Below are 57671 nucleotides of genomic sequence, written 5' to 3' on the forward strand. Positions count from 1 at the left end.
ACTATATTCGAATATATTGATGGGTACTATAACAACACAAGATTGCATTCTGGAATAAATTATTCCAACCCCATTGCTTTTGAAGAATTGTACTACCGAAAAATAGGTTCAAAAAGTAAATATTTGTCTTTTAATAATTCGCAAAAAGTGTAAACTAAAAATGAACCACGTCAGACCAATTCAAGTACGAGTATTTAGTATTATAAGGCCATCCAATAATTAACTTGTTGGATGGCCTTTTTTTAATATATTACCTATCCGGACAACACACCTGTTGCCTATTAAGCCTTCAAAATAAAGAAAAGGAAAGTACGTCTAAATGCGAAGAATTAGCTTTGGCGCAAGGACTTATAATGCGAGTATCGGGAGATTTGATGGGGTTAGGTTAGGCTATGCTGCGGCACCGATGCATTGACAGGAAAATCATGCTGAAAAAACATGCTATCATTTAAAGATGCAAAATTGTTTGTTGCTGTTTCTGAAAAATTTTACTGAAAACTTCTAGAAACAGCAACAAACATTCAATCTGATGTTTGCCAATGGTTGGCGTATATTTTATATTGCCTGGGCGGTATTTTCTTAGCTCGGCGTTTAAATTATAAAATCAGAACGCCCACAATACAAATGCACCAGCAGATCTAAAACTCAACAATAAACCCAAGGCTTGGGGTTGGCCTGCCCGACAAGTTATCTAAAATAACCGGAATGGCATTTGAGCCGTCTGGCCTGACTGATTGCCCGTCGCTCGACTCAAAGTCGGAATTATCGGCCTTGCGTTTAAAGGTAAAATAAGGCATAGACTCATTTTTAAAGGCCAGAACGTTCTGTACATCCAGAAATAAATCCAGGGTCCAGCGCGGGTAATTCCATTTTTTATCTACGCGTAAATCTACCTGATTAAAGGCTTTCAGTCGAACCGAATTTAAACGGGTGTAATCAAGAATCCCCTGCCCTAATGTCAGGTAATTCTGCTGCGATGCGGCAAGGTCATAAGGCGTGTAGGGGCTACCGCCTGCAAACCTGTATTTCAGGCCTAACTCCCATTGTTTGTTCAATTTAAGGCCATAAATTAGTGACACCAGGTGCCGTACATCCCATGCCGATGGCCTTAGTGCGGTATTCTGCCCACCAAATTTGCTTCTCACAAAGGTGTAAGAGAGTGTCAGAAAATTACGTTTTACCAGTTTTTGCTGTACAAAAAATTCAACTCCGTATGTTTCACCTCTGCCTACAGACCTCACCGCCTCATTACCAATGGCGCCAAATTCGCCTCCCAGGTTAGCCAGTGAAATATTGTTAAGGGTAGTTACCGGATAATTTCTGTAATCTTTATAAAAACCTTCAACCGTGAATCTCAAATCGGGCCTGGGCAGATACTCCAACCCTAGTGCATAATGCAGGGTATTAATGTATTTGTTGTTGCGGTTGGTATAGTTACCCTGGGCATCTTTAAAACCCAGCACCGTATAAATAGGTATTTTGTAATAGCTTCCCCAGGCGGCATTGAGTCTGAAATTACTGCTTAAAGGTACCGAAACCGAGATGCGGGGCGAAAGCGTTCTGAGTGGATTCTGCCCCTCATCAGTAAAGCTGTTCATATCGGTTCTTAGCCCGCCTGATACGCTCACCTGATTGGCAAATGTCTTACCAATTTGTGCAAAAGCGCCATATTTCCAGAAGTTAAGGTCGGTCATAAACCGGTAAGCTACTTCCGGCTGTATTACATTCCCGTTTTGGTCGGTTACACTATTTCTTATTTTCTGAAAGAAATCGTTCTGGTAATTAACATACTGTATTACGCCGCCAAAACTGTAAGTAAATCCATTACGCGATTTTTTAAGGTATGCTCTGAGCTTGGTTTCCACCTCTTTTGATTGTGAAAACAGGTTCTGCGACTGCGGCTCCGGGTTATTGTTGTCTTCGTAGCGCTCTAATGAGTTGTTCAGGTGATTCCGGCTGAGCGCCACATTAATGAAACCTTTGTTAATGAGGTGCTTGACAGACGCCCCTGCGGTATAGTTCCACTGATTAATCAATGAAGAATTTCTGAATATATAGATATTTTCGGGGCTGGGGTCTTTGGGTAACGCAAACTTAAAGTCGTCTATGGCGCCTATACCTATCAGATTCAACGTGGTTTTTTCTCCGAGTTTATGTGTGATTTTTGTCTGGAAATCCCAGTAATTAGGTCTGATGGGCAGGTCTATCAACTTAAACAAAAGTTGCAGATAAGACCGACGCCCCGAAAGAAGAAAATTGGTTTTGTCGCTCAGTTTGCCATCAAAGGTTGCGGCCAGTTCGGTTGCGCTTAGGCGGATATTACTTTGCAAGCGTTCTGAGTTACCCACTTTCTGGTTAATTTCAAAAACCCCAGAAAGGGCGTTATCAAATTGCGCATTAAATGCCGAGGTGCTCAGCTTAATATCGTCTACAAAAGCGGTATTGATTATACCTGCGGGTCCACCGGCGCTACCCTGCGTTGAAAAGTGGTTAAGCACCGGTATTTCTATGCCATCAAGATAATAGATGTTCTCGTTGGGGCCGCCGCCTCTCAGTATTATATCGTTTCTGAAACCCCCGCTTCCTGTGGTTCCGGCTACACCCGGCAGCGCCTGAATCACTTTTGAAACATCAAAGTTTCCACCCGGATTACTCCTGATTTCTTCAACCGTGAGGGTCTGCACCGACAGCGGTGTCATTACGTCTGAAGCAAGGGCTGATTTTGCCCGTTGATTTTTCACCGTTACTTCACCTAATGTAGCAGTTTCGGCCTGTAATTCAAAATTGACAGACTGCGCATTACCAGACGTAAGGTTGATATTATATTTAACAAGTGTCTGGTAACCAACATAAGTTACTTTCAGGTTGTAGCTGCCAACGGGTAACGATAAACGAAAGTTACCTTCCAGGTCTGTTGTGGTACCCTGCGATGATTGCTCTACACCCACGGTGGCTCCTATTAGTGGTTCCTGCGTGTTTTTATCAATTACTTTACCGTAAATGGTACCTGTATTCTGGGCAAAAGCTGAAAAACTAAAAAATAACAACAAAAAAAAGAAGTAGAGTTTAATGGTTTTCATACCAAATAAATTAGATTAGTTTTACATAAAACAATTTCAGGCTTTAAATGTTTTATGTAAAACAAAATATTTTTTAATTGAATGGTATAATACCATTTTGCGTTTCAAATATTGTTAACAATAGTATATGGACTACAGTATTTTAAAAGAAATTATAGCATTGGCAGAGGCGTATCAGCAGCAAACAAACGCCCAGCGTTGGCAAAAAGAGCAATTTGTGTCCTGGATTATCAACGAAGCCAATAAAACACAGCCCAAGCCGCAAAGCATGATACCGTCGCAGGACGGGCTTATTTCTATGTTTTTAGGAATTGCCTACAAGTATGCCCAATTTTATGCCAAGCGTGTTTTCAGAAATACTGAAATCTACTCGCTTGATGACTTTGCCGTGCTGGTTTCTCTTTTTCCTGACAAAGAGTTTAAGAAAATAGATGTGCTCAGGATGTGCATACAAGAAAAATCGTCGGGCAACGAGGTACTAAAAAGACTGCTCCGCGACGGGATGCTACAGGAAAGAGATAATCCTGCCGATGCCCGGTCAAAACTATTATCACTGACAGACAAGGGTCGCACCCAATTTGGTCTGATTCAAAACGGAATCCAGAAGATGTCGGGCCACATTGTAGGCGATCTGAGCATTGAAGAAAAAAATCAGTTGTTGCAAGTCTTAATGAAGCTGCACCATTATCATCACCCCTATTTTGAAGAAAACAATGAAGACGTATTAAAGCAATTGCTTAACTAAGTGTTTGTGCCGACAAATCCGGTTAGAATTTAGTTTACTGCATACCCGCTCTGGCCGGGTTTTGTCTTAAATGTCGGCAGGCAGACAATTCATCCGGCACGCTTGCTTTAGGTTTGTTGCCTACAAACCCATTATGTATGCCAGAGCCAATAGCTATTTTATTACTCACAGCCCTCATCAGTTTTGTGGGCTCTGTACAACCGGGGCCGTTAAACCTGGCAGTGGTACAGGCCACACTTTCGCGCAGTTTTAAAGATGGTGTTTACGTGGCTGTAAGCGGCTCGCTGCCTGAGGTAATCTACACCATAGCCGCACTTAAAGGGCGGTTTTGGTTGATGCAAAACCAGATACTGCTTGAAGCCCTGCAACTGGCCGCCATTCCGTTTTTTTTAATAACAGGCCTGCTTAGCCTTTTTACAAAGGCTAAAACCACCGCAGCAATCAAAACCACAAAAATACCTAAAGCATCCCTAAGTGGCTTTGGCAAAGGAATGCTTAACCCGCAGCTTTTGCCTTTCTGGCTGGTTGTGCTGGTTTATCTCCATTCGTTTTACAGTTTGCGATCGTTCAGCTCGCAACTGTCGTTTGTTTTAGGGGCAGCTTTGGGTTCATTTGCCATTCTGCTGCTTTTTGCCTGGCTGGCCAAGCGTTTTCAGGGTCAATTGCAAGGTTTATTTCTGAGGTTTTCGTTCAACAAAGCCATAGGTTTGCTATTTATTTCAATGGCTGTTGGCCAAACGCTCAGAATCTTTTTCTGAATTGTCATTGAGCCGACAATCCGTCAGTTACAATTCTGCCAGTTTTGTAAAAAAAACTTCACTAAAATGAAAAACACCCGCATTCAAATCATCATCCTTTTTCTTCTTGTTTTTGCAGGAGGCGCCTTTGCACAAGATAATGCCGTTTACCAGAAAAATGGCATTGCTATTAACGGCTATGATCCCGTAGCTTATTTTACAGAAAACAAGGCCGTAAAGGGTTCAGAAACTTTTGGGTACCAATGGCATGAAGCCACGTGGCTTTTTAGTTCGCAGGCCAATTTAGATGCTTTCAAGGCAGACCCTGCCAGATACGCGCCTCAGTTCGGCGGTTTTTGTGCCTTTGGGGTGAGCGAGAATCACAAGTCGCCCACTGACCCTGACGCCTGGACAATAGTCGAAGATAAACTCTACCTGAACTACAGCCCCAAGGTAAAACAACTATGGTCGAAAGACATACCGGGTCGCATCAAAAAAGCCAACGATTACTGGCCTGCACTAAACAAGCCCAATAACTAACCCTAAACCACCGTACAGATGAAACGCAGTTATTTAATTATCCTTATACTCATGGTGTTAATTGGCCAGGCCTTGGCACAACCCAATACCAGAGCCAGGCAGTTTAATCTTGAAAACGGCCTTGCCATTCAGGGTTATGACCCCGTAGCCTATTTTAATGAGCACAAAGCCATTAAAGGCAACAAGCAATGGAACACCAGTTATGAGGGCGCAAACTATTGGTTTGGCAGCCCTGCAAACAAAGAAACTTTTTTAAAAGACCCGAAAAAATATGAGCCACAGTATGGTGGCTGGTGTGCCTACGCTATGGGAGCCACGGGCGAAAAAGTAGAAATTGACCCCGAAACTTTCAAAATACTGAACGGGAAACTCTATCTTTTCTATCATTCGTGGGTAAATAATACCCTGCCCAAATGGAATAAAGATGAGGCTAATCTGAAACAGAGAGCAGATAAAAACTGGATGAATTTTATACGCTAACCCGCATTGCAAATCAGATGAAAACACAGAAAATCATTTCGTTGGGCTTACGTATCATAGCTGCCGTTATTCTTATTCAGACACTTTATTTTAAATTTACGGCACATCCTGAGTCTGTGGTGTTGTTTACCAAACTGGGTGTCGAACCGTGGGGCCGCATAGGCACCGGCGTTTTAGAACTGGTAACTGCTTTGTTATTGCTGCTACCGGCCACTGCATTTGTTGGGGGGCTGGTGGCCATGGGCTTAATGCTGGGTGCAATTGCCGCTCATTTACTGGTTATAGGAATTGAGTCAATGGGCGATGGCGGACAACTGTTTATATTGGCCATAGTTGTTTTGTTTTGCTCGGTAGTGATTCTGGTTTTGCACCAGCAACAGGGCCTGGCATTGGCCAGAAAATTCTTTACCGATGCTTTTAGATGATTTTACACGCCTTATTATGAAACTCCCGCTTTTTGTTATTAAAACTTTCAATTATGAATACTGGCCCTGGTGGTTATTTTATTTACCAATGGCTCCGTACTGGCTGTATCTGGCTTTCAGAACGCGCTCGTTTACCTTTTTTACGGCGGTTAACCCGGGTATAAAAGCAGGTGGTTTTTATGGCGAAAGCAAGATTGAAATTCTCAGGAAAATCAACCCCGATTTTCTACCTAAAACCATTTTTGTAGAAAAAGAAAAAGAACCGGGCAACATTATTGATTTAATTAAAGCTGCGCAAATAGGCTTCCCTATGATAGCCAAACCTGATGTTGGCGAGAGAGGCACCCATGTTGCCAAAATTGAAACAGCCGAACAGTTGCATAACTACCATACGGCAGCACAGGGAAATTACATAATTCAGGAATTTATCAGCTATCCTATTGAATTGGGCGTACTTTTTAGCCGTGTGCCGACGGAGCCAGCGGGAATTGTTTCTTCCATAACCCTAAAAGAATTTCTGACGGTTACGGGTGACGGTAAATCTACCATCCGTGAGTTGATTGGCAGGTCTACCCGTGCGCGGTTTCAGTTGGCCGCGCTGGAGTCAAAATTAGGTGAGCGGATAAACGAACAGCTGCCGCTTAACGAAAAACGCCTGCTTGAACCCATTGGGAATCATTGTCGGGGAACCAAGTTTATAAATGCCAACCACTTGATTAACGAGCAAACACATGCCATATTCAGCAGCATTGCCGAAAGTTTTGATGGGTTTTATTATGGTAGATTTGACCTGAAAGTGCCCAGCATTGAAGATTTGTATAATGGCAAAAACATAAAAATAATGGAACTGAACGGGGTGAGTTCAGACCCCGGGCATATATACGACCCTGCCTACTCTTTACTGAATGCCTACAAAGATTTACGCTGGCACTGGAGCCGCAGCGCCGACATAAGCATTGACAACCAGAAAAGAGGTCATCTGCCTTTATCCCTTGCCGAAGTTTGGGTAATAATTAAGAAGCATTTTAGTTAAAAATTGTCTGCAATCTGTATATTAGCATAGAATTTTTCCGGAACCTGATGAATCTTGATACAAAATACTGGTATCTGCGAGACCATAAACTTTTTAGTGTACTATCGTCGTCTGAATTGAGGTCGATATGTATGATATCAAATTTCAAAACTGCGCGGAAAGGCGAAATCATTTTGTTTTCGCATGATGAAAACACCAGGGTTTATTTTCTTAAAAAAGGTACGCTTAAAATTGTAGAGACAGACGAAAACGGCAACGAAATTGTAAAAGATGTGATTCAAAAAGGCGATATCTTCGGGGAGTTTACCCTAACCGAAACGCAGTCTGACGAATACGCGGTAGCGGTTTCTGACAACGTAATTTGTTGTAGTTTCAGAATGGACGACTTTGAACAGCTGCTGGAGAAGAATCCTCAACTGGGTTTATCCTATACCAAATGGATGGGGTTCAGATTCAAACGGCTTCAGAGCAGATACGCCAATCTTATGTTTAAAGATGTACGGACGCGCTTCATGATTTTCTTAAAAGATTGGGCAACAAAAGAAGGTACTCCCGCTGACACAGACATTATTCTTAAAAACTACCTTACCCATCAGGACATAGCCAGCCTTATCTGCAGTACCCGGCAAACAGTTACCCAACTATTTAATGAGTATAAAGAAAAAGGCATTTTAGACTATAACCGAACGGAAATCATCTTAAAAAAAGAGGCATAAACTACCTTCATTTTCTTAGTTAGGTCGTCTGGCCGACAAACCGGGCCAGGTCAAATCATCAAATTTGTAGGGTCAATAAAGCGCGTAACAATACCAACACAAGGCTGGTTATGCCCATTGGATTGTTACGCAACTTGAATAATTAAATGATTTGCATAGTCAGTTTCAGGCTTAGTTACTGCTACGGGCACATAAAACTTACGAAAGAAATGACAAGCCAGGCAACCACAGAAGTATTTAATCAACTGAAAGAATTACTCAATCAGCTAAACCCGCAAACCTACACAGAAAACCTGCCGGTTTTAAACAACAGCAGTATAGGGCAGCACGTACGGCATACCTTAGAGTTTTTTCAGTGTTTAATTAATGGAGCGTCAACAGGCATAGTAGATTACGATGGCCGCGAACGTAATCATTTAATTGAAACCGAGTTAATTTATACTCAAAAAAAACTGGCCGAGATTGAAGCCACTATTAAAAACGAAACGAATCTGAACAGGCCGCTTCTGGTAAAGGTGAGGTACAGCGAAAAAAACCACGAACTGGTTGAATCTAATTTTATGCGCGAGCTGGTGTATATGATTGAGCATTCTATTCATCATTTTGCGCTTATTCGTATTGGTGTGCAGGTGCATTTCAGCCATATACCAATAGACCCTGCTTTTGGTGTGGCTTACGCAACCATCAGATACAAACAGCAGCTGGAGGCCTTAGAAAACTGAACCGCCGACCTGACGATTATTGTCAATTGCGAAATGATTATGGGCTGATTAATGATGAAAAACTTTTGATACCATGTGCGTTCTGACCTATATACCAACCGGCAACAAAGGATATATTCTTACCTCGAACAGAGACGAAGCCGTGGCTCGTGAAACGGCCACTCCACCCAGAAAATATACCATTAACGGGCATCAGGTTTTTTATCCGAAAGACCCACTGAGCGATGGCACCTGGATTGCCGGCAGCAAAGCCTTAAGCCTGTGTCTTTTAAATGGCGGGGTTAGCAGGCATATCTCCCACCCGCCTTACCGGCAAAGCCGGGGTAGAATTATCCCTGATTTCTTCCAGTTCGGCTCGGTAACCACATTTATTGAAAGATATAATTTTGACGGAATTGAACCCTTCACGCTTGTAGTTATTGAAAACAGCCATGAACTTTTTGCCCATGAATTGAGATGGAACGGCAAGCAAATCAGTACAGAAAAAATTGATGTGTCAAGACCTCAGATATGGTCTTCGGTTACTTTATATACTCCTCGGGTAATTGAGGAAAGAAAACAATGGTTTACGAATTTTTTACAACAGCCCGTAAGTGCAGACAGTGTACTCGACTTCCATCAGAATGGTGGCATAGGAGATATCAGGAATGACCTAAGAATCAATCGTGATAATGTGCTTAAAACCCTTTCTACCACCCAGTATGTTATCAATGAAAACTATTTTACCATCTACTATGAAGACCTGTTAAACCAAAGAAAATACAATTACAGGGTAATTGAGTAAAACATGATCGACCAAACTACATAAGCCATGCAATTAAGGGCCCATCATCTCTTTCCGGTGTTCTTTCCCCCATTCTGACAAACTACTAATTACCGACTTCAACTTCTTTCCATGTTCAGTCAATTCATACTCAACGGTTATCGGCTGGGTATTGATTACCGTTCTTTTCAAAAGCGAATTTACCTCCATTTCCTTTAGTTCTTTGCTCAGCATTTTGTTCGATATCCCGCTCACATCTCTCAGAATATCAGAAAACCTTCTTTTATGATGATAGCAAAGCACGGCTATGATTGATATTTTCCATTTGCCGTTCAATAGGTCCATGGCATCATAAACGGCCATGATATTCCTTTTACAATCTCTAATATAAGTCTGGTTACTCATCGGTTACCTGGTTACTTCTATGTTACTGTTACTTTTTGTTACCTTGTTACAAATATACACAATAACATTTACATTTGCCACACAAAACCAAAAATCAATTATGACACTTATAGATAATTTGAAATGGCGCTATGCCACCAAAAAAATGAATGGGGCGGTTGTTCCGCAAGAAAAACTGGACTACATACTGGAAGCAGCAAGATATGCGCCCTCATCTTCTGGTTTACAACCTTACAGAATCTTTGTTATCAACAATAAAGAAATACTTGAGCAAATACGCGAATTTGCCTATAACCAGAGCCAGATTACAGATTGTTCGCATCTGCTGGTTTGGGCCGCATGGGATGAATACACACCCGAAAGGATAAAGGAGGTATTGACCAAAACAGCTGAAGAAAGAGGGCTGCCTGCCGACAGCTCGGAAGGGTACCAAAAAATGCTTTGGGGGTTATATGAGCCTTTGGGTAAAGAATGGCACAAGAATCATTCGGCCAAACAAGCCTATATATCGTTCGGACTAGCCATTGCCGCCGCCGCCGAGCAAAAGGTAGATGCCACGCCCATGGAAGGTTTCAACACAGAAAAAATGGATGAATTACTGGGGCTGGCAGAACAAGGCCTGAAAAGTGTGGTAATTTTGCCCATTGGCTACCGTGAACAAGAAGGCGACTGGCTGGTGAATCTAAAAAAAGTCAGAACTCCAAAAGATGCATTTGTAACAGAACTGGGTTAACCGGCATCAAAAGAAAAACAAAAGAACTGACTAGCCAGGCGCTGGTCAGTTCTTTTTTGCGTTTTAAAAATAAACTATTCCGGCAAATCTTTCACCTCTTTTAACGCGTGGGGTCTGGAGCGAAATGGTGATGAAGTATTTTGCTGCACCTTTATCCCCTTTAGGTAAGTACGGTTAGAAATAGACGAGGAGAAGCCAATCAGATAATATTAATTACTCAACAAAATCACCAACAGGGTATATCTTTTAAAGGTTTTACCTGCTCATTAGTTAGTAATAAACATTTTTGCTTTAATAAATATAGCGCTTTCTTCCTGCCTAAACCAATTCACTTAGCATCTTTACTTCTTTTATACTCTTAGTTTTTCAAAAGATGCTAAGTCAGTACATTATATTTCCCCAACTCACTTAGCAGAAATAAAAATATAACCATCTACTTTTCTCAACTAGTGCGCCTAAAGGCAAATATTCATCCTTGCAATTATAGATTTATGTTTATCTACAAAGTTATAACCCATTTAAATTCCCGCCCTTCCAAAAATGGACAAGCTACCTAAAAATAAAAATTACAAAATTTAATATTCTCTCAACTTTAAAAAAAGTATTTTTATGAAAACGTATCTAAAATTACTACTGCTCCAGGTACCTAACCCAAAAAAATGAAAATCCTGTTTATAATACTTACCTCATTTCTTACAATTAATTGCTATTCTCAAAACCGCTCCGATAAATTAAGATCAATTGCTGAAGATTGCTTTGATAATGGTGATATAGAAAAGGCCTATTTCTTTTATATCAAAGCATTTAAAATAGCAAAAAAATCGAATGATTATGTAAGAATGACCAACTTGTACATTGATATAAGTTCATTGCATCATTATAAAGCAGAATACAAACTCGCCTTGGAAGCGTGTAGAGAAGGTTTAGCCTATCACGCTAAAATTACACCATCTGTTGATACCATTTCTTTTAAATTGTATTCCAATTATGGTACTATGCTCAAAGCTCTGAATATGCGCGATTCTGCAAGGTTATATTTTGAGTCAGCCAATAATCTGCTATTAAAAAATAAAACCATTGAGGGCAAGATTCCATCATATGCCATTCATTTTTACAATAATTATGGAAGATTCTTAAATGATTATAGAGACTTCTCAAATGGAATTTTACTTATCGAAAAGGCTCTGCTAATTGCGCAGAAGTATAAGCTAAAAGAAGATGAGGTAATAATACTAACTAATCTGTCAAATATTTATGAGAGCCTTGGCGAGAATGAAAAAGCATTAAGATATATTCAGAAGGCAGACCAAGAGCAAACAGAAAAAAATCAGCTCAAGTGCTTTACATTATCTTGTTTGGGGTGGTGTCTTATTCTAAATAATAAATTTAATGAAGGAGTTGCCATTTTAAAAAAAGCACTTAAACTGGCAAATAAACTTGAACTAACTCATAAACCAGTTGACAATTTTAGACTAAAAACTAATATTTTATATAATCTTGGAATTGCTTATCTTACATTAGGACAAAAGAAACAACAGGCAGAAAGATACTTTCAAGATGCAATCAGAATATTCAAAAAAAAGAAAATAAATAAGGATATACGATTGGCCAAATGTTATTTGAGATTAAGCGAAATTAATAAAAACAATCTAGATTTAAGTATTGAAAATATCCAAAAATCATTAAAGGCTATTTTTAACCATTTTGAAAGCAAGGATATATTTGAGAATCCAGTAGAACTAAGCAATTTAAACGAAACAGTAAGTATAGAAGTATTAACAAAAAAGAGTTTATTCCTATTTAACTCTTATAAAAAGAATAATGATAAAAGCTACCTCAATTTAGCATTAAAAACAATAAATCTTTGTCTTGATATTATATCGAATACACGTAATAATTATGATTATTCAGAATCAAAGCTGGTTTTCAACAAAACAATACATTCGTCTTACCAATTAGCTGTAACTATTGCTTTGGCAAAATATCAATTATCACATTCTCTCTCTGACAAAGAATATATACTCTCCTTAATCGAAAAAAGCAAAGCCACTGAGTTGAATGAAGCTCTTTATTTGTCATCAATTAAGAATAATCTCATACCTGTTAATTATCTTAAAAAAGAAGACAGCCTAAACGAATTGATTTTAAGGAAAAAACTACTAAAAAACAAAGATAGAGGTATAGAGGAAAGCCTAAACAGTCTCAAAATTGAAAAGATTAATCTACTTCGCCAGATAGAAAAACTATTCCCGGAATATTACAATCTGAAATTTAAAACCTCAGAAGTGAAGTTGGCTGAAATACAAAAGAAACTTAACGATAATGCGGTTTTTTTATCTTATTTCAGTACGGAAGAAGAGTTATTAATATGCATAGTTACCAAAGAAAATTTTGAAATAAAGACAATCAAGCTTACTCCGCAGTTTATCAGCAATTTAAACTCCTTTAAAGATGAATTGTATCAAAATCCTGGATTTGGGAACTATGAAGGAATTGAGTTATCTGCCAATTTATATGAAACTTTAATTACTCCCTTAAAACCACTTATAAAAAATAAAGACAAACTAATAATAAGTAAAGACTGGCTGATTAATTTTTTACCCTTCGAAGTACTTGAATCTGGTAAAACAATAAAAGATTATTTAATTAAAAAATATAGTGTAGAATACACTTACTCTGCCAGGCAAATAATTGAAGAACCTAAAAAAGCTAACTATACAAAAACTCTGGGTTTAGCTCCTTTTAATGAAAATAAACCTACAAATGGCAATTTGAAATACTTACCAGAATCGGAAAAACAAGTAGTTGAAATAGCTGACGAGACACTATTGGGAGAAAAGGCAACCAAAAATAATTTCCTAAAACATTACCAATCATTTAGTATACTTTATTTGGCAACGCATTCTTTTATGAATGACAAATTCCCGAGCAGCTCATTTATTTGTTTTTATCCGAAGGGCGACTCAAGTTTAACAGTTGATGAAATATATACTCTTAAACTGACTAACACACGGTTAGTAGTGCTTAGTTCATGTGATGCCGGTATCGGCCAGGAACATCATTCTGAAGGAATGCTTTCAATTGCCCGTGCATTCAGTCTGGCAGGATGTTCCTCTATTATTTCAACGCTATGGGCTACTAATGATGAAAGCGCATCACTTTTAACTCGAAGGCTCCATTATTATCTCAAAAAGGGGGTTTCGAAAGATGTGGCCTTGCAAAAAGCCAAAATAGATTTTATTGAAAAAGATTTTGCAAAAAAATACAACCACCCATATTTCTGGTCTAACCTTATTCTGATTGGTAACGACCAACCCGTATTTCAGGAGTCCTACCACTATTTATTACTTACTTTAGGGTTCCTTATACTTTTTACTTCAGGGTTAATCTATTTCTTTAAAAAGAAAAAAATGTAACTATTAGATTTTGAAAGTAATAATTCAATAAGATAACTATAATATTTATGATTTTCATTAAAAGACTGCTTTATACCCTTTTGGGAATATTTTTGTTTCTTTTTGAAACTATTGGACAGGAAAAAGTAGATATTACAACTTGTGACGCATCTAATTCAGGAGTTATTTGTGTTTCGCCAACAGATACTCTTTATGAGGTTTGTGTCAAATTAAAGCCGGGGCCTAGCCCTGAAAAAACCTATAAAATTAGCTGGGGAGATGGTAAAGCTGAAGAAATTAAGCTTAATGCCGAAACAACAACACGGCACATTTATGATTTAAAAAGCTTTTTAAAAGATTGTAATGACCCGGAACTGGAAAGAAGTATTAGCATAAAAAATACGAACCCGGATAATGCGAACGATAATAAGGGTTTTATACTGACTTTTAATAAAAAACCTCAAGCTAACCTCATTGTAAAAGAAGCATGCGAGGGGTCTGCAATCAGATTTGAAAACAATAGTTGCCCGAGTTCAGGCAATGTTAGTTATCTGTGGGAATTTAGTGACGGCCGCAAAAGTACTGATTATACGCCAAACATAAGCTTTACAGATCCTAACCAAACGTATTCAGTTAAATTAACTGCTACTTCACGAAACTGCGGTGTTAATACCAAAGAAGCTTCATTCAAAATGAGTAAACTTCCGGTTGCTTCTTACAAAGCCGACGGATATACGGTTTCTAATACTGACACCGTGGTTTGTATGTCCAACGGTGGCATACTTTCTTTAGATGGAACGATTTCTACAGATGAATCTTATTATGAATGGAAAATATCAGGTGGTAGCTATTCTTATTTAGAAGGCCATCCTGGTAGTGGCAAAATCAAAATTAAATTTAATGATTCTAAAGAATATACAATAACCTTAATTGCAAGAAATGTATGTGGCAACTCAAAACCATTTATCTGTAAGCATCGAGTTGTAAGCGAACCACAGTTGGGTATATCTCCGCAAAACGATGATTGTGAACCTATTAAATACAAGCTTGCAAACCCAAATTCACAGGCTACGTATACTTTCAATGGCAACCCACTCGGTTTAAATGAGATAAAGGAAGCCGGGTACTCTGATACACCTTACATAATTGGGGCTACTCTTAAATATGAATGTGGTGTTAAAATTGCAAAGCCAGATACTTTTTTTGTCCGGCAAAAGCAAGCGGTAAAAATAACGTCTTTCAGGGATACCACACTTTGCGTAGGCGCAAATGCTGTTGATATTTTGGCCACGCCAAATGGAGGAAATTGGACAGGCAAATTTATTGAAAACCAGAAAATGTTTAATCCTAAAGAGATAGGTATCTATGAAATAAAATATAGTTTAGGGGTAGGGAAATGTGCTACCCGAGATAGTGTCAAAATTAATGTTCAAGGCATAAACATTGTGGCTAATGATGAGGCTATTTGTCAGGGCCTGACCAAGCTACCTCTTAAGGCTACCCCAGGGGGTGGAACATGGAGTACGAATGTATGCTCGGGATGTATAAAAAATGACACATTAAATACAGTTGGTCTAAACAATTCAGACTTTAAGCTCACTTATTCAGTAACAACTTCAATAGGTGGAGGAAAAAGTTGTAGCGCCAAAAAAGATATAAATGTAAAAATTGGAAGACCTTTGGCTGATTTTGATGTTAGTGGAGGATGCAGCGGTGCTTCTAGTCAGATACTAAATAAATCAACAGGGGCATCTGCTTATGAGTGGTACCTGAACAATGAAACATCGCCTTTTTCTACCATACAATCTCCTTCTTTTTCACTTCCTAAGGGTAATGCCTCAGTAAAACTTGTAGCCTTTGCAGGAGCTTGCCATGATACCACCACCAAAAAAATAACCGTTTCTGTGCCGCCTGAACCTTTTGATATAAATCTGGATAAAACCATAGGTTGCTCACCTCTGCCAGTAACATTTTCTATAAATACAACAGAGAGAAATGATTTAGCTTATCATTGGGATTTTGGAGATGGCAATACTAGCGATGGTTATAAACCAAGCCCCTATATTTTTAACAATCAAACCACAAAAGATAAAGAATTTACTGTAGAAGTAACTTTAAAAAATACATGCGGAGAAGAAAAAAAGACAAAGAAAGTTACGGTAAGGCCTTTAGCAAAAGCTGAAATTGGGGTAGATTCTACTATTTTCAGATGTAGCCCTGCAAGGGTTAAATTTTCAAATCGCTCAAGTGGTAATCTGGGCACTTCAAGTTGGGTATTTGATAATGAAGCTCCATTTTTTTCTGCATCTGACACACTATCTCATATTTTCTCGGCTAAAGATTCAGTTAAAAGCTATCAGGTAAGCCTAATCGTATCTAATAGCTGTGGTAATGATACCAGTAAAGTTGCTATTACTGTTTTTCCTGAGAATGTTAAACCGTTGTTTACTATGAGTACAATAACAGCTTGCGCCGGAGAACCCGTACTTTTTAAAGATGCGACGGTGCCTAAACCTGAAAGATGGCTGTGGAAATTTGGTAATGAAGATAAAGCTATTACTCCAAACCCAACCTATAGCTTTAAAGATGCTAATCGCTCATATAATGTTACTTTAATTGCCTATACTGCATGCGGATATGATTCAATTCAAAGAAGTATTAAAACTACTGCACCTCCAGAAGTAAGTTTCAAGTTGTCTAATCAATTTTTATGTCAAGATGAACCGATGAAGGTCATAAATACCTCCGGACCTTTGTATTCATTTGTTTGGGACTTTGGAGATAACTCGCCACATGATTCTATTAATTACTCCCCTATCCATTCATATAAAATAGAAGGCCCAAAAACTGTTAAGTTAATTGGATATGGAAATACTTCAAAAACATGTAAAAATGAATATCCTGTAAATATCAATGTTCGCAAAAAGCCAACTGCCGATTTTAAGATTGCAACAGCAGGAGATATTTTATGCTCTAATCAATTAATCAGATTTGAAAACCTTTCAAAGGATGCAACCAAATACAAGTGGTACTTTAAAGATGGACATACGCTAAATGCAGCGAATCCAGAAGTAAATCTGAATGCAGGTTTTCATGATGTTTCTTTAGTTGCTTATTATGAAAATAACACTTGCAAAGACTCTGTTTATAGAGATAACTACATTGAAGTTGATACTTGTCAAATTGAAATTCCAGAAGTTTTTACACCAAACAATGATAATATCGGCGATTTCTTTACGGCTTTTGGCTCTAAAGGATTAAAAAAGATTTTGCTATTGAGGATACGAAACCGATGGGGAGAAATAATCTTTGAGAAAAAGGATTTTGAACCGAATATATTAACTGAAGGATGGGATGGCAAAGTAAATAATTTGAATATGCCAGAGGGGGCCTATGTCTATGAAATAGAAGCAGAATTTATAGGAAATATTAAAAAACAGTTTAAAAACAACTTTTCTCTTGTACGATGAAAAAACTTTTATTAATGAATCTGCTTTTGCTTTACAAAATAAGTTCTGCACAGGACTTTGGTTTAGGCCCTGACCCTCAATTTTCTCAGTTTTTTGGCAACCCTTTATACCATAATCCTGCTTTTACCGGAGAATCGGGTACTACACGTCTTATGACAACTTATCGTAGCCAATGGAATGGGCTTGGCGATGGAGGTTACAAAACATACATGGCCGGAGTTGACAGCTATGTAGGAAAAGGCGTAGGCCTAGGTTTTTTGGCATTTAGAGATGACCAATTTAAGAACTTCAACTCTAACTCGTTTTCTTTTTTAGGCTCTTACAATGTTGTTGTAAATGACAATAATGTAATTCAATGGGGTTTGCAGGGCTCATGGACTTTTCATCAGATTAATGACATGAGCAATCTTAGATTCGTTGACCGCTTTGTGGCTTCGCCTAATGGTGTAACGCTGAATCCTTCAACAGACCCAATAGCAATTAATAGAGGATCCTTCAATTGGAGTTATCCCAATTTTGATACCGGTGTTTTATGGAAATCTTCCATCCATTCAGATGATTCACAGCTCTTTTGGGCTGGAGCAACCTGGCATCATATGAAATTTAAGGAGAAAGAATTTCAGCCCAAAGGCCGATTTGGACTGCAGGCAGGGTTCAGAATTCCGCATGGTTTAGATTTTATAGGTAATGGTATGGTAAAAGATATGAACAGAGAAAGAAGTATAGCTTTCACTTCTTATTTTAGAAAACAGGGGCAATTCAGCCAACTTGATTTAGGTATAAACTTTCAGTATGAACCAATGAACTTTGGATTATGGTATAGAAACATTCCTTTTAAAAATGCTGGCTACGCAGGGAGAGATGCATTAACTTTTATTGCCGGAGTAAAGCTGGATAAGTTTTTGATTGAGTATAGCTATGACCTGACTGTATCTTCGCTAAATAAAGCTTCAGGTGGTGCAAATGAGATTACTATCTGGTATGGCTTAGAGTATTTTCTTGATGTTACATTCAGAGGACTTGATGCAAGAAGAAAACTAAAGTGTACTAACTTCTAATTGAAAGCTCATTGAACACCTTTTTAAAACTCTTAAAAAAATAACAGCTGATTAGGGTTGTGGATGTAAAGGCATTTAAAAAAATAGCAAAATCGCGATTCATTCATCAGGCATTTGCTGATAAGATATGATTATATCTCATATCTGTTTGGGGCAAGCTCGTTTTTCTCTAAAATTGGCAGTATTATTGTAAATCTCGTAAACCAGATGCTAGTTTATTTCTATGAGTTTTGCTTTAAAATTCTTTGATATAAACTAAAAAAGGACTTTAATCGAGCAAAAGCACTCATTTTTTTACGCTCATAAATAATGAAGACTAGTAGGGAAACAAGAAGCAAATGTTAAATAACCCACAGCGCCTATTAAGTTTCAGAATGCGTACATCAATAAAAACATTAATTTTCTATACTTTTGAATTCCATTCATTAAAGATAATACCTGGGATTTTCCTATTAAAATTCATTTGTTAACAACTTTGATATGCATCCAATTACAAGTAAGTCAATACGTGAAATTTTGGATTTTTAATTTCTGCATTTTTCAGGTAGTATGTCTTCTAACCTAATATCCAAATCTGCTCAACTAAAAAATACAATATTTTTATTTGACTTTTTACTAAAGAATTTTTGCCCAGAAAATGCGCCATTTGATTTTCCAGCGATTCAAAGTATCAACCGGATATTCACAATCAGTACAATTGGCAAACTTTTCATAAATAACTTCTGCCTTATAAGGCTGGTTGCTTTTAATATAAGCTAAGGCCAAATGCCACTCAGCAGCTTCTTTAAAATATGGCCTGATATTCTTTAATTCGAGAGACTTTTGAAAATCATTTACGGCCAATAAGTAATTTCCCTCAACTAAATGGGCTTGCCCATCAAAAAAGCTGGAAAAAGCTTTTCGCTGTTCAGGAGTAAACTTACTGCTGTCTACCCCCCTTGTAACATTAAAATCATTCTCTGTATCAGGCAGATGAATACTTCCAAATGACAAATACAGCATAAAAACAACTAAAGCTGCTATTGAAGTGCTTGTTACATATTTTCTTATTTTAATATAAGCAGATGTTGAGGAGTGCTTATTCCTGTATTGCAGGAGTTTTATTGTTTTTAAAACCTCTTGCTGAATTACGGACTCTTTCACAAGATTGAGTGCCTTTCTGATTTGGTCCACCTTCTTTGTTAGTTCAATATCATCTTTAAGCTCTTCTTCAAAGAAAATACTATCTTTTAGATTCAGTTTACCAAGTAGATAATCCTCAATCCATTCAAACTCTTCCTGTTCGCTGGTTGGTCTCATATATTCATAAGTTTGTTAAGATTTTTAATACATCTGAACTTTCTTACTTTTACGGCATTAACATTACCTAAATTAAAGAGATTTGCAATTTCTTCAATTGATTTCCGGTCTAAATAGTAAGATTTTAAAATCGCCTGACAAAGCTCCCCTAGCTTTGCAAAAACGTTGTATGCTTTCTCTAACTCTTCTAATTCGATTAAACCACCTTCCGGAGAAGTTTCTGGGAGTAAGAAATGAGCAGCAAACTCTGCTTCACGAATAGCTGCTTTTCCACTTTTCCTGAGTTTTTTTAACCATAATTTAAAGGCAATTGAATACAGATAAGTACTTATCCTTACATCGTTCCGCAATGTAAAACTACCATTCCAGACATGATTAATAAATAAAATTAATACTTCTTGGAATATGTCTTCAGCATCTTCAATTACTCCATTATTCTTTAATACCATGTGCGTGATAGCCTTGTTGTTTTGTTTATACAACTGCTCAGCAATAAGATTACCTATTCTGGCTTCACGGCTTAATAATCCTTCAATAATTTCCTGGTCAGTAAATTTTAGGGGCATAGCAGGAGCATCTTTTTTAGTATTTATTCTAGCAAATCATAAAAAGTAACAAAAAAACAAAGCAAAAGTGATACTGATAGATAGAAAAAAAAAAATAAAAAAAAGTGTGATGTATTTACATATTCAACCTATATGAATAGAAAAGGGCAATTCAAGTCACCGGTGAATGTCTAGCTCATTTCGATTTTTTTTCAATTTTTAAAAAAAACAGAAATGAAAATCAAACTATTCAAATTTACGAATGATAGAATTCGTAAAATAAAAGCATTAATTGTGCTTGCTGTTACACTGGCGTTCGGGCTTGCCTCTTGCAACAGTGAGGCTCCGCAGCCTTTAAAAATAGAACAAAGCAAATATTTTGACCACAAAAATATATTTGCTGTTGGCGATGATTCTACTTCCTTTAAACCACCACGTGAACCTTGTGGAGGCGGGGGTAGCGGCTGTTAATCTTTACAAGCGCCGATTAGTGGGGGCAAAGAGTTTATAAAGCTGAATATTCTTTGGCAATAACCCCATCTAACCCTTCCAAACAGTAAGGGGAGGTTAAATCTCTCTCTCCGACAATGGAGAGAGAGATTTAGAAAGTGGAAAGGCCTTCATTGCCAGCTTTTTATGCCAAATAATATTTAAGGACACCTGGCTTTAAAGACGCTCTATTACATAGCATCTATATTGAAATAAAGCCATTAACTATTGTAAGTTTTGGGCTTGACAAATGGATGAAAATTAACACCTATTCTCAAAAGCAATATAAAGCTCATCAACAATCAAAGTCAAGTTAAGCATTTTTCTTTGACACAAACATTCTTGCCAACTTTAAATAAAATTTATTTATTAAGGTTAACCACTCCACCCTGAGAACAATTGGATGATACCCAATTCCCCTTTAAACTTGCTTCATTACCACTTAAATACATTTTCATATTTTGACACGGAGGAACGCCGTTGGGATTTTCAAATACATAAGGATCTGATATATCCAAAATAATTTTGTTGCCCTCAATCTTACCTTTATATCTTCTTTTCTGCATCTGATTATTTCTTACTATTGTATATTCTCCTCTTATATTTTCCCTACATTGATAAATATCAAATGTTATTTCCCAGGGCCCTCCAGAATCAGGATTAGTTATACTACCTTTAAGAGTTACATCATATTGTCTCTTTCCGGCAAAGAAAACTATCCCTTCAAGATTTTCAGGAATTTTTTCTCCTTCTTTAATGTAAAAGTACTTTTTTTGTAGGAGCAACTCAATTAACTGTGCTTTTGTGGCCGTTGGGTATTTTATAGCTAATTCTCTCCCAATCTTGTTATTATGCAAATCCATTTCCGTGGCCGATGCATTAGTTGAACCCGCTTCATGCGCAGTAGCAAAATCTTTTGCGAAGTCAGCATTTGTTTCTAAAACCATAAGCGCACTCCAGTACGCATGCCTGAAACCATCAGCTTTGCTGTTTTCATATTTCGTATCGCTGTCGCAAGGAAAATATTCTACTGCAGCATTTTTAGAAGGCTCAACAGTTTTTGAGGCATTATAAGCATTTCTTATGTTCAAATTGAGTACAATTAGAGCCCATTCTTCCTTGGTTAATCTATGCATAATATCAAAAAAGCCTGAATTCATTTCTTCTGCATTCTCAACTCTTGCATTTGGGTTTGCTTTTATTCTATTAAAAACTGCCCTTGTAAGCTTTACGTTATTATTGAGTAAGGTCGAATCCTTCTTTGCTACATATTCGTATGCGTTTATCAATTGTTGAAACGTAGGAGGTGGAACACTATTTAGTTCTGCTTCAGATACCGGAGCGTCAACCAATTCTATTTCTTCCTTATCTTTTCTACAAGAAAAATTAAGTACAATTATTGCAATAAAAATTAGACGATACATTTTGAAGAAGTGTTATTTTGTGGTTTTATAAACTACGTATTCAGATATAAGTTGGCTAAAAATTGATATTGATTCGGTATTTTGTAACAGTAAAACTAACTCAACATCCCCCCCTGTTTTAAAATATTTCCATCATCAATTTCTGGCTTTATTAATCGGTTAGTAATCAAACGAACTTGGCTATTTAATAGAAAAGAAATAGGCTAGTTTAAACCCTAATGAAAAATGTCTTCCAAAGTAATCTGAAGATAAGTCTGTTTGGGTAGTATGTTTCGAAATAGATGGAACAACAGAGAAAGACAGCTCAAGAGGGTTTTCACTCAAGCTTATCGTCTTCGCAACACCAAGGTTAATTCCTATGTCAATGGGTCTGATATCATCTTCATTTGGGTCATTACCAATAGATAATTTGTGGCTCTCAGAAGCTGATGCAGTTCCTCCATTATCCCCATCCTCTATACTGCCTTTTACCTTTTGTCTCGCTGAAAGGGCAAAGCCAATTGTCGGCCCTGCAAGTAGTTTAAAGGGTTTATCACCTAATTGATAAGTAACTAATAAAGGAATCTCTAAATAAGTATATCTTTGTTTAATACTTACATTAACGTCATCAAATTTTAACTTGATATTATTTCCACGCATATTTACCAGCAAGCCGGAACGAAACCCTATTTTATCACTAAAGGTGTAGTCTCCCCAAATGCCGAAAGACCCTGATACTACAGGTTTATACTTTATTTTATTATCTGCCGATAACGCTAAATCCAAGGCTTCTTTAAAGTCGTCTGAATAATTGACAGTTGACATATGAAGCCCAATAACCGGTGCAATTTTTAATTTCTGCCCCCATGATAATGTAGAGATAAAGATTGCAACTAAAACGAAAACAGTTCTCATAAAAATTTGATTTAAGTGAAAAATTTAAAATAGTTATGCATGCGCTCTTAGGTTATTAAGAGTGCTAATATTAATCAGAAGCAACGATTAGACTTTATTAATGAAATGCGTTTATAGCTTTTTTAAGTCACTAAATTTACCATACACACTTAAATATATTTCATAGCCGAAGGCCGATTATCAGGCTCAACATTAGGGAAAGCTCGTATTTTAAATACCCCATTGTTTACATTCTCAACACTAAATTCATACCTTCCATTTTGGCAAGAAAACTCCTAAACTATTTGGCCAATAGGATCCAGCACCTCAAAAGTGCAATTGTTGTCTGGAGTCTGCAAGGTTATATCTAAAGGTGATTTATCTTCTGAAATAGAAATTGAGTAAGTATGAATCGCTCATCTCGGCCAGGTATCCTCTATAATTTTACTTTGAGACTCTACTTTTTGCAGGTTATAGATATTACCAAAAATATTAAAACTATAAGCCCCTTTTGTATCTCTTTTTGCGGTTGCCACCATTAAAGTATATTTGCCTTTTGTAGTTTCTTCAATGGCCTCTACACACATGCCCGTACCATAAAAATTATCATTTACTCTTTGCCCCAAAAGATTATAAAGTTCAAAGTAGATATCTGCGTCTGAAGAATGTATTTCATAATCAATATTCGATTTATCGGCAGTAACCTCGAATGTATATACGTGGTTTTTAAGTGAATAATTATTAACTGCCCCTCGTCCCATTCCCCAATCTGCTTTATTAACTTTTAACCTTTCAAAAGTTACTTTTTGTGATATTGTTTCAATTCCGGAAAACTTGATTGAATAAGTACCTAAATCACGTCTATTTTGAGTACCTATAACTAATAAATACTTACCGCTGTTTAAATCATCCAATTGAAGAGTATCAGTGCCTTTAGCAACAATAAGTGAATGTTAAGTAAACAATTGCCCTAATGGGTTATAAAAATAGGGCCTGATATCTACCTGTTTGTCAAATTTCAGAATAACTTGTTTTTTTTCCCTTTTACGTTAAAGGTATAATGATTATTTTTCGGTGATGTCTGCTCCGCTTTCCACCCCCCGTTCTTCAACTGTCTTCTCTTCTTTTTTTTCTTTACTCTTACTAGCATTAGGGCTTACATCCTCTAGCAAAGTGCACTGCGCTAAAGTTAGGACAACCAATACTGATAAAAGTGCCATTATACATAAAGATTTCATGATTCTCAGTGTTTTATATTATTTTACTCTGATATAGTCATAGCTACGGGCATTGTTTGTCACATATAAAACTGCCAGTTCAGACATAGCCTTCCATCTATATTTTTCGGCTTCAATCTTATTAAGGTATATTTTCTCCCAGAAATCCCAGTATCTTTTCACGTTTGCATCCACTTCATTACCATGTTGCTTATAAAGAGCTTCTACTTCTTTAGCACAATTAGAGGAAGGATCCACCTTACTTAGTACCGCAAAACCTTCTTCATATTGATTGGCAGAGAGTTTAGCTTTTGCCTGTGAAACTAGCTTGGCACATGTATAATTCTGATAGTTTTTGTATATTTCTAAAGATTTTTCACGGGATTTTCTATAACAATCTGTTTCGGCAGGAATACTAAATAACATACTGATAGCCTGGTCATGTTTATTAGCTTTTGATAATTGGTCTGCCTTCGCAATAAGCATATCGCATCTTTTATTATAATAATCAATAATCTTGGTTTTTGCTTTTATTATAAAATCACCGTACTCATCACTTTTAGTAGGTAGTAAGGAGATAAGATTATTTATTGCCTGGTCTCTTGTACGTCCGCTGCCTTTAACTCTTTTAGTAATAGTAGAAAACACGAGTTTATCATCAGCCTGCTTGATAAATAAACTTAGCTCTCCATCAATTACTGTCATTGTCTGTAAACCGGGATTAATGGTTTGCTCATTAAATATGCTTATTACCGGGTACAGAATAACCCCATTATCTACTCCTCTTGAAGATATTCCACTTTGATTGAGCAGGGAAAGAATTTTTGTCTCAATTTTTTTTAGGTGGCCAGCCGTGAATCCTTCCAGTTCAGAAGGCATAACGGTAGCAATATTGAGTTTACCAAATTCATCAGTACTTGTATCATCCTGAGCAAAAGTTCCGTTAACAAAAGTGATAAACAACATGAATATTAGATGTAGTTTCATATTCTTATTTGAAATTTATAAAAATGGTATTCCCCTTAATAAGCCTTTCAATTTTTGCTTTCTTGTTTGGTGTATCAGACATTTTGAGCGTATTGCAAAATTTATAAATCTCAAGAGCATATCTGGTTGGTGTAAGGTTCTTGCCTCCTGCATCGGTTCTTGGTATTCTTACCTGATCGAATATTATTTTTAACTCGGTGACCCCTTGAATATGATAGCCCTTTGAATTATTACCAATCCATTCTTCTATCATATCAGATAAGGGTAAACCGTCAGTTCCTACTTCAGTGCTCATTTTTACTTCAGAATCTTCTTTCAGACCAAATTCAATGGCCATATATTTGCCATTTATGACAATATCGGTGAATTTCTCCTGCATAACATTCAGAAAATCAACAACTATTGCCTCTGTAGCTTTAGATGCTAAGGCTCCAATATCTTCTGTTCTAAAGGAAGGACTTTGACCCACTTTGTTTGAAAGAGAAGCAGAAGTAGATGTCTCATAAGCAGTTAGAATCACTTTAACGTTATTTCCTGCGGCTCCTCTATAAATGTCATACTCAACTTCAACAGCAATGTCCGCCCCAGAAGCCTGAATAATCTGGGTTTTCACATCAGTCTGGGCATCATTAAGCATTGTGTTTGTTGTCAGGTTTCTTGCCTTGGAAATAAAGTCTACAGTTGAATACCCTCTGTTATCGAAAGCTTCTTTTACCTTAGAAATCACTACTCTACGGTTTACGTCTGATTCCAGAATAGCTCTGATGTCTTCATTCTCCTTGAAAAAAGGAAATACCATAATGGTTGGTTTTGTAACTATCTGATTCTGCTGTGCAGCGCTCTCGTTCAATCTATTTTGCGCTTTTAAGGTATTTATTAAAAATAGCAAGCATGTGAGCAATAGTATTTTTCTCATTTTCAAAAGTGTCATAAAATGATTAATAACCGAATTTTCTAATCTGATTGTTTTGTTCAAGGTACTTTCTAAAGGCATCTCCATTAATTGTAACTCTGAATCTGATATTTTTCCGGTTGTTGAAACTTCGTTCTTTAGACAAGGCATTTATTTCTATCACAAACCTTCTATATTCTCTGGATTCAAAAAAATTTTTCAGAAATTCGTTATTATCCGTACTTCTACTCATATTAGGCGTGAGCGGAAGACGATAATTGGTACTATTTGGCAGACCGATAAACATGAGTTGCTCAAATGCGCGTCGCGAAGCTATATTTTCAAGAATATTTCTTCCAGCCGCAAGTGTTTTATCTTCTTCTCCACTACCGGACACCAATATACGAACAACTCCGGTTACGCTATCTTCTCCGTCAAATTGAATTTGAGGGCCATTTGTTACGGTTCTTTTGCAACTTGCAATGCAAGCAAACACAATTAAAATCAAATATAATTTTCTCATTAGAATGACTATTTATTTATTATTGTTGAGGCATATACCTTATTACCAGGAGCAAACTGGTTCTTTATCTCTTTCCCCCCCGATGTAACTTTACATAGAGTGAAATCACCCTGAACCTTATCAACCTTTATTTTCCCTATTGCAGCTTTTAATTTATAAGGTTTATTACCAACCAACTTCAATGTTTCATGAACAATTTCTAAATTAAGAGAAGACTTTAATCCGTCTCCAACACCTCCTAAAATGATTAATTCAACTGCTTCGTCACCTTTGTTTTTGGAAATTTCCACTATTTGATAAGTAAGCGCAAAGGTTTCATTAATAAAGTCTTGTATCTCTTTATCAATGTTTAATAATGCCCCGCCAATGGCATCAGTTGTAGATTTATCTGTTAATTTGCCTCCTTTTCCCTTAGTGGCTAAATCTAAACCAGCGCTCAGAAGATTTACATTCTTTCTTTTGGAAAAGTCAGAGATATCTTTACTTCCTATTGTTTCTCCAGTACTAACATCAACTATTTTGATATTGAAAGTAGTACCCTCATTACTTACCGCACTTATGTTACCCACTACAATTTGTGAAGCCCCAATAAGCTGCCCCTGCTTAGCAAGTTTTGAACTATTTAGATAAATTTCACTCTTTTGAGAATCAAGCTCTTTAAATATTTGCTCGAAATTTGTTCTTTCAATGACTGTAAATCTTTTAGAGTTAACGAATGCGCTTTCAACCTTCTGAGCAATGGCTTTTGCATCGGCCAGGCTGACATCTGAGTTAAATTGAAATGGCAAAATTGCAATTGTAGGTTTCTCCTGGTTCAGTTCAGCTTTGGCACTAACTTTTGTCAGAGAAATTAGGAATAAAAAAATGAATAAGATCAATTTCATATTAGTAATTATTACATTTTAAAAAAGTTAACGATTCTCCTCTTTAAGATGGACATAAAAGACACTTTGCTGGTATTTTAAATGCTAAGCTTAAAATTTCAATCTTGAAGCTATTCTCGATTAAGAATGCTGTTATAAACAAATTCCACAACACCGGGCAATTTTTCAGTAAAAGAGCTTTTTCCTTCTAAATTTTAATGAAATATCGAACTGTGCCTGAAATGATATTTTTTTCCATTATATATTAATCTTTAATACACTTGTCCAGGCCTGCATGAATAGTATTTTTTTACCACATATTTTTTAAATTCTTCAAAATGTAAAGATGTTCTTCATGCCAGGTATTATGCTTTATAGCCTTTGATATAGTCATTAAAATTGTCAGATTTATAGTCAAACTGAATTCCGATTCTATTTTATTTATCAAAACCTGATTTAAAAGAAACAAAAATGGAAGGTCAGTAATAATTCAATACCAGTGTTAAAAATCTTTTATACTTTCAAGTATGCCTATGACAAATAGAATCTTGAAGGACTTAATGGCAGGTCTGAATCTGATTTTAATAATGTATAAGGAGGTTCTACCTGCAAGGAACTATGATTTTAATTGATATTATCCGACTGCCCTGGTACGCATTCTTTTTTTTTAGACAAGAGAGCAATGATTTCAAAAGAGCATCGCCTCAGGAAAAAAGAAATACTTAATCTGGGTTGAGTTACAGATAGCCTTGCTCTTTGTGGTCCTAATCTACCTTTAAATACCAAAGCAGGCTCACCCTTACTACAAATAGGTAAAATGGGGTTCAACAAAAGCGTTTTTTTTCGAGCCCCTGAATAGGCAAAACAAAAATTAATGAACAAAAAAAGGATTGCCAAAATAAGTTTTATTTCCATCCGACTAGATTCTTTTTAGTTTTGGATAATTAAGACTGAGGCAAAATCGAGTATCTTCGAAATATAAAACATTATGTGTACCTAGTACTTTTTGCTTACTTAAGGCTTCGATCTAATAATCGGTAGCTTCTCTAATAAATTGTTTCTGTACATTTTACTAGTTGAGATAACTTGTTTATCAATTATTATTGAATCGCTCAGAATCTCTTGAATGTGAATAATGTTAACGGCGTGCTTTCTGGATACCTGAATAAAGGTTGTATCGCCAATCTGGCTGAGAAAACTTTTCAAATGAGTAGAAAGGTTTTTTTTGCCGCTTATAGCGTAAATATCTACATATGCCCCTTGCGCCTCAATGTATAGGATGTCTTTTTTTAGAAGTTTTTCAAACCGATTTCGATTTGATATATATATGACCTCATTCAAGGCATAGGATTGTAAGTCTGTTTTTTGCATCGAATCTAATTACATTTTTTTTATTGATTCTAGCAGAACAAAAAAGGTTACATTTAAGCAAAAAATTATTTATAATTCACTTCAACATCAAAGTAGCCGTAATTATCTGAAACATTCTTGTCATTGATATTTATTGTCAATGTTATATAATCACTACTCGTACTAAATTCACAGTTACTTTTGCATAAACGCCAATTTGTTTCTCCATTTAATTTATATATAACAGCTGCATGTGGGAATGCTGGCTCTATATTATAAGTAATAGCATCTATCGGAATAAATCCCCCAAATTCAGTTTTACCATCAGGGGTGCATTCATTAATAAATTGACCCACATTAATTAATCCAGTAGAACGTATCGTAACAGTCCCGGGTTTGTCAAGTTTTATTTCAAAGGTAACAGGACCTTTTAACTGAAATTTAATGGGCAAAAAATTAACCCCTAAATCTTTACAGGGGAGAGGGTAAATCTGACGATATAATACCGAATCTGCCAAAGATAGTTTTGAAGTTAATGATGAGAGGGAATACATCATTGAGGTCGGTTCAGAAGAAGAGGGAAATCCTAAGTAATTTCCAATTTGATATCCAATTGCTCTCTGGATTGTGTATTCATCCCAATTAAATGAATTATTCAACAAAATATCATAGCGCAAACCCTCTACTTGTCTTAATTCTGAAATTGGTTGCAAGGTTGTTTTTAAGATTCCGAAATCTGCCACCTGTCCATTCGTACTTATTTGATTTGGATTAACAAACCTTATAGAAACTTCCAGACGGTTTGTATCCGCTGAGTTAATAAAAAACATATTGGGATTTGCTTCTCGCCAAATTGCAAAAGCATTGTCAATAGCTCTACGTTGAACAGACTCAGTCAGTTTAGGATAATAATCTTTTATTGAATACCTGACCAAGCATCCACTGAATGTTCGGGCAGGAACTTTCTTTAGATTATTTGCTATTAAATTTAATCTTTCAACAGGGTAGTATTGCTCACAACCAAGAACTGCGACCAATAGAAATAGCGAAAAATATAAATTGCGCATAGAAAAGTTTTTTGTGAATGACTAATCACCACTGGCGGTAAGATAGGTTTATACTAAATTGATTTAATCTACCTTTAAATTCATCTCGCACTGGAACCATATCGCCAAATTTCAAATTCTGATAGTTGTAGTTTGCAATTATTCGAAAATTACCAAGAACTTTTTTACGTTTTCTACTTATTTTTTCAATTCCTAACCCCAATGCGAACCCAATGGACGGAACAATTTCAATTGCCTTATTATACTCTTGAGTAATATAGTTAGAGTAGGTATTACGAAAAAAATAATGATAAGTTGGGGCAGCGGTAGCGATAATACCAGTTTTCCAGTTTAGGCTTGGCTTTGAGTTGGCCAAAGAAGAAAAGATTAGATTAACACCTGTAGTCAATTGATTAAATGCAAAATATTCAACCGAATTCCTCGCTTTGTTCGTCAAGGTATAGAATTCTTGTTTTGAATAATTAACAAATACTTCTGACCATATTTTTCTGGTCCAGTTGTATAAACCTGCCCTAAAACCCACAATTATTGAATGTTTAAATGCTGCATCAATGGGTTTATTGTTCGAACTAAATTTGGGCAATATGTAATTTACTCCAACTAAGGGATAAAAAACAAAAAACCTTGTAATCTTTATTTTTCCCTGACAGGCTTTTAATTGTTCACTTATATTTAATTTTTCTTCATTTGTATAAAACCCAGATAGCTCCAATTCACTTAGCGCTTCGTTGTAAAGTTCTATTGCGCGTCCATAATCTCCTGAATGATTTAAAATTTTTGCAGAGTCTGAAAGATTAACAGCCTTTAAATGATGAAAAGCTTGTTTTCTCAACTTCATTTCAATTTCCGTTATGTCAGCTTCATGCGCGGCAATTAAAACACTATCCAATTCCTCTTCTACAAATTTCTTAGTCTTAAATTGAGGCTCTTGTGAAGTCTTGAAAACCGTTTCCCAATTTTTAAGTATTTTCTCAGCCATGCGCTTTCTTATATCAAAACTTGGATGAGTTCGGAAACTCGTCTTTTCATCTGCTTTAATCAGGTTGCAAATACCTGTAATCATATCTACTATTTTGGTATCTGCAATTTTAGGATTATTTAATTTTAAAAACCATATTGCCAATGCGTCTGCTTCCAGTTCCTGGATATGTCTTAGTTTTTCATCGCTTATAATTTTATCTTTTATACCTGTTTTAAGCAGTTCTTTTGCTTCCCTGCCTATTCCAGTAAAATGCAGATGATTATGTGTGTGATGACCAACTTCATGAGCTAATACAAATTGATCAGCATCAATATCTAAATCTAGAATATCAGTCATTGCTTTATTATTGTATAAGATGTATCGACCTTTCTCAATGTTTCTGGCCCCATCGCAAATTGTCGCAAGAGCAACCAGGTTTCCGGCGCACGAACCGGGCAAAACTCTAATTCTTTCAGTAAAGGGTTTTAATTGATTCTTATTTAATAGCTGTATCAATTTCGTTACAAAACTTTCAGCCTTTGTTGCTTCATAAAGACTGTACTGCAAAGAGTCTGTAGCAATTTTTACTGCTTCGCAATTACACTGTGCAGTAGAAAATGCCGGCAATGGTTTTGACCTTTCCTGAGCAAAAGAAGCTTCAAGTCTTATAAAAGTGATTGTTAATATGACAAGATAAAATACCTTAAATTTCATTTTCGATACTTAAGAAGTTTTTGTGGGGTTGTCTTATTTTCAATTAGAAATGTATCTTTATTAATTAGTAGAAGAGTAGCCTCCAACTTATAATCATGAAGTATCGAAACTTTAGCATTCTTTAAGATACTTGAAAGTTTGGGAAATGTTAGCTTTAATGTGTCAGCATTTAAGACTTGATAAATGGTATCTTTATGCTTTTTGTCTCCAATAAATCTTACATTTATTTTCCTAACAAATATGGATTTTATGCTATCGCTTGTACCGTTAAAACCTGTTCCACCTTTATAGTTTATTTCAGAATAGTTAACATTCGACTCAAAATCTTTTATATCCCTACTAAATAAATAATATATATTTACTGTAACAAAAATAAGTGCGGCAATGAAAGCGATATAATACCCCCGGATACGTTTTTTCAAAGCTTTTGATTCTTCGATTTTACGTTCTTCTTCCAGTTTTTTTTCTTTATAGTTGTTTAATAAAGTTTCTAATTGATTGCTATAATGAAAACTATTGCGAAACTCAGTAACCTCTTTTGAAGCTTTTCTGATTTCAAATCGCCTTCTAAATTCTTCATCTTCAACAATAAGCTTATTAATTTTAACAAGATCGTTGCCATTAACTTCCCCATTAAAATATCTTTCAATCAGATTTTTATCATTTCTGGTCATTATTAAGGCTTATTTATTTAATATCTTTCTTACTTTTTTATTAAATCTATATATTATTGTACCCACATTTGATACACTTTCTTTAACCACCCTGCCAATTACCGCATGACTAACCCCAGCATGACTCATTATTAAAATATCCTGAGTTCTTTTTTCTTCTTTTTTACAATGCTCAAGAGCCACTTGCTTATAGAAATCATCCCTATCCCTTTCCTCACGCAATATCATTTGTTCCTCTATATATTGAAAATTCTCCCTTTCCACATTCACGTTTTCAATAGACTCCAAAGCGAGAAGTTTATTTTTCTTGCTATAATAGTTCTTTAAACCATTTTTTATAAATCCAAAAAAATAAGTATCCAGACTGGATGAAAGTTTAAAATCAGGCTTATTTATTCTTATCATGAAATCTAGTACCCTTGACGAAACCAATTCTTTAAATTCGTCTTTTGATATTCCATGGTCTGTATTCCAGCTAAGAACTTCCTCTAATAAACTTGCAAAATAAGCATGGTACTCTGCAAACTTTACGGGGCTTTCTTCGCGGTTTATTGTTTTTAATGAATATACAATCATCTGACTTCTCATGAATTCTTGAAATATTAACTTTCTTAAAACCAATTTCCCTCCGACAAAATCAAACATCTTTAAATTGGTATCTTTTTTGATTTTATTAAGGAATGATTGCCAAATATAGTTCTTCACTTGCTGCTCTGTAATCGAAATAAAAAAAGATTCAGGAAAGATAGTTTTCCAAACTGTGTTATTATAAAGCTGGAATAATTTCAATGCGCAGTTATTTTTCCTATCTTCCGAAAATCCGGTATGAAATCTTAATGGAACTGTGTCAACAATTAATTCTATTAAGTCATTACAAGTTACATTATTTGAATATTCAGAATCAGAGTTTGAGAAGCCATCAAGTTCAAGAAAATAACATTTTGCAACGTATTCGCAATGCTCATTACTCAGATATTGATATCCGGTCTTTATTGCTTCGTACAAATGACCAATATCTTTTAACTCTATATGAAAAATGGGATTTGAAAATATCATAAATGGTTATTTTCTTACATATTCAGTTGTGAAAAATAATCAATTTTAGTTGAAAAAATATCTAAAATTCCATAATTTCTTGTGAGCGCGGGTATTTTGTTAATAGAAGTATTTTTACACTTGATATAGAATATTTAGAAATTGGTAGTAGTATATTTTTTTTTACATGTAGGTATTAAGACAATTACACCTTTGACCAAAACAGCTGAAGAAAGAGGGCTGCCTGCCGACAGTTCGGAAGGGTACCAAAAAATGCTTTGGGGCTTATATGAGCCTCTGGGTAAAGAATGGCACAAGAATCATTCGGCCAAACAAGCCTATATATCGTTCGGACTAGCCATTGCCGCCGCCGCCGAGCAAAAGGTAGATGCCACGCCCATGGAAGGTTTCAACACAGAAAAAATGGATGAATTACTGGGGCTGGCAGAACAAGGCCTGAAAAGTGTGGTAATTTTGCCCATTGGCTACCGTGAACAAGAAGGCGACTGGCTGGTGAATCTAAAAAAAGTAAGAACTCCAAAAGATGCATTTGTAACAGAACTGGGTTAAGCGGCATCACAAGAAAAACAAAAGAACTGATTAGCCAGGCGCTGGTCAGTTCTTTTTTGCGTTTTAGAATTAAACTATTCCGGCAAACCTTTCACCTCTTTTAACGCGTGGGGTCTGGAGAGAAATGGTGATGAAGTATTTTGCTGCACCTTTATTCCCTTTAGGTAAGTACGGTTAGAAATAGACGAGGAGAAGCGAGCCTGTAAACTTACCATTACACTAGCTGCTGGCTTTAAACTTGAAGCCGGATTTCTGCATTTCAATTCCGATTTTCCTCACTTCAGTCAGAATGACACAACGGCAAGGTTAAGGATACGCTAATTTTGTTAAACGAATTAGTTAAATCAAAGAAAAAATGAAGTTTTTGATGCCCCAAATCAAAAGATGCTTAATGCTGTTTTTTGTGTTTATGATGCTTTTTCAAAGCTGTAAAAACGACCAGCATGATACTCCCAGCGAATCGAAAAACATACAGGCAGAAATCATGGTGCTGCAACCAACCGAAGCCTTGATCAATCAAACGTATCCTACCAGTTTACAGGGTAAAGAAAACGTACAACTACGCCCGCAGATAAGTGGTTACATAGAAAAAATATTTGTCGACGAAGGCGCTTTCGTAAAAGCAGGGCAGCCTCTGTTCAGGATTAATGCCAGCATTTACCGTGAACAGAAAAATACGGCATCGGCGGCGCTTTTAATTGCCAAGGCACAACTGGCGGCGGCTCAGCTGGAACTTGACAAATACAAAGTTCTGAGCGAAAACAAAGTGGTGGCAGACTTTCAATACGAAAAAGCAAGAATCAACTACGAAAACGCCAGAGCAGCCGTACAGCAACAACAAACATTGGTTGCGTCTGCTGATATCAATCTTGGCTTTGCTATTATAAAAGCGCCCATAAGCGGTTTCATTGGCAGAATTATGAAGCGTACCGGCGCGCTGGTAGGGCCAAACGACTCTGACCCATTAACCACTTTATCGCAGGTAAATGAAATCTATGCTTACTTCTCGCTTCCTGAAAATGAAATACTGAAAATCAATGCTTCGCGCCCAGGAAAAACCCTGATTGAAAAACTGAAAAGCTATCCTGAATTAACCTTGTTGCTCGCCGACGGTAATAAGTATGGTCATTCCGGGAAAATTGATATGATGGACGGCCAGTTTGACCCGTCTACCGGCTCGGTTACACTCAGGGCTTCTTTTCCCAATCCTGAATCATTGCTCAGAACCGGTAACACAGGCAGGGTTTTGTTAAGTTCAACCCTGCAAAACGTTTATAAAATTCCGTTACTGGCTACGTACGAGGTGCAAGACAAATTGTTTGTGGGCTTACTTGATAGTAAAAATAAAATGGAATGGGTGGCGCTAAAAGACTATGTTAAAGCAGGAGAATATTTTATTGTGAAGTCAGGTTTCAAACCTGGCGACAGAATTGTGGCCAATGAGTTAGCGAGCATCCCTGAAAACTCTATTATAACACCAAAGGGGGTTAATTAAAATTTGAGAAAAATGTTAAACAAGATTATAAAAAGGCCCGTACTGGCTACTGTTATTTCAATTATACTGGTTCTTTTAGGTTTGGTGGGTTTATTGAGGATTCCGATGACTCAGTTTCCTGAAATTGCGCCGCCAACCGTATTTGTATCGGGCGTTTATCCAGGAGCCAATGCTGAGAGTGTAATTCGTTCGGTTATTACACCATTAGAGCAGGCAATTAACGGGGTAGAGAATATGCAGTACATGACCTCCGGCTCATCTAACGACGGCAGCTTTTCTATTACCGTCATCTTTAAACAGGGCGTTAATCCGGATCAGGCTGCTGTAAATGTGCAAAACCGTGTGGCACAAGCTAACGCGCAACTACCGTCAGAGGTGATTCGCCTCGGGCTGAATACCACCAAGCAGCAGACCAGTAATCTGATGATTGTAAACATCAATAGCAATAAACCTGGTAAATACAATGAGGCTTTTCTACAGAATTACGTTAATATTAATCTTATTCCTGAGCTGAAGCGAATACCCGGTGTAGGAAACGTGAATATGTTTGGGGCAAAAGACTATGCCGTAAGGGTTTGGATTAACCCGTCAAAGCTGGCATCTTATGGCCTTGTGCCTGCCGATGTTGAAACGGCCATACAAAACTATAGCTTTGAGGCATCGCCGGGAAGCCTGGGCCAGGAAACTGACGCATCTTTACAGTATGTTTTACGCTACAAAGGCAAGTTGAACAAACCGGAAGACTTTGAAAAGATTATTCTCCGTTCAAAAACCAATGGTTCAGTATTGAGGCTGAAAGACGTTGCCCGCATAGAGTTTGGTCTTTCCAATTATTCAAGCGATACCTTTACCGACGAAAAACCCTCGGTAGTTTTTGCAGTGATTCAGGCCAGTGGTTCTAATGCCAACAGCATTGCCATTGAGGTAGAAAAATCGCTTAAAAAGTTTCAGACAACAGCGCCTGACGGTATTTCGTTCGAGATAATTCAAAGTATGAAAGACCGGCTGGATGCTTCTATATCTCAGATGAAATGGACATTAATAGAGGCCTTTATTCTGGTATTTATTGTCGTGCTGGTTTTTCTTCAGGATTTCCGCTCAACCATTATACCGGCCATAGCTGTACCGGTCTCTATCATCGGCACATTCTTTTTTATTTATCTCATTGGGTTTTCTGTTAATGTATTAACCCTATTTGCGCTGGTGTTAGCCATTGGTATTGTGGTTGACGATGCCATTGTGGTTGTTGAGGCCGTACATGCCAAAATGCAGCAAACCGGCGAAACTGCGCGGGTAGCCACGGCCTCGGCCATGGGTGAAATCAGCGGCGCCATTATTTCTATTACACTGGTTATGTCGGCAGTTTTTCTTCCGGTAGGCTTTATGGAAGGCCCGGCGGGTGTATTCTATAAGCAGTTTTCGTACACACTTGCCATTGCCATTCTTATATCTGCAGTAAATGCCCTTACACTAAGCCCGGCGTTATGCGCCTTATTATTGAAAAATTCACACAGCGATTCGGGCAAAGATAAACAGAATTTTACCCGGCGCTTTGCTGTTGCCTTCAATGTGGGTTTTGAGCAACTGACCCATAAATACATAAGGGCCGTAAAGTTTTTTGGTAAAAGGAAAATGATAACCGTTGTGGCGCTGGTAGCTATTTCTACCGGTGCATTTTTTCTGATGAATACAGCTCAGAAAGGCTTTGTACCCGAAGAAGATGACAACAACCTGACATTTGTGGTTAATCTTCAGGCTGGTGCCAATTTGCAGTTTATTACAAAAGAAATGGAGAAAGCCACAAAAATTGTAATGGCACAGCCGGAGGTAAAAAGTATAAGCACCGTTACGGGCTTCAGCCTTTTCAGTTCAGGGTCTTCGCCAAATGCCGCCATGGGTTTTATTACTTTGAAAAACCCCAAAGACCGCGGAGAAACATCAGAAATCAACCAGGTGATGCACAAAATAGAAAGTGCAATGAAAGGAAAAATACGTGGCGAAATTCTTCTATTCCGCAACCCTGCAGTAGAAGGTTTTGGCACGGCGGGCGGCGTAGAATTTGTGTTACAGGACCGGACCTCAGGAAACATTGCTGCCTTTGAATCCATCAGCCAAAAAGTTATAAAGGCATTGAACGGACGGCCAGAGATTGGTACGGCATTTACTACATTCAGAAGCGATTACCCACAATATGAGGTGATACTAAACGAAGATAAGGCACAGCAACTGGCATTAACCCCAAAAGACGTAATGAATGCCCTTGAGCTTTATCTGACGGGATCACAAACCACAGACTTTGTGCGTTTCGGCAGAATGTATAGGGTAAATGTACGCTCAGAGGCCGAGTTCCGGAAAGACGAATCTTCATTGAACAATATCATGATACGGAATAGCCTAAACCAGATGGTACCCATTGCCACGCTTGTTACACTCAAAAAAGTATATGGCCCACAGGGTATCAGCCGGTATAATTTGTATAACAGTATCAGCGTAAATGTGAATGCTGCACCAGGTATAAGCAGTGGTAAAATTATGAATGTGATAGATGAGGTAATGAAAAAAGAACTGCCCAAAGGTATTAGTTACGAATATGCCGGGCTGAGCCTTCAGGAACGCAATTCAGGTTCGCAAATGGTGTTTATTTTTGGGTTAAGCATATTATTTGTGTACTTTCTGCTGGCTGCCCAGTACGAAAGCTACCTGTTGCCTTTGTCGGTTATGTTGTCGCTGCCAACTGGTATTCTTGGGGTATTTCTGGCTATCAGGCTGGCAGGTATTGATAACAACATTTATGTGCAGATAGCCTTAATTATGCTTGTAGGGCTATTGGCCAAAAATGCTATTCTGATTGTAGAGTTTGCCATTCAGCAACGCAAAGCCGGGATGTCTGTTTATGATGCAGGTATTGCCGGTGCCCGATTACGCCTGCGGCCTATTCTGATGACATCTTTTGCTTTTATAGCCGGATTAATACCGTTGATTTTTGCCAAAGGCGGAACAGCCATCGGTAATAAGTCTATCAGTATCAGCGCTGCTGGTGGAATGTTAAGTGGGGTAATACTGGGTATAATGATAATCCCGGTTTTGTATATGATTTTCCAGAACCTGCAGGATAAAATAACCGGTAGCAGGCAAGCAAACTAAAATGAAAACACTCATCAAATATAGCATAGCCATTGGATTGGTTGCTGGCGTCTTGCAATCGTGCAAGGTAACCAAAGACTATGCCCGCCCGGAGCTGCGCCTTCCGGCGTCATTTGGTAATTCAATATCCGTAGCCGACAGCGTGGCCGAATTGCCCGCCTACCAGCAGTTTTTTTCAGATGTGTATCTGATAAGATTGCTTGACCAGGTGATGGAAAACAATCCTGATTTACTTGTGGCATCAGAACAGATGCTGGCTTCAGAAGCATCCTTAAAAAGTGTAAAACTCAATTATCTGCCAGATATTAACCTGCAGATTAACTCGGGTGCGCAGAGAATTTCAAAAAACAGTATGGTGGGGTCATTTGCTGGCAACCTTTTGTTTGAAGAATATAATCTGGCCACGGCTGTATCGTGGGATATTGACTTCTGGGGCAGGCTTAAAAGGCAACGTGAAGAGGCCCTGGCAAATTATCTGAGCCGTGCCGAAAACCGCCGGGCATTGCGGGTGCAATTGGTGGCCCTTACTGCTCAGGCTTACTATAATCTGCTTGGTCTGGACGAACAACTACGGATTACGCAAGCGGTGGAGAAAACCATGACGGAAACACTTGGTTTACTAAAAACACAATACTCTGTAGGAGACGCCACCTCGCTGGCAGTACAGCAATCAGCCGCACAATTGGCAGAAACCCGGGCATTAATTCCGGAAATAAAAGCCAGCATACAGGCGCAGGAAAATGCCCTGCGAACCTTAAGCGGCAATTACCCGGGTAACATTCAACGCTCGGGGGCATTGCAAGGCAGGGCCTTCAGAATAGATATTGATGCCGGTATTCCTGCCGGATTGTTAGCCAACCGCCCTGATGTAAAACAGCAGGAATTGCTTTTACAGGCCGCCAACGCAAGAATTGGCATAGCAAAAACAGCGTTTTACCCTGGTTTAATTGTTACGGGGCAAGGTGGGCTGAACGCAATTAAAGCAAGTACCTGGTTTTCAGTACCCGCTTCTCTGTTCGGAACCTTCTCCGCAGGTTTAACCCAGCCGGTTTTTAACAGGCGCAATATCAAATCTGCATACGAGCAGGCCGTGCATCAAAAAGAAGCAGCAGTGCATGAATTCCGGAAGTCTGTGCTGGTAGCGGTTGAAGAAGTAAGTACTTCTCTGGCCCATATCGACCAGATAAAAGTGCAGTTGGCAGAAGTAAACAACCGCAAAGCAGCTATGGAAAAGGCAATAGCTGATGCCCGGCTGCTCTATGCGGCCGGAGAAGCCAACTATCTGGAAGTGCTGGATGTTCAGCAACGCTACCTGCAAGCCAATTTGGCGTTTATTACTGTTACGCAAAAAGAAATAAATGCGTATATTGCCGCATACAAAGCCTTAGGAGGAAATTAAATGGAGAACCAGGAAACAACCCGAAGCAGCCTTTTCTGGAAACGTGTTTTCAATTGGAGTGGCGTGCCGGTTTCTTTGGCATTAGCTAATTTTATCCAGTATCTTCTTAACCCCAAAAGTAGTTGCTGGTATTTTTATGTAGAAGCCAAATGGTTTGAAATCGGTCTTAACATTGCCGGTGGTATTTTGATGTACGGTATTCTATTCTGGATAATCAGACTTATTTTCGGGTGGATTAATCAAAAAAATGTATTCAGAAATCACATGCTTCTGCATTTTCTCATCACTACCGGGGTGGTTATCTGTTGTATGTTCTTATTGCTATATCTTGAAAACGTGATTTATGATTGGAATTATCCGCAGACATCGACCGACAACCAGGAAAACGAGCAAAGTCTGAGAAGTTATCTGGTGGTTAATGTAGTAGTAGCGGCATTTGTAAACAGCTTTTACCATTCTTATTACTTCTTTGAACAATGGAAAGCTAAAGTAATTGAAAGTAGTAAATTGGAGTTGTTTTCTCATCAGTTGATAGAAAACGCCCTTCAGTCTGAATTGCAGATACTCAAGTTGCAACTTGACCCGCATTTTCTGTTCAATAATTTTAGCATACTAACCCAACTGATTGAAACCGACAAAAAAGCTGCTCAGGAATTTTTGGCAAACTTATCAAAGGTCTATCGGTATATTCTGGCCACCGGAAAAAAAGACGTAGTACCGCTGACAGAAGAACTGAAGTTTTTAGAGACCTATTTTCATCTTATAAAGATACGGCATGGCGAAACCATTCATTTAACGGCCAATATTTCAGATTCAGATAAAAGAAAGGGTATTCCGCCCGTAACCTTACAACTATTGCTGGAGAACGCCATCAAGCATAATATATCAACCATTAAACAGCCGTTGAATTTAACTATTGAAAGCGCAGAAGATGGTAAAATTGTAGTAAAAAACAACCTGCAGCCCATCAATATTGATTATAAAAGTACAGGAATGGGCTTAAAAAATATTTTGGAACGGTACCAGCTATTAGAAGGCAAAATACCGGAAATCACTAAAACGGCGTCTTCATTTGAAGTAAAACTGCCACTTTTAAATGTATTGGTTGCACAATGAATTACCTGATTATAGAAGACGAACAGCACAATGCCGAACTACTGAAAAGCATGGTAGAAAAGGTAGCCAGAAATGCTCTTTTACTGGCGATTCTACCTACTGTTCAAGAGAGTATAGAATGGCTGAATGCCAACCCGGCTCCGGATCTGATTTTTATGGATATCCGCTTGGCCGACGGTTTGTCTTTCGAAATATACAAAGAAGTAAAGATTGAGTCGCCTGTTATTTTTACAACGGCTTATGATGAATACGCCTTACGTGCCTTTAAGGTTTATGGTGCCGCTTACCTGTTGAAACCTGTGGCCAAAGAAGAGTTGGAAGAAGCCATAGAAAAAGTAAACGAATACCGTTCATTACTATCGGCGCAAGATGTGAATGGTATTTTTGATATTCTGCGAGCGCAGCAAAAAACATATAAAAGCAGGTTCCTGCTGCATTATCGCGAAACATACAAGGTTGTTTCGGTAAATGATATAGATTATATCTTTCTCGAACACAAGATTGTACATTTTAAGCTCCTTAATGGCTCAACTATTGCTGTTCCTTACACACTTGAGGAGCTGGAAGAACAACTAGACCCGGTTTTTTTCTTTCGGGTAAACAGGCAGTATATTATACATATTAACAGCATAGAAGGTATACACAAGTACTTTAGTGAGAAAGCCAAAATTGTATTGAAGAGTGATCGGAATGCAGAGGTAATTGTAAGCCGAAGCCGGATGCCGCAATTTAAACTGTGGCTTGGCGGATAAATAGTTATAAAAACTAAATGCCAGATTCCGGAGCCTAAAACACGACTGTAAATTTAACTGAGTCAGGTGAAAATTCAGTTAAAATGTTAATCTCAAATAAACCATGGGTTTATGATGCAAACAACCCAAGAATATGATTTTGCAAAATTAGAAAAAGAGGCTGTTACAGGCATAAGCTTTCAATGGAGAGAAAGGGATATTTGCTCCACTTCTTAAACAACTTTTACAGACACCTTTAGAGGTTGAGGTAGATGGTACTAGCCCGGGTGTTTTCCTGTTTAAGATTATCACCATCTTACTGAAAATTGCTACCGTTTCATCTTTAAAAAGGACACCTGTCAGCCGTTCAAAAAAACATATCCCATGCGCTACTTACCACTCATCTGTTTTCTGATAAACCGGGCTTCACTGTTTAATAATTCCAAAGTGTAAAATTCACTTTTTTGAGCCTAATTGCGCTTCTTCCTTGCTCTAATTGACATATAATGTATATATTTAGCATATTATGTAATAAACAAACACCGGAACAATAAACGATTACCATGTTATGAAAAAACTCCTGCTTTTTGTCTTTCTTCCCTGTTTCTCATTTGCGCAGATTGATAGTACTGATATCATTGTCAAAAAGATGATGGAGAAGCAAAAAATTGTTGGACTTTCGTTGGCTGTCATAAAAAATGGTCAGGCTATTGTAAATAAAGGTTACGGGCTGGCTAATGTAGAACTAAATGCACCGGTTACTTCTGAAACGGTAATCAGGCTGGGGTCGGTTAGTAAGCAGTTTTTTACAACCGCTGTCATGAAATTAGTGGAAGAAGGAAAACTAAGCATTGATGATTCGGTGCACAAGTTCTTTCCGGATGCGCCGGAAACCTGGCGACCTATCCAAATTAAACATCTGATGTCGCACACATCAGGCCTGCAAAGAGAAGCGCCGGCCTACGACAATTTTAAAATTCAACCTGATTTAGATGTTATCAGGTCTGCCTATAACTTACCGTTGGTTTTTAAAACCGGTGAAAAATACCAGTATTGCAATTTAGCATACTTTATGCTGGCTGAAATTATAAAACAGGTTAGTGGCAGGCCCTGGCAGGATTACATCCAAGAAAAATTATTTGTCCCTGCTGGCATGACCCATAGCTACCTGACAGATTTTTATCGGATTATCCCTAATCGCGCTGCTGGTTATATGCATAAACGCGACACCCTGATTAATGCAACAGCCATGCTTGGTATTAGGCCGAGTGGCGGATTTCTTTCCACTTCTTCTGATATGATTAATTGGGAGAAGGTGTTAAGCAAAAAGGATATTATTCTTAAAAAAGACAATTGGGAAAAGCTATGGGAGCCGTTCATTAAAACTACCGCCAGGGCTGAATCAAAGGAATACTATGGTTTTGGATGGTTAATAGATGAATACAAAGGGCATAAATTAATTGTCCATGGTGGTTCAAATATTGGCTTCAGGTCTGTGTTTGCACGTTTTGTAAATGACGGACTATCAATTATTATATTAACCAATACAGACGAAGCCAATCCACGTGCGATTGCAAACGCGCTTGCAGATTATTATTTCAGGAAATAGTGATTTTTAAACGGTTTCATACTGAACTATAAATTTTAAGAGAAGGTACAGGCACCAAACCAAGCTTTGCCACAACTGTTTTTGGTGGCTTTCAGGTTCTGTATATCTCTGTTAACCCATAATAGACGCGTCGGGGTCAACTTCTACCGAGGTTGGCACATTGTTTACGATAAATTCTATCCTCTTTGATACATTTTACGGTTATTGTATAGGGCATTTGGCTTCACTATATACAAACGAATGCCATGAATCTTTCTAACGGAGTATTTCCGGTTTAAACAAAACACGTCCGTCTGGTTTAATTTGCCAGGCTGTAACCGGGTTCATGTGGTAGCCACCTTCGCTGCCTCTGGCCTCAAATAACTGCTTTAATGTAGGCTGTGTATAGCCTGTTTCATCTGTTACTCTGCTCAGAATCTCAGTTTCCTGCCCTCTCCACTGCCATAAATGCCTGAACTGCACGTGTGCTTTGTCTAAAACGGGTTCGTTGAGTTGTGCCACCTGCCAGTTTTTACCGGCATCGGTGCTTACTTCAACTTTAATCACCTTTCCTCTGCCTGACCAGGCCAACCCCCGAATCTCTATCCAGCCTTTTTCAACCTGTTGCGGATACGCAGGAAAAGTAATAATAGAGCGCGCATCTATATCAAAACTGAAAATCCTGTATTTCCCGTCTTTAATGGGCTCGGTATATTTGGATGTTTCTTCTCTTGTGTAGTATGGAGCATCTGATAATTCCAGTCGGCGGAGCCACTTAACACTGGTGTTACCCTCCCAGCCGGGCAGAAAAAGCCTGACAGGAAAACCCTGCTCTGGTCTGAGCGGCTCTCCATTCTGAGCATAAGCCACTATGGCATCGTCCCATCCTTTTTTTACAGGAATACTACGGGTCATTACAGCAGCATCGCCACCTTCGGCCAGAAACCACGTGGCATTGGGTTTCGCCCCCACTTCTCTGAAAAGCGTTGAAAGTTTAACACCTGTCCACTCACTCTGGCTGGTTAGTCCACAAATATCCTGCGGTGTAAGATTTTCTTTCCCTCCTCTGAAATTTCCTGAACATTCTAAAAAAGCAATGCGTGAAACAGAAGGGAAACGCTTTAAATCAGCAATGGTAAAAACCAATGGTTTTTCCACCAATCCATGAATGAGTAATTCATGTTTGGTGGGGTCAATGGCTGGCACGCCCGCATGATGCCGTTCAAAATGCAGGTCTGATGGGGTAATCATTCCGTAAAAATCCTGCAGTGGCGACCTCGACGAAATATCAGAAAACTTTTTAACAGATTTCACAAAAGGCGAACGCGTTCCGACTTCACCCGCAAGGACACCTAATTTTTTGGTGGGGTCATCAACAACATTTTCCGGAATACCTTTTTGTATGGTTTGCCCTTTGGTTGTCTGTATAATGGCCACCGCTGCCGTAGCTGCACCACCCAGCAGTTTTCTTCTGGATATTTTCTTAGGAAACTCCTGCGTTATTTCAACAATCTTATCCATTTTCATCGGATTTCCGCCCCTCCTTTGCGGTCGTCAGGTATAAACAGCTTTCTGGCAGGCATCTCTATTTTAGAAAGGTTCTGGTCGTTAATTACAGTTTTTTCATCAATTATCTGGTTGGCATTTAATAAATAGGCTGTTAAATGATACACCTCTTCATTGCTTAGCGAGCCTGGCGCATTAAATGGCATTGCCCGGCGGATGTAATCAAAAACAGTGGTGGCATAAGGCCAGTAATTGCCAATCGTTTTTTCCTTACGGCCATTAGCAGGGGTTTTGCTGGTTACCAATGAACCATTTGGGCCACCGACTCCCCCTGTGCCATGGCAAGCCGCACATTTGTTATCAAAAATCAGTTTACCCCTGACGGCTATACCGGCACCAGCCGGTAAGCCTTTCCCATCGGGGCGAATGTCAATATCCAGCCGGTCAATATCCGCTTGTGATGCTTTTCTGCCAAAGCCAAATGTATCCGGGGTGGTATCGCTAAACATCTGCGTATTAGTAAAAACAGCAGCGGGCTTCCCGCTTTTTACGGTTGAATCGCCGGTATGATAACCCACCTTCAGAATAATGCCCCCAATTAGCGGAAACACCAGTTTTATGATTGTTTTTTGTGTATAAATCACTGTTTCTGATTTTAAAAAAATGCAAGTCGAACCGAATTTTAATCATACTTTCCGGCCTCAAGTGTACTACGGGAAAGCACATATTGTTTATTGAATCTGTCAAGCACTACCTTGATTGAATCTTTCTTTTCGTTAATACCAGATAAAACCACTCTGTTGCCACCGTTCAATACTGAATAATTCAATACCATCCGGTTACGTTTGGTAGGGCGACTTTCAGCCTCGATGCCTTTTGTGCGACGCGCTGAATAGGCAATTGGCTCAATTTTCTTTTCTTCCGACCCTATAATTGCTTTTGCTTCATCCGGTATCCAATTATCAGCCTTTGGTTTTTCTGTTCTTTTGGTTGGCCGGGCGGCAGTCCGGTTATCGCCTCCAAAGTCTGCCCTGTTACCTAAAAACTCGCGGCCTTCCTGCCTGTTACCACGGTTTTTATCTTGTAAATACAATACATGGTTTATGGTATCTGCTTCATAGTAAAATACACGCTGGCCACCAGCCACACCTGTCAATTCAAAAGTACGGTTGATGTCGCGCATCGGAGCACCTCCCCCATTCGACAAATCCAGCTCTACAGGTTTATTGGTTTTGAAAGTAAGCGTTGTCCATTTTTCAAAAGTGGCTTGTTGCCATCTGATAGAGTCTAAGGGTGAGTATGGAATAACCCGATTATTGATTCTGAACTCAGTTACATTATAGTTGCCCCGTAATTCTTTTATGCCCTTCAGGGCCGGTTGTTTGTATGGGTCATATAAAAAATTGACTACTGCCAGATAAAGAAACACAGGCAAAAACAGCACAATGGTAGCTGTTTTCAAAGAAATACGGGTGATTTTCTGCCATGCTTTTGAGAATACCGGATAATAAACCACCGGCACAGTATATTTCTCAAGAATCAGCAGATTGTAGATTTGCGGAATATAACCAACCAGCAAAAAGGCAGAAAACAGAACGAAATAGGAACTATATACATGCACTCCGCCATCATAAGCAAAATTGACATACACGATGTCTGCCAGCGCACCGAAAAGCAACACCGCCCCCCAGAATGTAGTGGCTCTGAAAAACAATAAAGCGCCTGCGGCTACCTCAACAACGCCTGTAAAAACCTCGTACCAGGGTACAATACCTATCGACAGCCAATAAATCTTCTGAAGTGTCAAATCTCCGAAATTGGTGTTCAGAATACCCCATGACGGATATGGCAACTGAGTGGGTGTCAATTTTGTAAAACCAAATCCGATAATGCCAATACCAGCCCGATAACGCACTATCACATTGAGCCAATAATATAATCGATTATACCCGGCAGGTTCAATTTTTCTGTATTTAGCAATGGCCGTCCAGACAAGACCCACTACCACCGCAAAAATGAGCGTTATTACCCAAATGGCATAACCATTCAGAGTAGACCCAAAAATCCGGTTGCCAAAAATATTAAGACCCGAGCCAAAACGTGCAATATCATATAAATCGCGGTAGTGGAGGTGCAGCCAGTTGAAATTAAAAATTTCCTTATACCAGTCTGTGCTATTAGGCAAGCTCATGGCAATAAAAAACACGAACGCAATGCGAAATGCTATTTTCTGCCAGTTTTGCCATGGTTTATATGTATTGTCTTTTGATTTTCTCTCAGGTAATTCTTCTCTCAAATCTCCCTGAACTATCTTTAGGTTTGAATCAGACATAATTTTGATGCTTTATGAGGTTGAGAATTATAATTTGAGCGCATTTCTACGACCAGCTTTTTTGGCTTCAATTGTAAGATACTTTTTATTGATTTTATGTAGCACCGCATAAACAGAATCCTTGCCGGCACTTAAGCCAGTCAAAACAATTGTGGAGTCGTTCTTTTTTTGAAACGACAGCACCAATTGGTCGCCAGGATAATGTCTGTTCCGATTTTTCAGCCTTACAATTGATTGGGTCGAGTCAAAATCATAACTGTAATAGTGCCGCCCCTGAGTGCCTGCCAATTCATAAATTCGGTCTTTGTCATCTGCATAGATTTCTTCTGTGACCAGATTTTCTAACACAACCGCCTTGTTTGATTGAATACTAAGGGTATTCCACTTTTCAAAAACCACGCTCTGCCAACGGGTAGAGTCAGTTCTGGAGTATGGTAAAAGCTGGCCATTCCATCTGAACTCACTTACGTTATAAAGGCCGCTTGTTTGTTCAATTCCTTTCTTTTCGGGAAAATGGTATCCGCCTTTTTTATACCCTGCATAGGTTTTGGCACCATACAACACCACAAAAAACAATATAAAGACTGATTTTAAACTCAGCCGGTATGGTTTCCATTTTTTATCAAAAACAGGCTGATAGTGGTTTGGCTGAACAGGCTTTTGAAGCGACAACAGATTAAACAGTCGTACCGCATCAAAAGCAAACAGATAGAGCGCAAGTCTAACCAGATAAAAAGCATATACATATTCGCCGCCTTCATAAGCAATATTTGAAATGGCAATATTGCCCGTAAAAGGCAGAATAATAAAGGTGGCTATTGTAGCAGTTTTGCGATTGAGCAAAAGCAAGCCGCTGATAACTTCTACTAACCCTAAAAACGACTGATAGTCTGGTACAACCCCCAAACCAAGAGAGAACAGTTTCCAGGCGGTAAAGTCGCCGTAATTGGTATTGAGATTACTGATAGAAGGAAAGGGGGCCTGAATAGGGAAAAACTTAAGGAAACCATAGGTTATTACACCCGCTGCCAGCCGATAGCGCACCAATACTCTTAACCAATAATAGAGTTTGTCATAATTAATTGGTTTAGCATAAGCCTTGCCCCATAGCAATGTACCTGCGGTAGCCAGAAGTGCAATAATTATCCAGTTAAGGAAGCTGTCATGGCCGGTAAAAGAAGGAGAATACCTGGACAGGTAGAAGATATCGCGGTATTGCACATGCAACCAGTTGATTGAAAAAAGGTGTCTGAAAAACCGAATGTCTAGGGGCAATACCTGCAAAAAGAAATAAATGGCAAAAAACCTGAAAATGGTTTTTTCCTTGTTACTCCAATTCGTTTGCGAGTTTAGTTCAAGAATATTAGACATAGAATATTTTGTTTTGGTAAGTGTCTTAAAAACCAAAGGAGTAATCCGGCCGGTAGCCAATACAGGTTTACCGGCCGGAGTAAGTTTAAATCAATAGCCCGGGTTTTGGGTAAGCGCTTTATCAATCTGAATTTCTCCAACCGGAATGGGCAGCAAGAGTCGGTTTGGGTCGGTTACATTAAAAACCTGCGGTGCACGACCAGTACGTACCACATCAAACCAACGGTGTGGCTCAAGGGCAAACTCTATTCTTCTTTCATTTTCAACAGCAAGCAAAAGTGCATCTTTTGTAGAGGCGGTGCTGGGCTCTATTGCTGCGCGGTCACGTATGGCGTTCAGGTCTGCCAATCCATCTGTTATTTTGCCCAGATTGGCTCTTGCTTCCGAACGAATCAGATACAGCTCGGCAATGCGGAAAATATAGCTCGGGTCGGTGGCGGGTGTACGGTAATACAAGTTGCCATACCAGCGATTCTGATTATCTTTTGCTACCAATGCACTACGGCCCCCGCCAATTTTAGGGTCGTTTAGCAAGGTTATCAGGGCATCATTCGGAGCCCATTGGCGAGTACCTCCGTTGGTTTGGGGTTGCCATTGCCCCCGATGCGTGTTAGGTTCATTGGCACTGTAGAAAATTTCAAAGACTGACTCCTGCGTACCGCGGGCATCATTGGCAAAAAAAGAACTGTATGGTTTTACTAATTTATAGTTCGTATCACTAATCAGTTTTGAAGCATATTCTTCTGCTTTAGCCCATTCTTTCAGATAAAGATGCAAACGCGCACGCAAGGCCCATACGGTTTTGCGTGTAGCCCGGTAACGGTCCGTAGTTAAAGGAAGCAACGGTTCAGCCGTTTCAAGGTCTTTCAGCACCAAAGCGTATGTATCGGCCTGGCTACTTCTGGTCACACCTTTATTCTCAGTCGGTGCGGCAGTTGGTTTAGTAATCAAAGGAACGCCTCCCCAGGTACGAGCCAGATCAAAATAAGACAAAGCCCGTATAAAATAAGCTTCACCAACAATCTGATTTTTAAGCGTCTCTGTCAGAAGCGGGTCTGTTACTGCAGGTACCTTGGCAATTACATTATTGGCGCGATTGATGGTACGGTAGATGGCTGTCCAGGCTCCGGAGATGGTTGAGTTTTCAGGTTGCACTTTTTTATTGATAAATTCCTGCACCTGCGACTGTGAGCCCGTCCATTGAATATTATCACCGGATAAATAGCCTATTGACTGGAAAGTTGTACCATAATAACTGCCATTACTTAATGCCGAGTACACGCCCCGTATAGCTGTTTCGGCAGAAGTTTTATCAAAAATGGTTTGGGTATCAGAAATAGATTCCAGAGGTTTTACATCCAGAAAATTACTGCAGGATGCGCTCAGCGTAAGTATTCCTGCAGATAGAATATATTTTAATGATTTCATTTCCTTTAGTTTTGGTTATCAGTTTTTAGAATGTAAGGCTCAAGCCGGCCTGAAAACTACGTGGCTGTGGAGGCGTACCCAAATCAATACCCTGTGCGTTCTGGTCACTGCTCGCGCTTGACTCCGGGTCTAAACCTGTGTATTTGGTTAAAAGGAATAAATTTGTGCCGTTCAGATACACTTTCAGGTTGTCTGCCTTTAGCCTGGCAGCCACTGCTTTAGGGAAATTGTAAGCCAGATTCAGGCTGCGGAGACGTAAGAAGGAGCCGTCTTCCAGCCAGCGGCTTCCGCCGTCACGATAATTGTTTACATTCACGCCGTCTGGTCTGGGCACATCTGTAATATCGCCGGGTTTTTGCCATCTGGCATTGTTACTGGCAAAAATCACACGGGCTGCATCTCTGGCACCGCCGCCTTCACCAAAAAACTTATTGTGGTTATATACCTTATTGCCATACTGGAAAGCCAAGAATGCAGATAATTCAAAACCTTTATAACTGAAATTATTAGTAAAACCACCAAAGAATTTAGGCCAGATACTGCCTATAATCTGGCGGTCGGCAACGGTAATTTGGCCGTCTTTATTTACATCTTCATAGACTACGTTGCCTGTCTGAGAATCAACATATAACTGCTTGTAAACCCAGAAAGAATAAAGAGGAGTACCTTGTTGTTGTAGAATTAATTCGCGGCTGCCATAGCGGAGCGGATTCTCAAGCTTTTCTATTTTATTGATATTCTGCGCTATGTTCAGGTTACTTGTCCATCTGAAACCCCCTTCCTCGTAGTTAATGGTGTTGATATTCAGCTCAAAGCCTTTATTACTGATTTCGGCGGCATTGCTCCAGTAACTGCCAAAACCGGTAGTGCTTGGCAAAGCCAGTTGAAGCAGCCCATCGCGTGTGTATTTGGTGTAATAGTTAAGCTCAAAGCCAATTCTGCCATTCAGAATGGCGGCATCCAGACCTACGTTAAACTGATTGGTTCGTTCCCACTTCAAATCAGGATTGGCTAATTGCTGCGGAGCGATGCCGGGGCTACCCTGATAAGATGCTCCGCCTGTCCAGAGTCCCTGAGCAGCAAAGTTGCCTATACCGTTCTGGTTACCTACAATACCGTAACTGGTGCGGAGTTTCAGGTCTGTCAGGAAGGACAGGTCTTTGAGGAAGTCTTCCTGTTTGATACGCCAGGCAGCACCTACGGCAGGGAAATACCCCCATTTGCGGTCATTACCAAATCTTGAGGAGCCGTCGGCTCTTACACTAAAGTTAATGAGGTATTTACCATTAAAGGCATAATCTGCTTTGGCAAAGAAAGAGGCCAGCGTGCTTTTACTCCAACTTTGTGAACTGGTAGTTGTAGCTGCCGAAGAAATGATTTTAAATGAATTATTGGCAAATCCACGGCCTTCGGCATAGGTTCTGGTGAGTACATCGCTTTGGAGAGTATTACCGACAACGACACCCAATGAATGTTTTTTACCTATTTTGTGGCGATACGTAAGTGTCTGTTCATTTAATAATGACGTGAACTGACTTATTGAAGAAGTGGCAAGGCCACCCTGAGCGCCCAGAAGAAGGAAAGTATTCCAATACTCAGACTCGTTGTAGTTATTATAATCTACACCCCAACTCGAACGAAGTTTCAGATTAGGCAATAGTTCGGCTTCTGCATATAAGTTGCCTATGTATCTGAGGCTGGTTGAGTGTACATCATAGTTTTGCAGCAGTAGTGTAAGGTTGTCAAACCCTGCCCTGCCAACCAGAACGCCGTTTTCGGTTGGAGAAAGATATGTTGGTGTATGCAAAGCTGCCTGCAGCAAGCCCCCTTGCGGGCCATCACCCGCCCGCGCCTGATTGCGATAGGTACGGCTGAATGAATTGCTTACGCCTATCTGAACTTTGTCGTTTATCTTCTGATCGAGATTTACTTTAAAGCTTGCCCTGTTAAAAGTAATTGGCCTTAAGATAGACTCCTGAGCATTGTATCCACCACCTATATAGTACTTTGTTGTTTTTGTGCCACCAACCAACGAGATATCATAGTTCTGCAAAGTTGCTGTTCGAAAAGCTTCGCTCAAGCGGTCGTAGGTTTGCTGTTCTTCCGGAAGCCCCCGCCCGCCTTCTGAAACCGGCCTGAATGGCCGATTGGCAAAAGTTCTGTTTAATGATGGCGTGTCTTTTCCTGTGTTTATCCACCATTCGTTTACAAGCTGGGCGTGTTCAGGCCCTGTAGTTAGCTCCCAGAGTTTAATTGCTTTGGCCTGCCCGTAGCTTACGTTGAAATTAACCTTGGGGGCCTGTTCAAAATTCCCTCTTTTGGTGGTAATCAAAATAACCCCGTTGGCTCCTCTTGACCCATACAATGCGGTTGCTTCGGCATCTTTTAAAACTTCAATACTCTGTATATCGACCGGATTAAGATCTGCAATGGGCGAAGTAGATTTGCCGCCGGTGCTGATTGTCTGTAAACTATTGCTATTTACAAAAACACCGTCAATAACATACAGAGGGTCGTTATCGGCATTAATTGAGGTGGCGCCACGTACCCTTACGTTTACTGTTTCGCCGGGTACGCCGGTGGGTGAAGAAATCTGCACACCAGACACCTTTCCCTGAAGCTGGGCATCAATGCTGCCGACAGGTATCGCATTGACTTCGGCGGGGTCTACTTTGGTAATTGAGCCAATCAGGTTTTTGCGTTCCTGAGTACCATAACCAACCACAACAATTTCGTTCAATTGTTGTGCATTGGTCTTCAACGGCACAATAATGGTGCTTGTTGAAGCCAAAATTTCTAGGGGCTCATACCCAATAAAATTTACAACTAGTGTATAGGGGAATTTCTGGCCGGTTTTGAAGTAAAATTTGCCATCAACATCAGTAATGACTCCATGGGTAGTTCCCTTAATTTGCACAGATGCACCAATGAGTGGCTCTTTGGTTTTTTCGTCAATTACCCTCCCGGAAAGCGTAGAATTAATGGTTGCATCTGATTGCTGGGCCAAAGCTACCGAAGGAATCAGCAGAATAGCCAGCAAAAACTGTACAAGTACGTTTTTTTTCATTTACTTTGTAATGGTTAAATTAAACAATTAGGTACCTGGCCGATTGCATCGCAATCGCCACAATCATGTCGCAATGAGCCTTTGTTTTGACCAGCCACTCTTGTTCCCGCAAGAGTGGCATTTTTAGGCTTTTTCTTGTCTTTTGCCTTTCAGCATATCATCAATCAATACTTTACTTTTCCTGCCTTGAGTAACTACTTTTGTAAAAAGAGAAGTAATTATTTATTGAAATAGATACAGCTTTAAGCAACTGAAACAAAACTAATATTATTATATATAATCTACCAAATAAGTAGACTAATATTTTTTGTTATATTTGTTTTATTCTACTTTATCTACACATACTACAAAAACAAATGGTCGTTAATTCGTAGAAGCCTGTTGATTATATACTGTTACTGATTTATAGTGATGGCACGACCCAGAATGGCTAGAATACGGATAAGCCTAACTTCATTGAAAATACAATTACATATAAGGCAAAAAAAGACAGGCTAAATGGCGTAAGAAAGGAAGCTACGACCCTATGCTTCTGGATTTCCAACTCGTTTATACGCAAAGGCGTTGAAGAAAGAAACAGCGAATTAATTAGGGCTGGCCTCCTTAAAAAATATTCTTTCGTTGCCATAGGTAGTTATTCCATTTGCAACAACAAAAGCACGATAGATATATAAAGTACCTGCATTCAGGTTTGTGGCGTCAATAGAAAATGTGGCCGGAAAAGCCGTTGGACTACCTTGAATGGTAGCTCCTGAAATACAAGTTATAGGTAAGGTATTTGAAAAGTCGTTGATATAAAACCAACAAACACCGTATTCAGTAATTGCATAATTACCTCTGGTGTTAATAGTACCATTTAATTTTTGGGAGGTCGCCGAAATATGCGTGGCATTTCCGGTAGTTAAAGTAGGAAAACCCTCTGTTTCGAGTTTATAAGTTTTTATGTCTCCATAGCTTACTACCCCATTAGATATAACATAAGCCCTGTAAAAAATCTCTATATTGCTATTTAAACTATAAATGTTTACCGAAAATGTCTTTGGGAAAATCATTATGCTATCGGGTATTTTTGCTTTAGAATGCTCAGTTGTTGGTGTTGAAAATCTTTGCGACCAACAAATGCCATATTCGGTGATATCAGCAGAATTTCCGCCCGATTCAACTACTCCGTTAATTTTAACAGAAGTGGTAGAAGTTGTGGTGGCATCCAGGGTTTTTATAGTTGGCTGCGTTATGGCTAAAGTATTGAATTTCAGAGCGTCACCATAGGTAGTTACGCCATTGGAAACAACAAATGCGCGAAAATAATAAGCTGTATTTGGTGTCAAATTAGTTGCATCTACGGTATAAATCGTAGGAAAAACACTAATATTAGTTTTACCTGATTTCGAATCGGTTGTTGTTGGAAGGTTGTTGGTCGACGACCAGCAAATGCCGTACTCGCTTACATCAAAAGAGCCTTTTGTTTCTACAATTCCTCTTAATTTTGCACTAGTTGTAAAAACCAGAATGACGGCATCAGTTTTTATAGCAGGTTGAATAACATCAGCAGTTTTGAAGGTCATGACAGGTCCAAAAACTGTTCCGGAAGCAATTACAGAATAAGACCTTGCAAAATAATTAGTGCTTGGTTTTAGGCCTTTCACAACGTCTGAAAATTTTATGGACGCAACCTTCGGGTCCGATACCGCTCCATGAGCTATTCTTGAATCTGCCAAAGTGGGGGTTGCGTTGGTTTCAGAATAAACAAAACCATAATCAGAAATAGATTGATTGCCAACATTGCTAATTGCGCATGAAAGCAGCACCGAAGCAAAGGTTGTTTCAGCAACCGTAATGGTGTCTAAAGTTGGAGGGACAGGTACAATTTCTTTGGTTTTGCAAGAGCTAATTACAGTCAGGCTTAAGACAGTAACTAATATTGGGAAAGTCTTTTTCATGAGTACCGAATAATATTGGTTAAATACAAGTGAGTGGCTTATGCCTAAACAATTACAGCATCAGGTATGATTTTGGGAGTTCACCGGTATAATATTATTTTACGTTACGCAGCAGCAAGCCGTAGTTTTGGATTATTTGGTATGTACCATCTCACCCTTCGATGCCCCCTTTCATTAGTACTTCTTTTTTCTGCCTGATTTTATACATATTAACTTTTCTGTGGTAAGCCTTGCCAAAAAAATAGCAGAAAAAACGCATTGCTGCCATATTAAACCTTGCATTGTTTTCTTCCAGCCCGGCCTAACATCCAACCTTGCAAGTTTCAGCTTTAAACTGATTCAATTGACTCTTTTTAAGAACCCGCTAAAAGCTATTTCAATTTTGTGCTGGTATTACTCGTGTCTGAATGCCTCATAAAACTCCATACTTTACAACGATAGCCAACTGACCTGCATGATAGGATGTATGTGAGATAATGCGACCTAATGCCTCAATTTTTGTTTTTGTTCCAAACTCTTTGGTGGTGATGAGTTCATCCCAATCTGAATCCTGCTGTGCTAAGATGGCCTCTTCTAACATCTGACATGCATATTGCTGGTATTGCAGCAATTCTGCTAAATCTGTCCATTCGCCGGTATCTTTCTGGTCAATCACTGTCTTTGCAACAACCTTTACTTCGTTGTATTTGAACACATTTTTAGCGAAGAGCAGCTCAACGTCTGCAATATGGCGAATCAGAAAGCCGGCAGAATTGGGGGAATCCCCAAGCTTTTTCAAAAGGTCTGTTCCAGTTATTTGCTTGAATTGATTTGAAAGTCTGGTTCGGGCTTCAAGCCATTGCGTGTACAATTGTTGCGTCAACATTTCAGTAGCCAGTTAAATTACGGTACAATAGTAACTTATCGTAAGCTCTAAAACTATGATGGTAAGCATAATTGGTGTGTTTCGGGTAAAAACTCACAGCTTAGGAATGCTGCAAATTGCGGCAGGTAGCCCGCAATAATCGCATACGGTCGCGCGGATTAATTTTTCAATTCTCCACAGCAATATCCATTAATCCTCCTTCAGGAATCAATCCAACAAAAAAAGGAAACATAAGCCACGGGCTCTATTCATCCCCCACCTCCTTTCTGATAACCCCCGAGTATCATTGCCGAGCATATCCAGTGCCTGATTCAACTCGTCGAGCCTGAGGGTAGTTTTCCTTTCTCCCAACTTGCGCAATAAATGCAAACCCACCCCTGCTTTCTGAGCCAATTCTTCCTGCGTTAATTGTGCGTTTTTGCTTCACAAATTCATTGATTGGATTCATAATAGTTATGCCTTCTAGGTCATATTTTTTTTCCTTAGAACAAAAAAATCATTTCTGAGCGCGTTTGCGGGCTGAATGTGTTTGTAATTCAACTCATGGTACCCATTGCGGCTTTTTTGAATAGCCATGAATTTATTCAACTTATATAACCCCGATATACCTAACCTATAATTCCTTGTCTGGCATTTTATCAGGTACGCCAGTTTCATTTCCTGAACCCTCTGAAAACTTTCTTTTTAATATACTTCAAAAACCGCCAATAAATGCCCTAGGGTAACCTTTAAATTCCTAATGCAGCTACGCTGTTAATTTACTACCCGGGCCGTTAATTAATTCTGAATCCCATTTCTGAAAGAGCGGCTCTGGCTTTGCTGTCTATTGTATTTTTGTACTCATGATTTTTATAAGAGATCGCTTTCTCAAAATAAATTTTTGCTTGATTTTTCTGGGCTTTTTCCTGAAAAATATAGCCTAATTGCAGAGCCGCACCAGCACCAAAATACCAGGGTTGCTTTTCATTGAGCACAATTGCCTTTTCGAAATAACCAATCGCTTTGTCGGCTTGGTTATTCTTCTGGAAGGCTTTCCCTGCCAGATAGAAATATTCTGTTTTCTCCTTTTGTGTAATTAACTTCTGCTCGGTTATTGCTGCTATTAAATCAAGTGCATCAGGATAATACCCCCCGTCTAATGCAAGTTTTGCCTGCAATAATTCTTTATTGGGTAAAACATGACCTTTGGCATAACTTTCATAAAATTTTTCAGCCGCCTTATCCCCTTCACTAATTGTGCTGCCTACTGCCGGAATTTTAGAAAGGTATGCTAGTGCCAGTTTATCATTATTCATGAGATAATTACTTAAAAACAATTTGAAATAAGTATCCTTCACAAAAGTTTTGATTTTTACGTTTTTAAGATAGAGGCCATAAAAGCCATTGGCTTGCTGGTACTGACGCCTCATTAATGCTACATCGGCTCTGTAAAGGTCAAGAATTGGGCATGCGATGTATTCATTTCCTGCTGGCAGCTTTTTAAGAATTTTATGGGTTAGTTCGGCATTATTAGCGCGCATTGATACTGCTAAACCAATAAAATGTACATTTAAATTATCAGGTTGACTTTCTATAAACTTCATTAATTCGGCTTGCTCTTTTTCATCTATTTTTCCTACAAAAGCCTGTATATAATAAGAACAATATCTTGCTTCATTGCCCCACAAAGGATCTTTTGCTGCCTTATCTAATTCAAGCAAACCTTGACTAACATTTCCTTTTAGCCCAAGTATTTTAAGCGCCCATTTGAAATTGTCAGGTACCGACCCGACAATAATATGAAGACATCCGAGCGATTTGTAATTGGGCAGAAAGCCAGGAAACAACCTCTGATTTTCTTCCAGCAATTTAGAAGCCTCTATAATATTAAAGGCGGCCTTAAGTTCATGCCCGAACCGAAGTTT

The 57671-nt window shown here is 38.7% G+C and carries 48 protein-coding genes; 21 read left to right on the forward strand and 27 right to left on the reverse strand.

From position 1 onward, the window contains the following. Positions 1-638: 638 nt before the first annotated feature. Positions 639-3080 (reverse strand): TonB-dependent receptor, encoded by a 2442-nt coding sequence (locus C0V77_RS20605; RefSeq protein WP_101728286.1) that lies wholly within the window; start codon positions 3078-3080, stop codon positions 639-641. A gap of 127 nt (positions 3081-3207) precedes the next feature. On the opposite strand from C0V77_RS20605, the gene C0V77_RS20610 reads away from it, so the two are divergent. The 9 genes from C0V77_RS20610 to C0V77_RS20650 all read left to right on the forward strand — a co-directional run bounded on the left by C0V77_RS20610 (position 3208) and on the right by C0V77_RS20650 (position 9262). Then, positions 3208-3825 (forward strand): MarR family winged helix-turn-helix transcriptional regulator, encoded by a 618-nt coding sequence (locus C0V77_RS20610; RefSeq protein WP_101728287.1) that lies wholly within the window; start codon positions 3208-3210, stop codon positions 3823-3825. A 137-nt stretch (positions 3826-3962) separates the two neighbouring features. After that, complete coding sequence (locus C0V77_RS20615) at positions 3963-4583, forward strand: LysE family translocator (protein WP_101728288.1); 621 nt, start codon at positions 3963-3965, stop codon at positions 4581-4583. 66 nt (positions 4584-4649) lie between these two features. Beyond that, positions 4650-5102 carry a YHS domain-containing (seleno)protein gene (locus C0V77_RS20620; protein WP_101728289.1) on the forward strand — a complete coding sequence of 151 codons (453 nt, stop codon included), beginning with the start codon at positions 4650-4652 and terminating at the stop codon, positions 5100-5102. Positions 5103-5120: 18 nt separating this feature from the next. Next, a complete protein-coding gene (locus tag C0V77_RS20625; RefSeq protein ID WP_101728290.1) occupies positions 5121-5582 on the forward strand; it encodes a YHS domain-containing (seleno)protein in 462 nt (153 codons plus the stop codon). 17 nt (positions 5583-5599) lie between these two features. After that, positions 5600-6007 carry a DoxX family protein gene (locus C0V77_RS20630; RefSeq protein ID WP_101728291.1) on the forward strand — a complete coding sequence of 136 codons (408 nt, stop codon included), beginning with the start codon at positions 5600-5602 and terminating at the stop codon, positions 6005-6007. Between the two features lie 16 nt (positions 6008-6023). Next, on the forward strand, positions 6024-7040 hold the full coding sequence (locus C0V77_RS20635; RefSeq protein WP_101728358.1) for a hypothetical protein: 1017 nt from the start codon (positions 6024-6026) through the stop codon (positions 7038-7040). Between the two features lie 47 nt (positions 7041-7087). Next, positions 7088-7756, forward strand: coding sequence for a Crp/Fnr family transcriptional regulator (locus tag C0V77_RS20640; protein WP_101728292.1), 669 nt, complete (start codon positions 7088-7090; stop codon positions 7754-7756). A 209-nt stretch (positions 7757-7965) separates the two neighbouring features. Further along, complete coding sequence (locus C0V77_RS20645; RefSeq protein WP_101728293.1) at positions 7966-8478, forward strand: hypothetical protein; 513 nt, start codon at positions 7966-7968, stop codon at positions 8476-8478. 73 nt (positions 8479-8551) lie between these two features. Next, on the forward strand, positions 8552-9262 hold the full coding sequence (locus C0V77_RS20650) for an NRDE family protein (protein WP_101728294.1): 711 nt from the start codon (positions 8552-8554) through the stop codon (positions 9260-9262). Between the two features lie 33 nt (positions 9263-9295). Here C0V77_RS20650 and C0V77_RS20655 read toward each other — a convergent pair whose 3' ends face one another. Further along, on the reverse strand, positions 9296-9646 hold the full coding sequence (locus C0V77_RS20655; protein WP_101728295.1) for a helix-turn-helix domain-containing protein: 351 nt from the start codon (positions 9644-9646) through the stop codon (positions 9296-9298). Between the two features lie 100 nt (positions 9647-9746). Between C0V77_RS20655 and C0V77_RS20660 the strand changes: the two genes are divergently transcribed. From C0V77_RS20660 to C0V77_RS20675, 4 genes are all read left to right on the forward strand, one after another. Further along, positions 9747-10379 (forward strand): NAD(P)H-dependent oxidoreductase, encoded by a 633-nt coding sequence (locus C0V77_RS20660; protein WP_101728296.1) that lies wholly within the window; start codon positions 9747-9749, stop codon positions 10377-10379. Positions 10380-11038: 659 nt separating this feature from the next. Further along, positions 11039-13795 carry a CHAT domain-containing protein gene (locus tag C0V77_RS20665; RefSeq protein ID WP_101728297.1) on the forward strand — a complete coding sequence of 919 codons (2757 nt, stop codon included), beginning with the start codon at positions 11039-11041 and terminating at the stop codon, positions 13793-13795. A 47-nt stretch (positions 13796-13842) separates the two neighbouring features. Then, positions 13843-17244 (forward strand): PKD domain-containing protein, encoded by a 3402-nt coding sequence (locus tag C0V77_RS20670; protein ID WP_101728298.1) that lies wholly within the window; start codon positions 13843-13845, stop codon positions 17242-17244. Continuing rightward, entirely contained in the window at positions 17241-18302 is a 1062-nt protein-coding gene (locus tag C0V77_RS20675) for a type IX secretion system membrane protein PorP/SprF (RefSeq protein ID WP_101728299.1), read from the forward strand. The genes C0V77_RS20670 and C0V77_RS20675 overlap by 4 nt, the downstream gene beginning before the upstream one ends. A 615-nt stretch (positions 18303-18917) precedes the next feature. On the opposite strand, the gene C0V77_RS20680 is transcribed toward C0V77_RS20675, so the two are convergent. Together C0V77_RS20680 and C0V77_RS20685 are read right to left on the reverse strand one after the other, a co-directional pair. Beyond that, positions 18918-19601: a hypothetical protein gene (locus C0V77_RS20680; protein ID WP_101728300.1), complete on the reverse strand. Its 684-nt coding sequence runs from the start codon at positions 19599-19601 to the stop codon at positions 18918-18920. Beyond that, entirely contained in the window at positions 19598-20167 is a 570-nt protein-coding gene (locus tag C0V77_RS20685; protein WP_101728301.1) for an RNA polymerase sigma factor, read from the reverse strand. Before C0V77_RS20685 ends, C0V77_RS20680 begins: the two co-directional genes overlap by 4 nt. Positions 20168-20380: 213 nt before the next feature. Here C0V77_RS20685 and C0V77_RS20690 point away from each other — a divergent pair, with 213 nt between their 5' ends. After that, complete coding sequence (locus C0V77_RS20690; RefSeq protein WP_101728302.1) at positions 20381-20617, forward strand: hypothetical protein; 237 nt, start codon at positions 20381-20383, stop codon at positions 20615-20617. 380 nt (positions 20618-20997) lie between these two features. Here C0V77_RS20690 and C0V77_RS20695 read toward each other — a convergent pair whose 3' ends face one another. From C0V77_RS20695 to C0V77_RS20750, 14 genes are all read right to left on the reverse strand, one after another. Beyond that, positions 20998-22059 carry a DUF6973 domain-containing protein gene (locus tag C0V77_RS20695; protein WP_101728303.1) on the reverse strand — a complete coding sequence of 354 codons (1062 nt, stop codon included), beginning with the start codon at positions 22057-22059 and terminating at the stop codon, positions 20998-21000. Between the two features lie 180 nt (positions 22060-22239). Next, positions 22240-22953: a porin family protein gene (locus tag C0V77_RS20700; protein WP_101728304.1), complete on the reverse strand. Its 714-nt coding sequence runs from the start codon at positions 22951-22953 to the stop codon at positions 22240-22242. A 395-nt stretch (positions 22954-23348) separates the two neighbouring features. Next, complete coding sequence (locus C0V77_RS20705; RefSeq protein ID WP_101728305.1) at positions 23349-23846, reverse strand: hypothetical protein; 498 nt, start codon at positions 23844-23846, stop codon at positions 23349-23351. 150 nt (positions 23847-23996) lie between these two features. Further along, a complete protein-coding gene (locus C0V77_RS23205; RefSeq protein WP_158237981.1) occupies positions 23997-24170 on the reverse strand; it encodes a hypothetical protein in 174 nt (57 codons plus the stop codon). A gap of 18 nt (positions 24171-24188) precedes the next feature. Beyond that, positions 24189-25136 carry a hypothetical protein gene (locus C0V77_RS20710; protein WP_143706148.1) on the reverse strand — a complete coding sequence of 316 codons (948 nt, stop codon included), beginning with the start codon at positions 25134-25136 and terminating at the stop codon, positions 24189-24191. A 4-nt stretch (positions 25137-25140) separates the two neighbouring features. Beyond that, positions 25141-26052, reverse strand: a complete 912-nt coding sequence (locus C0V77_RS20715) for a DUF6175 family protein (RefSeq protein ID WP_143706149.1) — start codon at positions 26050-26052, stop codon at positions 25141-25143. A 22-nt stretch (positions 26053-26074) separates the two neighbouring features. Beyond that, positions 26075-26551, reverse strand: a complete 477-nt coding sequence (locus tag C0V77_RS20720; RefSeq protein WP_143706150.1) for a hypothetical protein — start codon at positions 26549-26551, stop codon at positions 26075-26077. A gap of 8 nt (positions 26552-26559) precedes the next feature. Next, a complete protein-coding gene (locus C0V77_RS20725) occupies positions 26560-27435 on the reverse strand; it encodes a CsgG/HfaB family protein (RefSeq protein ID WP_101728309.1) in 876 nt (291 codons plus the stop codon). Positions 27436-28038: 603 nt separating this feature from the next. Then, positions 28039-28329 carry a hypothetical protein gene (locus C0V77_RS22975; protein WP_143706151.1) on the reverse strand — a complete coding sequence of 97 codons (291 nt, stop codon included), beginning with the start codon at positions 28327-28329 and terminating at the stop codon, positions 28039-28041. Positions 28330-28428: 99 nt separating this feature from the next. Then, a complete protein-coding gene (locus C0V77_RS23620; RefSeq protein ID WP_101728310.1) occupies positions 28429-28785 on the reverse strand; it encodes a LytTR family DNA-binding domain-containing protein in 357 nt (118 codons plus the stop codon). A gap of 65 nt (positions 28786-28850) precedes the next feature. Continuing rightward, complete coding sequence (locus C0V77_RS20735) at positions 28851-29831, reverse strand: matrixin family metalloprotease (protein ID WP_101728311.1); 981 nt, start codon at positions 29829-29831, stop codon at positions 28851-28853. Between the two features lie 25 nt (positions 29832-29856). After that, a complete protein-coding gene (locus tag C0V77_RS20740) occupies positions 29857-31506 on the reverse strand; it encodes a hypothetical protein (RefSeq protein WP_101728312.1) in 1650 nt (549 codons plus the stop codon). Further along, positions 31503-32180 (reverse strand): hypothetical protein, encoded by a 678-nt coding sequence (locus C0V77_RS20745; protein WP_101728313.1) that lies wholly within the window; start codon positions 32178-32180, stop codon positions 31503-31505. The genes C0V77_RS20740 and C0V77_RS20745 overlap by 4 nt, the downstream gene beginning before the upstream one ends. Before the next feature lie 9 nt (positions 32181-32189). Beyond that, positions 32190-33236: a hypothetical protein gene (locus tag C0V77_RS20750; protein WP_101728314.1), complete on the reverse strand. Its 1047-nt coding sequence runs from the start codon at positions 33234-33236 to the stop codon at positions 32190-32192. 192 nt (positions 33237-33428) lie between these two features. Between C0V77_RS20750 and C0V77_RS20755 the strand changes: the two genes are divergently transcribed. The 7 genes from C0V77_RS20755 to C0V77_RS20785 all read left to right on the forward strand — a co-directional run bounded on the left by C0V77_RS20755 (position 33429) and on the right by C0V77_RS20785 (position 43279). Further along, the gene (locus tag C0V77_RS20755) at positions 33429-33785 is read left to right on the forward strand and encodes a nitroreductase family protein (RefSeq protein ID WP_229236338.1); all 357 of its coding nucleotides are present in this window, start codon (positions 33429-33431) and stop codon (positions 33783-33785) included. Positions 33786-34140: 355 nt separating this feature from the next. Further along, the gene (locus C0V77_RS20760; protein WP_101728315.1) at positions 34141-35280 is read left to right on the forward strand and encodes an efflux RND transporter periplasmic adaptor subunit; all 1140 of its coding nucleotides are present in this window, start codon (positions 34141-34143) and stop codon (positions 35278-35280) included. Between the two features lie 12 nt (positions 35281-35292). Continuing rightward, positions 35293-38424, forward strand: a complete 3132-nt coding sequence (locus tag C0V77_RS20765) for an efflux RND transporter permease subunit (protein ID WP_101728316.1) — start codon at positions 35293-35295, stop codon at positions 38422-38424. A 1-nt stretch (position 38425) separates the two neighbouring features. Further along, positions 38426-39823, forward strand: a complete 1398-nt coding sequence (locus C0V77_RS20770) for an efflux transporter outer membrane subunit (RefSeq protein WP_101728317.1) — start codon at positions 38426-38428, stop codon at positions 39821-39823. Next, on the forward strand, positions 39824-40939 hold the full coding sequence (locus C0V77_RS20775; RefSeq protein ID WP_101728318.1) for a sensor histidine kinase: 1116 nt from the start codon (positions 39824-39826) through the stop codon (positions 40937-40939). Then, a complete protein-coding gene (locus C0V77_RS20780; protein WP_101728319.1) occupies positions 40936-41691 on the forward strand; it encodes a LytTR family DNA-binding domain-containing protein in 756 nt (251 codons plus the stop codon). Before C0V77_RS20775 ends, C0V77_RS20780 begins: the two co-directional genes overlap by 4 nt. A 547-nt stretch (positions 41692-42238) precedes the next feature. Further along, entirely contained in the window at positions 42239-43279 is a 1041-nt protein-coding gene (locus C0V77_RS20785) for a serine hydrolase (RefSeq protein WP_101728320.1), read from the forward strand. A gap of 255 nt (positions 43280-43534) precedes the next feature. Here C0V77_RS20785 and soxC read toward each other — a convergent pair whose 3' ends face one another. The 9 genes from soxC to C0V77_RS20845 form a co-directional block, all read right to left on the reverse strand. After that, complete coding sequence (soxC, locus tag C0V77_RS20790; protein WP_409012805.1) at positions 43535-44779, reverse strand: sulfite dehydrogenase; 1245 nt, start codon at positions 44777-44779, stop codon at positions 43535-43537. A gap of 2 nt (positions 44780-44781) precedes the next feature. After that, complete coding sequence (locus tag C0V77_RS20795; protein WP_310587063.1) at positions 44782-45408, reverse strand: c-type cytochrome; 627 nt, start codon at positions 45406-45408, stop codon at positions 44782-44784. Positions 45409-45446: 38 nt separating this feature from the next. Then, entirely contained in the window at positions 45447-47096 is a 1650-nt protein-coding gene (locus C0V77_RS20800; RefSeq protein ID WP_229236339.1) for a hypothetical protein, read from the reverse strand. A gap of 27 nt (positions 47097-47123) precedes the next feature. Next, a complete protein-coding gene (locus tag C0V77_RS20805; RefSeq protein ID WP_101728362.1) occupies positions 47124-48467 on the reverse strand; it encodes a hypothetical protein in 1344 nt (447 codons plus the stop codon). A 90-nt stretch (positions 48468-48557) separates the two neighbouring features. Continuing rightward, positions 48558-49895 carry a RagB/SusD family nutrient uptake outer membrane protein gene (locus tag C0V77_RS20810; RefSeq protein ID WP_101728322.1) on the reverse strand — a complete coding sequence of 446 codons (1338 nt, stop codon included), beginning with the start codon at positions 49893-49895 and terminating at the stop codon, positions 48558-48560. A 25-nt stretch (positions 49896-49920) separates the two neighbouring features. Continuing rightward, on the reverse strand, positions 49921-52962 hold the full coding sequence (locus C0V77_RS20815; RefSeq protein WP_101728323.1) for a TonB-dependent receptor: 3042 nt from the start codon (positions 52960-52962) through the stop codon (positions 49921-49923). Between the two features lie 584 nt (positions 52963-53546). Further along, positions 53547-54902 carry a hypothetical protein gene (locus C0V77_RS20820; protein WP_101728324.1) on the reverse strand — a complete coding sequence of 452 codons (1356 nt, stop codon included), beginning with the start codon at positions 54900-54902 and terminating at the stop codon, positions 53547-53549. Positions 54903-55314: 412 nt separating this feature from the next. Then, positions 55315-55767 (reverse strand): DinB family protein, encoded by a 453-nt coding sequence (locus C0V77_RS20825; RefSeq protein ID WP_101728325.1) that lies wholly within the window; start codon positions 55765-55767, stop codon positions 55315-55317. Positions 55768-56540: 773 nt separating this feature from the next. Further along, positions 56541-57614 carry a M48 family metallopeptidase gene (locus C0V77_RS20845; protein ID WP_158237982.1) on the reverse strand — a complete coding sequence of 358 codons (1074 nt, stop codon included), beginning with the start codon at positions 57612-57614 and terminating at the stop codon, positions 56541-56543. Positions 57615-57671 lie beyond the last annotated feature (57 nt).

The sequence above is a fragment of the Emticicia sp. TH156 genome (assembly GCF_002855535.1).
GTDB classification, from domain to species: domain Bacteria; phylum Bacteroidota; class Bacteroidia; order Cytophagales; family Spirosomataceae; genus Emticicia; species Emticicia fluvialis.

Excerpts from the sequence above, each read along its gene's own strand:
- C0V77_RS20605 (WP_101728286.1), bottom strand. The coding sequence starts at position 3,080 with ATGAAAACCATTAAACTCTACTTCTTTTTTTTGTTGTTATTTTTTAGT.
- C0V77_RS20610 (WP_101728287.1), top strand. The coding sequence starts at position 3,208 with ATGGACTACAGTATTTTAAAAGAAATTATAGCATTGGCAGAGGCGTAT.
- C0V77_RS20615 (WP_101728288.1), top strand. The coding sequence starts at position 3,963 with ATGCCAGAGCCAATAGCTATTTTATTACTCACAGCCCTCATCAGTTTT.
- C0V77_RS20620 (WP_101728289.1), top strand. The coding sequence starts at position 4,650 with ATGAAAAACACCCGCATTCAAATCATCATCCTTTTTCTTCTTGTTTTT.
- C0V77_RS20625 (WP_101728290.1), top strand. The coding sequence starts at position 5,121 with ATGAAACGCAGTTATTTAATTATCCTTATACTCATGGTGTTAATTGGC.
- C0V77_RS20630 (WP_101728291.1), top strand. The coding sequence starts at position 5,600 with ATGAAAACACAGAAAATCATTTCGTTGGGCTTACGTATCATAGCTGCC.
- C0V77_RS20635 (WP_101728358.1), top strand. The coding sequence starts at position 6,024 with ATGAAACTCCCGCTTTTTGTTATTAAAACTTTCAATTATGAATACTGG.
- C0V77_RS20640 (WP_101728292.1), top strand. The coding sequence starts at position 7,088 with ATGAATCTTGATACAAAATACTGGTATCTGCGAGACCATAAACTTTTT.
- C0V77_RS20645 (WP_101728293.1), top strand. The coding sequence starts at position 7,966 with ATGACAAGCCAGGCAACCACAGAAGTATTTAATCAACTGAAAGAATTA.
- C0V77_RS20650 (WP_101728294.1), top strand. The coding sequence starts at position 8,552 with ATGTGCGTTCTGACCTATATACCAACCGGCAACAAAGGATATATTCTT.
- C0V77_RS20655 (WP_101728295.1), bottom strand. The coding sequence starts at position 9,646 with ATGAGTAACCAGACTTATATTAGAGATTGTAAAAGGAATATCATGGCC.
- C0V77_RS20660 (WP_101728296.1), top strand. The coding sequence starts at position 9,747 with ATGACACTTATAGATAATTTGAAATGGCGCTATGCCACCAAAAAAATG.
- C0V77_RS20665 (WP_101728297.1), top strand. The coding sequence starts at position 11,039 with ATGAAAATCCTGTTTATAATACTTACCTCATTTCTTACAATTAATTGC.
- C0V77_RS20670 (WP_101728298.1), top strand. The coding sequence starts at position 13,843 with ATGATTTTCATTAAAAGACTGCTTTATACCCTTTTGGGAATATTTTTG.
- C0V77_RS20675 (WP_101728299.1), top strand. The coding sequence starts at position 17,241 with ATGAAAAAACTTTTATTAATGAATCTGCTTTTGCTTTACAAAATAAGT.
- C0V77_RS20680 (WP_101728300.1), bottom strand. The coding sequence starts at position 19,601 with ATGAGACCAACCAGCGAACAGGAAGAGTTTGAATGGATTGAGGATTAT.
- C0V77_RS20685 (WP_101728301.1), bottom strand. The coding sequence starts at position 20,167 with ATGCCCCTAAAATTTACTGACCAGGAAATTATTGAAGGATTATTAAGC.
- C0V77_RS20690 (WP_101728302.1), top strand. The coding sequence starts at position 20,381 with ATGAAAATCAAACTATTCAAATTTACGAATGATAGAATTCGTAAAATA.
- C0V77_RS20695 (WP_101728303.1), bottom strand. The coding sequence starts at position 22,059 with ATGTATCGTCTAATTTTTATTGCAATAATTGTACTTAATTTTTCTTGT.
- C0V77_RS20700 (WP_101728304.1), bottom strand. The coding sequence starts at position 22,953 with ATGAGAACTGTTTTCGTTTTAGTTGCAATCTTTATCTCTACATTATCA.
- C0V77_RS23205 (WP_158237981.1), bottom strand. The coding sequence starts at position 24,170 with ATGAAATCTTTATGTATAATGGCACTTTTATCAGTATTGGTTGTCCTA.
- C0V77_RS20710 (WP_143706148.1), bottom strand. The coding sequence starts at position 25,136 with ATGAAACTACATCTAATATTCATGTTGTTTATCACTTTTGTTAACGGA.
- C0V77_RS20715 (WP_143706149.1), bottom strand. The coding sequence starts at position 26,052 with ATGAGAAAAATACTATTGCTCACATGCTTGCTATTTTTAATAAATACC.
- C0V77_RS20720 (WP_143706150.1), bottom strand. The coding sequence starts at position 26,551 with ATGAGAAAATTATATTTGATTTTAATTGTGTTTGCTTGCATTGCAAGT.
- C0V77_RS20725 (WP_101728309.1), bottom strand. The coding sequence starts at position 27,435 with ATGAAATTGATCTTATTCATTTTTTTATTCCTAATTTCTCTGACAAAA.
- C0V77_RS22975 (WP_143706151.1), bottom strand. The coding sequence starts at position 28,329 with ATGGAAATAAAACTTATTTTGGCAATCCTTTTTTTGTTCATTAATTTT.
- C0V77_RS23620 (WP_101728310.1), bottom strand. The coding sequence starts at position 28,785 with ATGCAAAAAACAGACTTACAATCCTATGCCTTGAATGAGGTCATATAT.
- C0V77_RS20735 (WP_101728311.1), bottom strand. The coding sequence starts at position 29,831 with ATGCGCAATTTATATTTTTCGCTATTTCTATTGGTCGCAGTTCTTGGT.
- C0V77_RS20740 (WP_101728312.1), bottom strand. The coding sequence starts at position 31,506 with ATGAAATTTAAGGTATTTTATCTTGTCATATTAACAATCACTTTTATA.
- C0V77_RS20745 (WP_101728313.1), bottom strand. The coding sequence starts at position 32,180 with ATGACCAGAAATGATAAAAATCTGATTGAAAGATATTTTAATGGGGAA.
- C0V77_RS20750 (WP_101728314.1), bottom strand. The coding sequence starts at position 33,236 with ATGATATTTTCAAATCCCATTTTTCATATAGAGTTAAAAGATATTGGT.
- C0V77_RS20760 (WP_101728315.1), top strand. The coding sequence starts at position 34,141 with ATGAAGTTTTTGATGCCCCAAATCAAAAGATGCTTAATGCTGTTTTTT.
- C0V77_RS20765 (WP_101728316.1), top strand. The coding sequence starts at position 35,293 with ATGTTAAACAAGATTATAAAAAGGCCCGTACTGGCTACTGTTATTTCA.
- C0V77_RS20770 (WP_101728317.1), top strand. The coding sequence starts at position 38,426 with ATGAAAACACTCATCAAATATAGCATAGCCATTGGATTGGTTGCTGGC.
- C0V77_RS20775 (WP_101728318.1), top strand. The coding sequence starts at position 39,824 with ATGGAGAACCAGGAAACAACCCGAAGCAGCCTTTTCTGGAAACGTGTT.
- C0V77_RS20780 (WP_101728319.1), top strand. The coding sequence starts at position 40,936 with ATGAATTACCTGATTATAGAAGACGAACAGCACAATGCCGAACTACTG.
- C0V77_RS20785 (WP_101728320.1), top strand. The coding sequence starts at position 42,239 with ATGAAAAAACTCCTGCTTTTTGTCTTTCTTCCCTGTTTCTCATTTGCG.
- soxC (WP_409012805.1), bottom strand. The coding sequence starts at position 44,779 with ATGGATAAGATTGTTGAAATAACGCAGGAGTTTCCTAAGAAAATATCC.
- C0V77_RS20800 (WP_229236339.1), bottom strand. The coding sequence starts at position 47,096 with ATGTCTGATTCAAACCTAAAGATAGTTCAGGGAGATTTGAGAGAAGAA.
- C0V77_RS20805 (WP_101728362.1), bottom strand. The coding sequence starts at position 48,467 with ATGTCTAATATTCTTGAACTAAACTCGCAAACGAATTGGAGTAACAAG.
- C0V77_RS20810 (WP_101728322.1), bottom strand. The coding sequence starts at position 49,895 with ATGAAATCATTAAAATATATTCTATCTGCAGGAATACTTACGCTGAGC.
- C0V77_RS20815 (WP_101728323.1), bottom strand. The coding sequence starts at position 52,962 with ATGAAAAAAAACGTACTTGTACAGTTTTTGCTGGCTATTCTGCTGATT.
- C0V77_RS20820 (WP_101728324.1), bottom strand. The coding sequence starts at position 54,902 with ATGAAAAAGACTTTCCCAATATTAGTTACTGTCTTAAGCCTGACTGTA.
- C0V77_RS20825 (WP_101728325.1), bottom strand. The coding sequence starts at position 55,767 with ATGTTGACGCAACAATTGTACACGCAATGGCTTGAAGCCCGAACCAGA.